Source organism: Paenibacillus catalpae (assembly GCF_900112695.1).
GTDB classification, from domain to species: domain Bacteria; phylum Bacillota; class Bacilli; order Paenibacillales; family Paenibacillaceae; genus Pristimantibacillus; species Pristimantibacillus catalpae.
Window position 1 is genome coordinate 57672 of record NZ_FOMT01000007.1, and the last position, 57671, is coordinate 115342.

48 protein-coding genes (2 of these 48 cut by a window edge) are annotated in these 57671 nt (G+C 50.9%); 5 read left to right on the forward strand and 43 right to left on the reverse strand.

The annotated features are described in order from the left end of the window. The 6 genes from BM200_RS27560 to BM200_RS27585 form a co-directional block, all read right to left on the reverse strand. A protein-coding gene (locus BM200_RS27560) for a tyrosine-protein kinase family protein (protein WP_175533057.1) crosses the window boundary here: on the reverse strand, positions 1–14 show its start. 568 nt of this gene lie to the left of the window's left edge; the window shows 14 of its 582 coding nt (coding positions 1–14); it begins with the start codon at positions 12–14; its stop codon lies beyond the left edge, outside the window. A 49-nt stretch (positions 15–63) separates the two neighbouring features. Then, positions 64–810: a YveK family protein gene (locus BM200_RS27565; RefSeq protein ID WP_091190268.1), complete on the reverse strand. Its 747-nt coding sequence runs from the start codon at positions 808–810 to the stop codon at positions 64–66. Between the two features lie 83 nt (positions 811–893). Further along, entirely contained in the window at positions 894–2045 is a 1152-nt protein-coding gene (locus tag BM200_RS27570) for an acyltransferase family protein (RefSeq protein WP_175533058.1), read from the reverse strand. Positions 2046–2069: 24 nt separating this feature from the next. Continuing rightward, complete coding sequence (locus BM200_RS27575; RefSeq protein ID WP_091190272.1) at positions 2070–3032, reverse strand: NAD-dependent epimerase/dehydratase family protein; 963 nt, start codon at positions 3030–3032, stop codon at positions 2070–2072. 76 nt (positions 3033–3108) lie between these two features. Then, complete coding sequence (locus tag BM200_RS27580) at positions 3109–4446, reverse strand: UDP-glucose dehydrogenase family protein (RefSeq protein ID WP_091190275.1); 1338 nt, start codon at positions 4444–4446, stop codon at positions 3109–3111. Positions 4447–4462: 16 nt separating this feature from the next. After that, complete coding sequence (locus tag BM200_RS27585; RefSeq protein ID WP_091190277.1) at positions 4463–5497, reverse strand: NAD-dependent epimerase; 1035 nt, start codon at positions 5495–5497, stop codon at positions 4463–4465. A gap of 446 nt (positions 5498–5943) precedes the next feature. On the opposite strand from BM200_RS27585, the gene BM200_RS27590 reads away from it, so the two are divergent. Further along, entirely contained in the window at positions 5944–7611 is a 1668-nt protein-coding gene (locus tag BM200_RS27590; RefSeq protein WP_091190279.1) for a right-handed parallel beta-helix repeat-containing protein, read from the forward strand. Positions 7612–7760: 149 nt separating this feature from the next. On the opposite strand, the gene groL is transcribed toward BM200_RS27590, so the two are convergent. From groL to BM200_RS27695, 21 genes are all read right to left on the reverse strand, one after another. Further along, positions 7761–9389, reverse strand: a complete 1629-nt coding sequence (groL, locus tag BM200_RS27595) for a chaperonin GroEL (RefSeq protein ID WP_091190282.1) — start codon at positions 9387–9389, stop codon at positions 7761–7763. Between the two features lie 66 nt (positions 9390–9455). Further along, positions 9456–9737, reverse strand: coding sequence for a co-chaperone GroES (gene groES, locus BM200_RS27600; protein WP_091190283.1), 282 nt, complete (start codon positions 9735–9737; stop codon positions 9456–9458). A gap of 220 nt (positions 9738–9957) precedes the next feature. Beyond that, entirely contained in the window at positions 9958–10548 is a 591-nt protein-coding gene (locus tag BM200_RS27605; RefSeq protein ID WP_091190286.1) for a TetR/AcrR family transcriptional regulator, read from the reverse strand. 32 nt (positions 10549–10580) lie between these two features. Beyond that, complete coding sequence (locus tag BM200_RS27610) at positions 10581–11744, reverse strand: YhgE/Pip domain-containing protein (protein ID WP_091190287.1); 1164 nt, start codon at positions 11742–11744, stop codon at positions 10581–10583. A gap of 234 nt (positions 11745–11978) precedes the next feature. Continuing rightward, positions 11979–12950 (reverse strand): glycoside hydrolase family 113, encoded by a 972-nt coding sequence (locus BM200_RS27615; RefSeq protein ID WP_175533059.1) that lies wholly within the window; start codon positions 12948–12950, stop codon positions 11979–11981. Positions 12951–13018: 68 nt separating this feature from the next. Further along, on the reverse strand, positions 13019–13996 hold the full coding sequence (locus BM200_RS27620; protein WP_091190290.1) for a phytanoyl-CoA dioxygenase family protein: 978 nt from the start codon (positions 13994–13996) through the stop codon (positions 13019–13021). A gap of 96 nt (positions 13997–14092) precedes the next feature. Next, positions 14093–15127, reverse strand: a complete 1035-nt coding sequence (locus BM200_RS27625) for a glycosyl hydrolase (protein ID WP_091190291.1) — start codon at positions 15125–15127, stop codon at positions 14093–14095. 35 nt (positions 15128–15162) lie between these two features. Next, positions 15163–16158 (reverse strand): carbohydrate ABC transporter permease, encoded by a 996-nt coding sequence (locus tag BM200_RS27630; RefSeq protein ID WP_091190294.1) that lies wholly within the window; start codon positions 16156–16158, stop codon positions 15163–15165. Positions 16159–16180: 22 nt separating this feature from the next. Next, positions 16181–17080 carry a carbohydrate ABC transporter permease gene (locus BM200_RS27635; protein ID WP_091190466.1) on the reverse strand — a complete coding sequence of 300 codons (900 nt, stop codon included), beginning with the start codon at positions 17078–17080 and terminating at the stop codon, positions 16181–16183. After that, positions 17080–19647, reverse strand: coding sequence for a DUF5696 domain-containing protein (locus BM200_RS27640; protein WP_091190297.1), 2568 nt, complete (start codon positions 19645–19647; stop codon positions 17080–17082). Before BM200_RS27640 ends, BM200_RS27635 begins: the two co-directional genes overlap by 1 nt. Positions 19648–19661: 14 nt before the next feature. Further along, on the reverse strand, positions 19662–20282 hold the full coding sequence (locus tag BM200_RS27645; protein ID WP_091190299.1) for a Yip1 family protein: 621 nt from the start codon (positions 20280–20282) through the stop codon (positions 19662–19664). Then, on the reverse strand, positions 20272–21732 hold the full coding sequence (locus BM200_RS27650) for an NHL repeat-containing protein (RefSeq protein WP_091190302.1): 1461 nt from the start codon (positions 21730–21732) through the stop codon (positions 20272–20274). The genes BM200_RS27645 and BM200_RS27650 overlap by 11 nt, the downstream gene beginning before the upstream one ends. Before the next feature lie 11 nt (positions 21733–21743). Next, entirely contained in the window at positions 21744–22610 is an 867-nt protein-coding gene (locus BM200_RS27655) for a carbohydrate ABC transporter permease (RefSeq protein WP_091190304.1), read from the reverse strand. Positions 22611–22614: 4 nt separating this feature from the next. Further along, positions 22615–23487 carry a carbohydrate ABC transporter permease gene (locus BM200_RS27660; RefSeq protein ID WP_425434637.1) on the reverse strand — a complete coding sequence of 291 codons (873 nt, stop codon included), beginning with the start codon at positions 23485–23487 and terminating at the stop codon, positions 22615–22617. Positions 23488–23597: 110 nt separating this feature from the next. Next, positions 23598–26534: an extracellular solute-binding protein gene (locus tag BM200_RS27665; RefSeq protein ID WP_245773179.1), complete on the reverse strand. Its 2937-nt coding sequence runs from the start codon at positions 26532–26534 to the stop codon at positions 23598–23600. 382 nt (positions 26535–26916) lie between these two features. Further along, positions 26917–28296: an ABC transporter substrate-binding protein gene (locus BM200_RS27670; RefSeq protein ID WP_091190309.1), complete on the reverse strand. Its 1380-nt coding sequence runs from the start codon at positions 28294–28296 to the stop codon at positions 26917–26919. A gap of 398 nt (positions 28297–28694) precedes the next feature. Then, positions 28695–29735: a substrate-binding domain-containing protein gene (locus BM200_RS27675; protein ID WP_091190313.1), complete on the reverse strand. Its 1041-nt coding sequence runs from the start codon at positions 29733–29735 to the stop codon at positions 28695–28697. A 91-nt stretch (positions 29736–29826) separates the two neighbouring features. Further along, positions 29827–30723, reverse strand: a complete 897-nt coding sequence (locus tag BM200_RS27680; protein WP_091190314.1) for an ABC transporter ATP-binding protein — start codon at positions 30721–30723, stop codon at positions 29827–29829. 5 nt (positions 30724–30728) lie between these two features. Continuing rightward, positions 30729–33602, reverse strand: a complete 2874-nt coding sequence (locus BM200_RS27685; protein WP_091190317.1) for an ABC transporter permease — start codon at positions 33600–33602, stop codon at positions 30729–30731. Positions 33603–33634: 32 nt separating this feature from the next. Further along, entirely contained in the window at positions 33635–34690 is a 1056-nt protein-coding gene (locus tag BM200_RS27690) for an efflux RND transporter periplasmic adaptor subunit (RefSeq protein WP_091190320.1), read from the reverse strand. After that, positions 34641–35354: an ABC transporter ATP-binding protein gene (locus tag BM200_RS27695; RefSeq protein WP_091190322.1), complete on the reverse strand. Its 714-nt coding sequence runs from the start codon at positions 35352–35354 to the stop codon at positions 34641–34643. Before BM200_RS27695 ends, BM200_RS27690 begins: the two co-directional genes overlap by 50 nt. A 501-nt stretch (positions 35355–35855) precedes the next feature. Between BM200_RS27695 and BM200_RS27700 the strand changes: the two genes are divergently transcribed. Continuing rightward, the gene (locus tag BM200_RS27700) at positions 35856–36659 is read left to right on the forward strand and encodes an SDR family oxidoreductase (RefSeq protein ID WP_091190324.1); all 804 of its coding nucleotides are present in this window, start codon (positions 35856–35858) and stop codon (positions 36657–36659) included. A gap of 41 nt (positions 36660–36700) precedes the next feature. After that, positions 36701–38449, forward strand: coding sequence for an alpha-glycosidase (locus tag BM200_RS27705; RefSeq protein WP_091190326.1), 1749 nt, complete (start codon positions 36701–36703; stop codon positions 38447–38449). A 227-nt stretch (positions 38450–38676) separates the two neighbouring features. On the opposite strand, the gene glgA is transcribed toward BM200_RS27705, so the two are convergent. Together glgA and glgB are read right to left on the reverse strand one after the other, a co-directional pair. Continuing rightward, positions 38677–40113 (reverse strand): glycogen synthase GlgA, encoded by a 1437-nt coding sequence (gene glgA, locus BM200_RS27710; RefSeq protein ID WP_091190328.1) that lies wholly within the window; start codon positions 40111–40113, stop codon positions 38677–38679. A gap of 29 nt (positions 40114–40142) precedes the next feature. Continuing rightward, positions 40143–42173: a 1,4-alpha-glucan branching protein GlgB gene (glgB, locus tag BM200_RS27715; RefSeq protein WP_091190331.1), complete on the reverse strand. Its 2031-nt coding sequence runs from the start codon at positions 42171–42173 to the stop codon at positions 40143–40145. A gap of 354 nt (positions 42174–42527) precedes the next feature. Here glgB and BM200_RS27720 point away from each other — a divergent pair, with 354 nt between their 5' ends. Beyond that, positions 42528–43769 carry a sugar phosphate nucleotidyltransferase gene (locus BM200_RS27720; protein WP_091190333.1) on the forward strand — a complete coding sequence of 414 codons (1242 nt, stop codon included), beginning with the start codon at positions 42528–42530 and terminating at the stop codon, positions 43767–43769. A 59-nt stretch (positions 43770–43828) separates the two neighbouring features. Here BM200_RS27720 and tatC read toward each other — a convergent pair whose 3' ends face one another. Genes tatC through BM200_RS27750 form a run of 6 tightly spaced genes read right to left on the reverse strand, consistent with a single transcriptional unit; the run spans position 43829 to position 47580 of the window. Then, a complete protein-coding gene (gene tatC, locus BM200_RS27725) occupies positions 43829–44641 on the reverse strand; it encodes a twin-arginine translocase subunit TatC (RefSeq protein ID WP_425434630.1) in 813 nt (270 codons plus the stop codon). Between the two features lie 38 nt (positions 44642–44679). Continuing rightward, positions 44680–44901, reverse strand: coding sequence for a twin-arginine translocase TatA/TatE family subunit (locus tag BM200_RS27730; RefSeq protein ID WP_091190334.1), 222 nt, complete (start codon positions 44899–44901; stop codon positions 44680–44682). A gap of 41 nt (positions 44902–44942) precedes the next feature. Next, on the reverse strand, positions 44943–45962 hold the full coding sequence (locus BM200_RS27735; protein WP_091190337.1) for a molybdopterin-binding protein: 1020 nt from the start codon (positions 45960–45962) through the stop codon (positions 44943–44945). Then, entirely contained in the window at positions 45959–46450 is a 492-nt protein-coding gene (locus BM200_RS27740; RefSeq protein ID WP_091190339.1) for a MogA/MoaB family molybdenum cofactor biosynthesis protein, read from the reverse strand. The genes BM200_RS27735 and BM200_RS27740 overlap by 4 nt, the downstream gene beginning before the upstream one ends. Positions 46451–46487: 37 nt before the next feature. After that, positions 46488–46955: a cyclic pyranopterin monophosphate synthase MoaC gene (gene moaC / locus BM200_RS27745; protein WP_091190342.1), complete on the reverse strand. Its 468-nt coding sequence runs from the start codon at positions 46953–46955 to the stop codon at positions 46488–46490. Further along, positions 46936–47580 (reverse strand): 5-formyltetrahydrofolate cyclo-ligase, encoded by a 645-nt coding sequence (locus BM200_RS27750; RefSeq protein ID WP_091190474.1) that lies wholly within the window; start codon positions 47578–47580, stop codon positions 46936–46938. The genes moaC and BM200_RS27750 overlap by 20 nt, the downstream gene beginning before the upstream one ends. A gap of 136 nt (positions 47581–47716) precedes the next feature. Here BM200_RS27750 and BM200_RS27755 point away from each other — a divergent pair, with 136 nt between their 5' ends. Then, positions 47717–49645: an ABC-F family ATP-binding cassette domain-containing protein gene (locus BM200_RS27755; RefSeq protein ID WP_091190345.1), complete on the forward strand. Its 1929-nt coding sequence runs from the start codon at positions 47717–47719 to the stop codon at positions 49643–49645. Positions 49646–49693: 48 nt separating this feature from the next. Here the strand turns inward: BM200_RS27755 and BM200_RS27760 are convergent, their stop codons facing one another. From BM200_RS27760 to BM200_RS27790, 8 genes are all read right to left on the reverse strand, one after another. After that, positions 49694–50122 (reverse strand): hypothetical protein, encoded by a 429-nt coding sequence (locus tag BM200_RS27760; protein ID WP_091190347.1) that lies wholly within the window; start codon positions 50120–50122, stop codon positions 49694–49696. 222 nt (positions 50123–50344) lie between these two features. Then, positions 50345–51001, reverse strand: coding sequence for a response regulator transcription factor (locus tag BM200_RS27765; RefSeq protein WP_091190349.1), 657 nt, complete (start codon positions 50999–51001; stop codon positions 50345–50347). Further along, positions 50979–53372, reverse strand: a complete 2394-nt coding sequence (locus tag BM200_RS27770; RefSeq protein ID WP_091190351.1) for an ATP-binding protein — start codon at positions 53370–53372, stop codon at positions 50979–50981. Before BM200_RS27770 ends, BM200_RS27765 begins: the two co-directional genes overlap by 23 nt. A gap of 45 nt (positions 53373–53417) precedes the next feature. Next, positions 53418–53591: a competence pheromone ComX gene (gene comX, locus BM200_RS30185; protein WP_175533060.1), complete on the reverse strand. Its 174-nt coding sequence runs from the start codon at positions 53589–53591 to the stop codon at positions 53418–53420. 127 nt (positions 53592–53718) lie between these two features. Beyond that, on the reverse strand, positions 53719–54639 hold the full coding sequence (locus tag BM200_RS27775; protein ID WP_175533061.1) for a polyprenyl synthetase family protein: 921 nt from the start codon (positions 54637–54639) through the stop codon (positions 53719–53721). Positions 54640–54668: 29 nt separating this feature from the next. Further along, positions 54669–54887: a hypothetical protein gene (locus BM200_RS27780; protein WP_091190355.1), complete on the reverse strand. Its 219-nt coding sequence runs from the start codon at positions 54885–54887 to the stop codon at positions 54669–54671. A gap of 45 nt (positions 54888–54932) precedes the next feature. Continuing rightward, a complete protein-coding gene (locus BM200_RS27785) occupies positions 54933–55661 on the reverse strand; it encodes an ABC transporter ATP-binding protein (RefSeq protein WP_091190357.1) in 729 nt (242 codons plus the stop codon). Between the two features lie 494 nt (positions 55662–56155). After that, on the reverse strand, positions 56156–57671 hold the 3' portion of the coding sequence (locus tag BM200_RS27790) for a 2-isopropylmalate synthase (RefSeq protein ID WP_091190359.1). It continues 26 nt past the right edge of the window; only the last 1516 of its 1542 coding nucleotides appear in the window; its start codon lies off the right edge, out of view; the stop codon is at positions 56156–56158.

A 57671-nucleotide genomic window follows, 5' to 3' on the forward strand; every position in this document is an offset into this window, starting at 1 on the left:
ATTTTATTTCTCATTTTCCAACAAGCCTCAATGATAGGCGAAGACGGTTTATACTTTTCCTTTTTACTGGTTAATGGCCACATAAGTTCGCTCACCAACTCTTTCATCAGATGTAACACGAAGTGACAGCGGGAACACTTCATTCTTCTTCATCTTCGGAATTACAGTCAGTACGGAAAGTCCAAGCGTCTTTTCAATGACTTCTTCCGATCTCACCTTATCATCCAGATATTCTCTAAGAAGCACGATAGACATACTGATTAGAGACGAAAGAATAAATCCAATGGCGATGTTAATCGGTATGTTTGGTGTAACTGGCTTAGGATTAGGCATGTTAGCTGCCTGATCAAGAATGGAAACGTTATTGATGTTCATAATTTTCGGAATCTCCTGAACCAGAATGTCCGATACAGCGTTAGCAATTTGTGCCGCCTTATTGTAAGAAGCGTCTTTCACTTGAACGGACATAATTTGATTGTTGGATGAGTTAACTTTGACCTTTAGAATCAACTGCTCCGGCGTCATGTTTATTTCCGGATAAGCCGTAACGACCTTTTCCATAAGTCCTGGCGTCTTGACGATATCACGATAGGTCTCAATCAACATCACGTTGGCTAGCAGCACATCATAATCAACCAATTTTCCATCGGTTTCACCATTTGATTTTAGAACGATCTTGGTTGAAGCCTCGTATACGGGTTTCATGTAAAAAACACTGAAGACGCCTACAGCTGACGTAACGAATAAAATGAAGACGATAATGAACCACGCTTTTAACTTAAGCACTCTTAGAACTTGTTTGAGCTCCATTTGTACCCTCTTTTCACTCGTAATTTGTTACAGTTAGTATCTTTATTCCGCAATTCAGATTTTATGATACAATTTGTAACTTGTCAATCAAATTTCCCCACTCTTCGTCCACTTGCTTTCATGATCTGCTTTTCAGGCTTCTGCTGCTGAATTCCTATACCAATCCTGCCTGTAATAAGCGGGCCAAAACGGATTTTATTTAATAGATGCGTAACAGCTATGGAGCCGAAGACAGCCACCGCGAATGCAATAACGACAAATAACAAGAGGTTAGGAAGTGAATATTGTGCAGGAGCTAATTGACTTACACCGTACATGTAAAACCGGGTGAGCAGAAATATGCCGAAGGAGTACTGGCTTACTTTCACTAGAACGACTGGTACCCGAGTTAGTTTTTTTGAGTAATGCACCATAATAAAGATGATGCCTATCGTATAGAACAAAACATCAAATCGTTTCGAATAAACTCTGTCCATGATTCCTGCCTGGTTCAATATAAGCATGGCGGCTGCCGAGAGGATGACGAAGGCGATCACCCATTTTATTTGCCTGCCCAGCATTTCAATAAAGGCTTCAAAGTTTCTGCCGCAATAGAATGCAATTGAGAAGTAGCCTAGCCAAGCGATTGCCGGAACCTTGTTCAGAAAACTAATGATGTAATAATTGCCGAACGGAAGAGATTCAAGGTCAATTAGATTAAATATAGCGAGGTAGAGAACATTGGCGCCGATCGAGCAAATAAGCACAGACCTCATCGAAAATCTGCGGGATATCCACCTGGCAAATAAGATATGCAGCAAATAGAATTGAAAAACAACCAGAAGGAAATAACCAAAGAAATCTGCAAGCAGGAAGTTTTTAGCGAGCTCGTAAAGGTACAGCTTGAAAGTTGGAACCGCATGATCAATATTTACATCGATAATCGAAAATAAAAATGCCATTGCGAGGTAAGGAATTAAAATAAACTTCGCTCTTTTTTTCAAAAAATCCGGCGGAACTCCATCCCGATACGATTTCGATATAATCAACTCAGAAATAAAAATAAACATCGGTGTAGAAAACAGCAGCAGCATCTGAATCATATGGATGATGGCCGGTGTCACGCTGTGACCCGCTGACTCAGATAAATTGAAATGCGTAATTGCCGTATCTAACGAGTTGAATAATACGATTCCTAAGCACGCAATGCTTCTTAGCATGAACATTTCTTTAATCACTTTGGATGAATCCTTCATACCCATCCACCTTCCAGCGCCTGATTATATGTGCGCGGCCGATTCGAGTGCTTTCTCCTGCGTCATTTTGGACAAACGGTAGGAGTATGTCTTCCAGAGTCCCTCTTCCAAACGTACTTTAGGTTCCCATTTCAATTGTTGGATCGCTTTGTGATTATCCAGACAGCTATGCATGATGTCCCCGGCACGGGCAGGACGGTATTCAACCCTTGTTTTCTGATCACAGCAATCTTGCAAGCTCGCTACGAGCGCATTGACACTCAGGGGATGCGCTGTGCCTACGTTTGCAATCACATTCTGTTCAGCAAGAATGGCAGCAATATTCGCATCGGCAATGTCCTCAACGTAGATAAAATCTCTGGTTTGCTCCCCATCTCCATAAATGACAAGCTTTTGTCCACGGAGCAGACGATCAACGAAAATAGCAACTACGCCGCCCTCCCCATCACTAGCTTGGCGCGGTCCATACACATTTGCGTATCGCAAAATTCCGTATTCCAGTCCATATAATTTGGCGTACGTATATATGTACAGCTCTGGCACATATTTGGACACCCCGTAGCCGGACATCGGATGCTTCGGATGAGCTTCGTTAATCAGAGCAGCTTCCGGCATTCCATAGATGGCAGCAGATGAAGCATAAACAAACTTGCGCACACCATACTTCACGGCCAGCTCAAGTAAACGGATCGTAGACAAAATATTGGCTGAGGCATCTTCGAGCGGCTCATTAATGGAATACTGAACGTCTGTTTGCGCAGCCTGGTGTACAATAACATCCGGTCGTTCCTTAGCTAAAATTCCTTCCATCTCATGTGATCTGATATCGGTGTGATAGAAGCGAGCCCCGATTGGAATATTTTCGAATTCCCCTTTGGATAAATTATCAACTACGATTGTTTCCCAGCCTTTCGAGAGACAACGTTCAACGATATGAGAACCAATAAAACCTGCACCGCCTGTAACCATTACTTTTTTGGGGTCCATAGGATTCGATCCACCTTCCAAATTTTCTCTGATTCTTTTCCACGATTCTAACACCACAACGATACAAAATGTATCATTAAAGGCGTGATAATACCGTCTGTTCGGCAGAAACAGCTGTCCGCCCAATGGAATGGTATTCAATACCATGCCCACTCATGCTTGCAAGCGAATAGCAATTTCGTCCGTCCACTACAATTGGACGCTTTAAGAGCTGACGCACTTGTTCTAAATCAAGCGTAATAAATTCTCTCCACTCTGTAAGAATTAAACATGCATCGCAGCCGGCAATCGTTTGATAAACGCCTATGCCATAATTCACATCACTGCCGAACCATTTTCTCGCCTCAGACATGGCAACTGGATCGTACACCCGTACGCTCGCTCCTGCAGCAATCAAGGCAGGAATGAGTGCAAGTGACGGCGCATCGCGCAAATCGTCGGTATTGGGTTTAAACGACAACCCTAGCACAGCTATCGTTGTTCCTCGCAGATCACCCAATGCCTGAACCAATTTCTTGAGCAGCACATACTTCTGCTCTTCGTTGGTTTGAATAACCTCCTTCAACAGACCAAAATTATACCCCGCTTGATCAGCCATCCAGTTCAATGCATGTGTATCCTTTGGAAAACATGATCCGCCATAGCCAATACCTGCTCGGAGGAACGCAGAACCGATACGGCTATCTGAACCGATTCCTTCAGCCACATCCTCCACATCTGCTCCATACCGCTCACATAAATTCGCAATTGCGTTAATAAACGAAATTTTAGTCGCTAAGAATGCATTCGCCGCATATTTGATCATTTCGGCACTCTCGGGAGTGGTAAAATAGGTTTTCGTATTGAGCGGCTCAAAGCAATCTGCGACCAACTGTGCAGCTTCCGGACGAATCGCCCCCACAATGCATCGTTCCATCTTCATAAAATCAGCAACGGCAGAGCCTTCTCGTAAAAATTCAGGATTGGAAACGACATCAAACGGGATTTGCGGATTCTGCATATTCGCCCGGATCCAGCTGTCTACCATTCGTCCTGTACCAACCGGAACCGTGCTCTTTATTACAATCGTTTTGTATGCTGTCAAATGACGGCCAATAAATTCCGCTACTGATTGAATATAACCTAGATCCGCAGCACCTGTAGGAGCCATCGGCGTTCCAACAGCAATAAACAACAAATCCGATTGTTCGATAGCAGACGCCATATCGGACGTAAACGACAACCGACCAGCAGCAACATTTTCTGCAACCATTGCTTCGAGTCCCGGCTCATAAATCGGAATTCGACCCTGCTGGAGCCACTCGATTTTGTCAGCATTAGTATCGCAGCATTGCACGCTATGGCCGATATGTGCCAAGCATGTGCCGTTTACAAGCCCTACATACCCCGTACCAATCATGGCAATTGTTCTCATGTTCCTGTCTCCTCTGTTAATCTCCGCTTATAGACTTCGTCAACTCGAGCCCCTTAACTTGATAAAACGCTTTATACCAGGAAACGAATTTGCCTAATCCCGCATCCAATGGCGTTTCAGGCTTGAATCCAACCTGTTCCTCTAAAGACTTGGTGTCCGCATAGGTTACTTCGACGTCCCCAGGATGCATTGGGCGATATTCCATACGAGCTTTTTTTCCCAAATGCCGTTCAAGAAGATTAATCATCTCCATTAACTTGACAGGACTGTGATTGCCGATATTATAAATACGGTAAGGAGCATTACTGCTTCCTGTCTGTCCATTCCAATTGCTGTCAGGCGCAGGTGGAAGTGGGATGAGATTGGCTATTGCCTGAACGACATCATCCACATAAGTAAAATCACGCCACATTTCCCCATTATTAAATACGGTAATCGGCTTCTCTTCCAGAATATTTCGCGTAAACGAAAAGTAAGCCATATCCGGTCGCCCCCATGGACCGTATACGGTAAAAAACCGCATCCCCGTCACTGGTAAACCATAAATATGACTATAAGCATGTGCCATCATCTCATTCATTTTTTTGGTGCTTGCATACAAACTAACCGGATGGTCGGTCATATCTTCCACAGAGAAAGGCACTTTCCGGTTGGCTCCGTAAACGGAACTTGACGATGCGTAAAGAAGATGGCCTATTTGATGAATTCGGCACATCTCCAATATGTTGAGGAAGCCTGTCACATTAGAGTCAATATAGGTTTGAGGATGCTCCAAACTATACCGAACTCCTGCTTGGGCAGCCAAATGAATAACGACTTGAAAGCGATGTTCTTCAAACAGCTGCTCAAGATCGGATCGATTTTCCAGAGACCCTTTTACAAAATGAAATTGGTCACGCTCCAGCAAATGCTCCAGGCGAGCTTGTTTCAACTCCACGTCATAATAACTATTCAGGTTATCGAAACCAACAACGGTGTAACCCAGATCTAATAGCTTACTGGATACATGGAAGCCAATAAATCCAGCGGAGCCCGTTACCAAGATACGCATCTTTCATTCACGCTCCATTTTAGATTAAGAGATAGATACAAATTGTATCTAAAGTATATTTCTAAATTTAAGATACATTTTGTAACAAGTCAAGATAAATTTCTATATAGCACATCTGTGTCTGTATCCATTATCCATCACCTAGCGACCATTGATAATTGCACATTTTCAGCAAGCAAGATGAGTTTTTACATATGGCCCATACCAACTCTACTATTCTTTCATATGTTGTTTTAAAGTGAGTGTCATAGTGTCAATTGAATAGATTTTTGAATACCAAAACGCCGGCTGATTCTACTAGTCTCTGCATGACTACTCGGCACCGCCTTTTATTTTTTTAACAAAGATAAGGATAAACATTAAGAAATAAACGGGCGACGAACACGCGGATTGTAGGTAGCGTACACCGCTTGTGTTTAGTTACGAGAGAAAAAGGAGATGATGGTATGGCAAATGGGGATATGCTTAAATCGGTTTATGACACGAACAATAACGGTGTTGTAGATCAAGCAGCAAAACTACAGACCGCACGAACAATCAAGCTGACAGGAAGCGTTGCGGGTTCTGCAACTTTTGACGGTACAAAGGATATTACGATTACAACAACAGGCGGTGCAAGCCCGCTGGAGAACTGGGTGAATGTAAAATCCTTTGGCGCTCTAGGCAACGGCACTAGTGACGATACAGCAAGAATTAATGCTGCAATCAACTCTCTGCCGGCTTCCGGTGGCACGGTATACATCCCTGAGGGCACTTATATGATCAATACAGGAAACCCTTACAACCCGGTGACAAACGCAACGTGTATCTCACTAAAAAATAACATCACGATTAAAATGACTGAAAATACGGTATTAAAAGCCATCACAAATGCGTATAACAACTATGCAATATTTCTTGTAAGAGCTGTTTCTAACGTAACGATTGAAGGCGGTATCCTGCAAGGAGAAAGGTATACGCATACGGGGCCAACTGCGGGTCAGGTTGGAGTCGGTGTCTGGCTCGAAGGTGCAACAAATGTAACCATTCGCGATGTGACCTGCAAAGAGTTTTGGGGCGACGGAATTTACACTCTGTATCATTCTACACTTGGAAACACAAAAAAAGTAACCGTCGAGAATGTCAGCTTTATTGATAACCGCAGACAAGGCATCTCTATATGCGCTAATGAAAATTTCCGTGTGATCGGCTGCTCGTTTGAAACGACACAGGGAACTGACCCGGCAGCAGGGATTGATATCGAGCCGGAACTTGGCGGGACGGTTAGAGACGTTACCATTACCGGGAATGTGTTCAAAGGGAATAAAATTGGTATCCAGGCCCTCGGCGATGCAAGCGCGACAATCACCGGCAATGTCTTTGAAGGGAATACCATGTGGGGGATTTACCTTGCCTCATCGTCACGCTATTACAGCGTTACAGGCAACATCGTATACGCCAGCGGCAACTATGGTATTTACGTTAACACCTCGACGGATAACGTAATCAGCGGTAATGTCGTTTATAATAACGGCTCGCACGGCATTTATCTGCTGAACAATGCAGACCGGAACGTTATCACAGACAACAAGGTCTACGGAAACTCCGGCGAAGGCATCAATGTTTACAAAAGCTTTGACAATATAATAAACGATAATAACGTTACAAATAATAAGGGCCGCGGTATTTTCATCGCCGTCAGCACAGATAACTCCATTAATGGCAATACCAGCTCAAGTAACGCTTTGTCAGGCATTTACCTTTGGAACTCTAAATACAACTTAGTCGACAGCAATCGCTGCTCCAAAAACGGTCAACACGGTATCTTTGTCAAAGGAGATGCGGCTAACGATTCACTTAGCAACTCCATCTCGAACAATCAATGTAAAGAAAACAGCCAGACGACTAACCAAGGTTATCAAAACATCTTTCTCAGTAGCGGAGCACAAGGCGCGAACACAATCAATAATGTACAGGGCAATATGTGCCGCGCCGGTGGACTCGCCAACAAACCACAGTATGGGATATTGATTGACGCGAACACCAGCGAAACCCTGCTGAAGAACAATGATACTCGCGGCGGTGGAGCAAAAGGCGACTTGTCTGACTCCGGTACAGGAACAGTTCTTATCTAATAAGAAACGGCGATTAATTTCTGTTAGCCATAGGTATCGATATCGCCGTTTTCGTTTATTAACTCATACAAAAAAAGAAGCTTTCCATAAGTTCAGCGAACTTATGAAAAGCTTCTCTTTATTTATATTGAACGTTTAAATGTCCAATCTTACATCATGCCGCCCATACCGCCCATGCCGCCCATGTCAGGCATGCCTGGTTTGTCTTTCTCAGGTTTGTCAGCAACAACGGCTTCAGTAGTCAGGAACATAGCTGCTACGGAAGCTGCGTTTTGCAGTGCGGAACGAGTTACTTTCGCAGGGTCAACGATACCCGCTTCGAACATGTTCACCCATTCGCCAGTAGCGGCATTGTAACCAACGCCTACTTTTTCGTTTTTCAGACGCTCAACGATGACGGAGCCTTCTTGGCCAGCGTTCGCAGCGATTGTGCGAAGCGGCTCTTCGAGGGAGCGCAATACGATGTTAACGCCTGTTTGCTCGTCGCCGGTTGTTTGAACAGCCGCAACTGCTTTGTATACGTTGATCAGAGCTGTACCGCCGCCGGATACGATACCTTCTTCAACCGCTGCGCGAGTCGAGTTCAGGGCATCTTCAATGCGGAGCTTGCGCTCTTTGAGTTCTGTTTCAGTAGCCGCGCCAACTTTGATAACCGCTACGCCGCCAGCCAGTTTAGCCAGACGCTCTTGCAGTTTCTCACGGTCGAACTCGGAAGTTGTTTCTTCCAATTGAACGCGGATTTGGTTTACACGAGCTTGAATGTCTTCCGCGTTGCCGCTGCCGTCAACAATGATCGTGTTTTCTTTTGTAATGCGAACTTGGCGAGCGGAACCGAGTTGCTCCACGGATGCCGATTTCAGTTCAAGACCCAGCTCTTCTGTAACGACTTGAGCGCCAGTCAGAGCTGCGATATCAGCCAGCATCGCTTTGCGGCGGTCGCCAAAGCCCGGAGCTTTAACGCCTACGCAAGTGAATGTACCGCGCAGTTTGTTCAGTACCAGCGTAGCTTGAGCTTCGCCTTCAATGTCTTCCGCGATGATCAGGAGCTGTTTGCCGGATTGAACAACTTTCTCCAGAACCGGAAGGATCTCTTGAATGTTCGAGATTTTTTTGTCCGTGATCAGAATGTATGGGTTGTCGAGGACAGCTTCCATTTTATCTGTATCCGTGATCATGTATGGCGAAACGTAGCCGCGGTCGAATTGCATGCCTTCAACCACTTCAAGCTCCGTTACGAAGCCTTTCGACTCTTCAACGGTGATAACGCCGTCGTTGCCCACTTTTTCCATTGCTTCTGCAATCAGTTGGCCTACTTCGTCGTCAGCAGCGGAGATCGAAGCAACTTGTGCGATCGATTGTTTGCCTTCGATCGGCTTTGCGATTGCTTTCAGCTCTTCAACTGCAGCTTTAACCGCTTTTTCGATACCTTTGCGGATAACCATAGGGTTAGCGCCAGCAGTAACGTTTTTCAAACCTTCGCGAATCATCGCTTGAGCCAGAACGGTAGCTGTTGTTGTACCGTCACCGGCAACGTCGTTTGTTTTTGTTGCTACTTCTTTAACCAGTTGAGCACCCATGTTCTCGAATGCATCTTCCAGCTCGATTTCTTTCGCAATGGATACACCGTCATTTGTAATGAGCGGGCTGCCGAATTTCTTCTCGAGTACCACGTTACGGCCTTTAGGACCAAGCGTTACTTTAACTGCATTTGCAAGGGAATCTACACCACGCAGCATTGCGCGGCGAGCGTCTTCGCTAAATTTAATTTCTTTTGCCATTATCGTGTTACCTCCCAAAAAGTATAATAAGTATCTTGCTTCTTGCCCTCTATGTTAGGAACGGGCTTATCCAAAGATCGCGTGAATGTCGCTTTCCTTCATAATCAAATACTCTTTACCATCATATTTGATTTCTGTTCCCGCATATTTGGAGAAAAGAACGCGGTCGCCTTCTTTAACTTCCAGCGCAACACGAACGCCGTCTTTCAGCGTGCCGCTGCCAACTGCCACCACTCTGCCTTCTTGTGGTTTTTCTTTAGCCGTATCCGGCAAAACGATGCCGCTTGCAGTCGTTTCTTCTTTTGCGATCGGTTCGATCAATACGCGTTCACCTAAAGGTCTGATCATTGAAAATAGCCTCCTTAAAAAATTTGTCGCTTATTGTTTTAAATTAGCACTCGTAAGCTTGAAGTGCTAACAACCATTTTTATCATACTCATTTTCTTGTCTAATTTCAAGTGTCTTGGATCATTTTTGCAGTTATTTAACATCCGCCAACAGGACACCTTCACCATTATAGCCCTAGCGAAAAGACGGCATACGCGATTATCGCGCATGCCGCCATCTTCTACAGCTTGGCTTGCAAGCCGTTCATAATAAAGCTGGTCATCTCTTCAATCGTGAATGCCAGCGTATGCGGCTCCTCGCTCCGGATTGCCTGCCAGTAATCCGAGTGACGGTTAAACAACAATACTCCAGCTATTGAGAAAAGGGTAAGATCTGTCGAACGGAACTGAAACACTCCCTGCTCACGGCCAATCTCCAGCCACTTCCGCAACGTCTGCCACAACGGCATTACATAAAAACGGATTTTCTCAATGCGGGCTGTATTCAATAAAACCTCATGCTGGATGATCTGGACAAGCTCAGGATCGCTGTAACGGAACTTGGTGACTTCCGAAATAACAAGCTTCACGCCTTCTACGGGCGGCAGGTCCAGATCTACCTCAGCAAACTGGCGGCTGGGGAAATAAGCATCAAACAGAGCTGCAAACATATTCTCTTTGCCACCAAAATGATACGAGATAAGAGCAACGTTAGCTCCGCCCGCTTCCTCGCATATTTGCCTTACCGTCGTCCCTTCGAAGCCTTGGCTGGCAAACAGCTTCCTTGCCGCAAGCAGGATGCGCGACTTCACGTCACTCTCATTCGTTGTCATTTTCCAGTCCTCCAGCTTATCTATTATACGACTTATTTGGCCGCGACCGTTGTTGTTGCCTCATGCGGCTGAACCGCGCTTCGTTTTAATCCCGCAGCAGCAGCGCTCACTGCTATAGCCACTGCTGAAATCAGGAAGAGAACAGCTGCCTCATGGCCTACTCCAGGGCCGCCAAATAACAAGTTCATATTGCCTTCAACCGCATAGGTTGCAGGAAGAATCGTACCCAGTGCGGTATAAAAGTCCGATAGCAGCTCCCGCGGCACAATTGTACCTGACGACACCAGCTGCGCCGACAGCAGCATTATATTAAACAGCATGCCCGCCATACCAAACAGATACAGAAACATCTGCGAGACAAACATAAATGTCAGCAGGAATAGCATTTCAAATAACCACAGATGGATAAAGCCCTGCTCGATTTGTCCGCCAAGGGAATAGAGCAATGTAGCGCCTACTAATGAAACAACTACGGCTGCAGCGATATTAATGATGCTTCTTGCAGCAAATCTTCTCCAGCGGCTGACGCTGCTCTGAACAGCCATGGCCGACTGCTCCAGATTCATCCCCATAATCATAGCACCTACATAAGAAGCTAGCACCATCATCATCGGTACCATCTGATTATTCATGCCATGAATCGCATTAGTCGATTGAATATCAGCCGTTACCCGTTCCGCCAGACTTTGTGCCGCTGTTGCAGCCTGAGCTTCCGGCATTTTGGCCGCCGTTCCAAGTGTTGATTGAATACCTGCGGCGACTGCCTGTTTGTTCACCTCGGCCGTTACCTGCTCGGCTACCCCGCTCATCATACTTTTAATTAAAGCAGGATTGGACTCATTAATCCAATATTGAATATTGGCGTGGCCCTCCGGAGACGCCGTTTTCTGCGTGAAATCCTCCGGCATATAAATAACCATCTGAAGCTTCCTGTCATCCAGTTGCTTCTTAGCAGCGTCCAAATCATCGAGCTGTGACATTTGGAAAGGCAGTTCCTTCATTAGATTAGAAGCAACCTGCTTTCCAAGCTGTCCATCTTTGTTGACAATTGCAATATGCAATTGATCGGCGCGATCGGTTACCCCGTCATAACCGGTCATCCAGATTAATGAGAAAACCATCTGGAACGTTAATGCTGTAATGATCCCCACCCAAGTAGTAGGGCGCTTCATAAATGCCCGCAGTGCTTGTTTCAATCTCTCCACTCCCTCTATCTGTCTCTCATATTAAACATATGTTTAAAACAACTGTTCAACACTTTAGCAATTACGTTTCTTCTTGTCAATGGCAATCAAATAGACTACTACTACTCGACTACTTGTTGTTAGGAGATAGCACTGTACCCATGCTGGGCACAAACAAAAAAATGCTTACCATTGCATTCCAATGGCAAGCATTTAATCATTGATACAAATCGGTGGGATACCGCATTACCGGCCTGTATACCACTCCGTCAAAATTTGGCCCGCTCGCTTGCCGTACACGTCGAACCCTCGGTTCGACTTTGCTTCCGACAACGGGTACAGTTTCACGCTCCAATCCCACCAGAAAAATCCGCCGAACCACGGCTGATCCCAGAATACCTGGATAACGGAACTGTAAAAGTTCGCCTGCTCCTCTTCGGAAAACGGCAAGTCCTGGTGCAAGTAATCCCATGGCATCGTGGCGCAGCCATGTGCGCTGCGACAACCGATCTCCATAAATACGACCGGCTTGTTGAACTTCCGGTGCAGCCGCTCCATCTTGTCGCGAATCGGCAGCCATTTGGCGATCATATTGTCTTCCGTATCACCTGGCACACTGCCGACAGGGTAATAAGCGCTTGTGCCGATGACGTCTACCAGGTCGAACCACGCCACTCCGTCTTCACTGCCGTGGTTGGCGTTATAGATCAACGGTCCCGAGTAAACCTCTCTCACGCGTGCAATCGTCTGAGTCCATCTAGCCGTCTGCGACTCGGTTTTGACCATCTCGCAGCCGACGCAGAACATCTCGCAGCCCAATTCCTCCGCAAGCTCTGCGTAATGAACCAGAAAATTCGTATACGATTCGAACCAGGTGTCCCAGTAAGAAGGACTGCCATTATCCTCCTCCGGAAATCCGATATGCGCCCGCCAGAGGCCATCCCGCGAATTGACGACGGGCTTAAGGCAAATTTTCAGCCCGCTCCGTCTAGCTTCGCGCACGGCGGCTTCGATGTCGCGATCGGTTACGGTAAAGCCGTAATCAAACGGGATCTGCGTCGAATGTACCGTGTCCTGCCAGGTCCAGAAAGAGAGCGCGATCCATTCGCTCCCGGTTTCTTTCAGCTTGCGTATGGAGTCCGCTGCTTCTTCCGTCCGGTAGTCGCCGCGCTTTGCGCTCCATCCCCATGTCATTCCCTTGATGAACAATCGTTCCATGCCGTCCCTCGTTTCGGTTTAATACTGAAATCCGCTCTGGACATTTATGCTTTCTATATTCCCATTCTCTACTGACGACCAAGCGCCTTACGAATGCTGATCTCAAGCGGCGAATAATCCGTCTCGTTCTCCCTCTGCAAGTTCAGCCTCTCGATTACCGGCGTTGTGCGGTTGCACATAAACCGGGGAACGCCAATCAGGTTCTGAGAGGACGAATGGTACAAAAAGGGATGACAGAGAATCGCGTCGCCTGGCCCGCCAGTCGTCTCCAGCACGCGCAGCGTAGTGCCGCTTGCATCGACATAGTCATTGTTCATGAACTTGTCGAGCCGCGCCTTGGCGATTTCTTCAGCCGATCTTGCATCCGGTGCCCCGGCGTACTGGTTGGCATAGATATCGCCGGCATCACTGTCCTTCCTCCTGTCCGCGCCAGTCAGTTCGCGCAGATAGGGATGCTCACGATTCAACTCCCCAATCGCTTCTCCGAGTTCCAATCCCTCCGGGCGGCCTTCCAGGAATCGGGCGACAACCTTGTGCGATCCCTCCACGATAAACGTACCTCCGCCCTGATGCGTGATATCGGAGAACAGACACAAGCATAATAACCCTTGCTCCGGGCTGTCGACGAAATGTTTGAAGTGGATACCGTCCCAATGCCAGCCGTTGATCGGAACCGTCCAGGGCTGGTCGGCGTTCAGGGAGAAGTTGACGGGCCACCATCCGAACCCGCCCAGCCGCTCCGTCTCTCCGTACACGGTGCGGTTCGCCCATCGGCCATGACCGATCAGATCCTCGATGGCATCGCCGAGCCGTGCCGTGTTGCAGCGGGCGAAGGCCGGCGTCAGAAACGTTTCGTTGATCTGGACCAATGGCTCCGTCCATGTTGCACGGTCGTCCTTGCGCACGCCGCTCCGCTTCTCCACCTCTGTCCAGAGATAATCCTGGGCCTCCAATGCGTCTTCCCGGGCGAAAGCGCCCTCCAGCTTGACCCAGCCTCTCTCAATGAAATGCTCGACCTGTTCTTCCGTCAGCACTTTATAGGTCATCGTTCATTTCCTCCCTTGCGCGTTGTATGTGGCGGTGAACCTTACTATCGCACTCGGACCAAGCGCTCGGGGCGATTGCCTGCAAACGCTATTTTTTTATCCTTCAATTGGATAAGCGGTTAAATCGGGTAATTCATCCAATGTCACCGTGAACGGGTGCCCGTAATACTTGATCAGCATCTCCCGCTCCGTATATTGCTCGCCGACATCCCATTCACCATTTGCACCTTTAACGCATACAAAGCCGCCGTACCAGGTACAGTTCCACAGCCAGGGCGCACCTTCGCCAATCATCTTGTCAGGATCCGGCAACGGCCCGTTCTCTGAGAGGGCAATCATTTTGTTTGCCGTGGTATAACCAAGCGCTTGGCGAAATCTCTCCAAGCTCGAGATATACGTTCGCTCCGGGGGATAGATGTCTTCTCCGATAATGTCGACATATTCATCGCCGGGATACCAATCACGATGCTGACCGTTCCACACCCAGATCAGGTTGTTTAGCCCGTGCAGATTCGTCAGTCTATCGTACATAATCCTCCACAGCTTTACGCAAGGCTGAGGACCCTTCGCTCCCCACCAGAACCAGCCGCCGGAAGCTTCGTGCAGAGGCCGCCATAACACGGGGATCCCAACGCTTTGAAGGATCTTCAACTGGATGGCAATGGCGTCGATATCGCGCATCAACAAGGCAAAGTCTTCGGATGATTCGTCGTTCATGGCTCCCGCGATATCGAACGTCGTTGCACTCGTATAGAAGCCCCGGTGCCATCCATTGTCCGGCGCCTCATCGATCAGATCTTTAGGCGCATTCCAGTGCCAGCAGAACGTGACGATTCCCCCGCGTCTCCACCAGTCGATCGCCAGCGGCGTATCGGTTGGCACGGCGCCTCGTTCAACGCGGGACGGCGAATCGTTCATGAAGTCGAAACCGCCGACCGCCGGGTATTTGCCGGTTGCCCGAACAATGACATCCATCTCGGGCGTCGAAACGACGCCGTACTGCTGTCCGGTCAGCGTCCGTTTGCCGTATATGCTGCACAGATAGGCCATCAACCGTTTGGCGTTATCGCTTGCCGCCGGATGGATAAGTTTTGGCTCGACCGCCAATCTTCCTTGCAAATGCTCCTTCATTGCCGGGTTCTCCCTTCCGTATTGGATTCTTGCTGTTAACCGACGACGCCGGTGCGCTCAACGCTCTCTACGAAGTTGCGTTGGACGAACAGGTACAAGATAATGAGCGGTGCGATGGCCAGCAGAATGCCGGTATCGACGATCATCGATACATGATTCGGATCTGCACGAGCCTCTGTTCCCTCGATACCAAGCAGACGAGGAAGGAATTGATTAACGTCTGCCGGGAACGATGCAATCTTGACCGCCATAAGGTTGCTATCGCTCATGAACAGCGACGTGTAAAACGTGTCGTTATACTGCCAGACGAACGAGAACAGCAGGACGGTAATGATCGGCGGAATCGCATTCGGCAGCATGATCGTGAAGAACGTTCGCAAACCGCCGGCTCCGTCGATGAGAGCCGATTCCTCGATTTCCTTCGGCAGTCCCCTGAAGAACTGCCGGAAGATATAGATGAACAGACCTGCCTTGAGGCCGATGGCGAGCCCCGAGGTGATTAACGAAGGCCAATACGTGTTCAGTAGATTGACGCCGTCCTTGCCCGTAAACAGCTTAACGAGACCAAGTACGTCAAACTCCCGGAAATGCAGGTACATCGGTACCATAAGCGTGCTGGAAGGAATCAGGATCGTCATAATAACGAGAGCAAACAACACATTGCTGCCCGGAAAGGTGAACCGCGCAAAGCCGTAACCCGCGAGCGCACAAGAGGCAGTGGCAAGCAGCGTCGTCGAAATGACGAACAGCATCGTGTTCTGAAGCAGCGGCCAGTAGTCCAGAACGTTCATCGCCAGCCGAATGTTCTCCATCGTATAATTGACGGGAATCATATAGATCGTTGGATCATAAATATCTAGCGGATCTTTGAACGCGACCGAGATTTGCTTCAAGACCGGCAGCAGGATGACAAACGATATGCCAAGGATCAGAATGTAGCGAAATATTGACCACAGCACCTCGCTGCCTTTGTTTCGTGCACGCTGGTACCGCAACAGGACCGCTTCGTTCTCCGGTATTTTGGCTGACATTGTCTTTCCTCCTCTCCGAGGATCAGTTATAGTAGAACACCCTTTTGGAAATAACGAAGCCAACCACGACCAGAATAATACTGACAACGATCGTATACATCCACGCCATCGCTGCGCTGAGTCCGAAGTTCTGGGAAGTGAACGCCGTTTCATAGATATACTGCGTCACTTGGCTGTCGGCGAATGAATCGATAATCGTATAGATGACGTTCGTCAGGATGAGCGGACTGACCATGGGAAACGTAATTTTCCAAAACGACTCGTACGCGGTCGCGCCCTCCATCTTCGCGACTTCATACATCGTGGAAGGAACCGATTGCAAAGCGGCGAGGAAAATGAGAATCTGGACGCCGGAGCTGCGGATAATCTCATATATCCGGTTGACGGCCGTCACGATATATTCGATGAACCCGAGCGGAATACCGCTGTTGCCGAGAATACTTACCAGAATCATCGGGTCGAAGCCATTCTGCTGTTCACCAAGCTCCTGCGCGATCTGGGAGCTGCCGGTTAACTGGATCAAGCCGGCCGATTGCGCCTCCTCGATCGCACCGGAAGCGAGAATGACGGGCAGGAAGAAGATCGCCCGCGCCAGCGCCCTGCCCTTGAACTTCGAGTTCAGTAGCGTTGCCGCAAACAGGCTGAAGAAAAGGATCATTGGTACGTTGTAGACCATCTCGGTTACGGACTCCGTCAAGATCCGGTTAAAGTTTGGATCGATCCGGATTGCATGATGATAATTGTCTAGACCGATAAAGCTCAGATCATAGCCGTTAGGCGCCACTTTCAATTCACTGAAGCTGAATTGGATTGACTGAAGGAACGGCGACAGGAACAGGAAAAGGAATCCGAGCAGCCACGGCAGGATAAAGAGGATCCCGAGAAGCGACCGCTTCTGTGACAGTGTGAAACTTCTCTTGATCAATTGACCTCACTCCTTACCGCAAAATTCTCCGCTTCGATCGTCATGCCGCCCACTGTCACCGGTTTGTCGGTATAATTGACGTACACTGCGGCGCCATTGCCATAGCGAACCTCGACGACCCCTTCCTGATGAACGATTCGATCCGATATCGGCTGCGTTCGCAGACCGCCAAGCGCCTCATTCGCCTTTGCGTACATATTCGCGGCATCCTCGATCCAGCTTGTGTATTCGGTAGAGAAATACAGGTCGTACGCCGTAAATTTCAGCTGGGAGGAAGGCTCATATGTCCACAGGAAGTGCGGCGCCGCGCCGTATTCGACCGAACGAAGCAGTTGGTGCTGGAGGTCCTGCTCATCGTCCAGATTGAGCGGCGAGCCCGCATAGTCCATATAGCCGTGAATGACCATTTGGTAGAAAGGCACGGTTTCATCGACAATGTTGAAGCCGCTGTCTCCCATCGGCACGTTGACAAGCTTATCGGCATACGGAAGCGCATAGGCATTCCCGCCGGTCAGCAGCAAATGCGGGAATTCCTTCTCCAGCTTGCCGAGCTGCTCCGTCACGATGTTCTTGGCCGTGTCGCGGAAAATGACGCGGTCTGCGCGGTAGTCGGCATGGAGCAAATCCCCGAGATCGCGCAGCGAGACGGAATCGATCTTATAGTCATCGTAACCGGCCATGAATTGGTCGACGAAGTACGGAAGCTTGGCAGGCGACAGCAGCCAATAGGTGCCAAGATCGTAATCCATTGTATTGAGCGCGCGGTTGTACGGCGTCCGAGCCGCCTGCTCGCGGGTAATGAACCTGGCCGCGTCAGAGGCAGGCCTGAACGCGAAGCTGTCGCGCAGCACATGCTGGAAAGCCGTGTCCGGATACAGCATGCCGCCGGCCGCTTCCAGCTTATCAGCCAACCGGCGCAGTTCCGACCCGCTGCCTAGCTTCCCTTCCATATCGACGCTTGCAGGAACGGTATGCTTCATGCCGCCGTTAAACCAGCCGAGATAACGCATTTGAACGTTGGAAACGCCTTTTTCCCTCAGCGCATCCGCGATTACGCCTGCCTGATCCACCGTCGTCATCGGCACGAGTCCTTTGTAAGGCACACCCAGGAAGGACTTGCGCTTGTCGATCGCACCAAGCACATCCACGAAGAACGGCAGGCCCTCCCCGGCTTCAACTGGCTTCAGAAGGCCTTCCGCAGCAAGCCGCTCGCGGTAGATCTCGGCCATGCCTGCATAGGAGGCATCCGAACCGTCAAGGAAGTTGTACCGGACCTGAATGTCGCCGGTATAACGCGCTTCGGACAAGAGATGGATTTCGTCAACCTCATTGCCCTTATACAGCTCCAGCTCGTCCTCGCCGCGAAGCGCGAAGCTGGCATGGATATGGTTGAACGAATTTTGACGTCCGCCGATGTCTGCCGTCACATTCGCAATCGATTCGCCTCGTTCGATCTGGGCAAACCAAGCATTGTCGCCGGATTTGAGGCCGAATACCGGCAAACGGGCACTCTCCGATACCTGACCGCGCCGGCCGCTGTTGTCGTTGTAATCGTCGCCGTAAATGCGCTGCGCGTAAACTTCGGCGTTCGATTTTCCGTTGTTCAAATAAATGAGACCGCCGGATCCGTCGGGTACCAGCATATAGCCTTGCTCATCCGTCCCCGCTGCGCCGAAGAAGTTCAGCAGCTCGAGGTTTCGGATTTTGAAACCTTTGCTTTCCACAATTTGCCCTGCAGGCACATTCACGAGGAAGCTATCCCCGTCGAGACGGTATTCGAGGACGACCGTAAAATTGGGCTTCTCCTCGCCCCCGGCCCCGATTCCGTTCTCTTCATTGTCGAACGCGAGGTCTTCCTCGGTATAACCCGCTTTGGCAAAAGCGTCCAGAACGCGCTGCAGCACGAGCGGGCGTTCAACCGCCGTATCCAGCCGCTCCAGGACGTCCGGTTTCGTTTCCGACGGAAGATACGCACGGTTGATGGTAATCTTCGTCTGGTCGTCCAGCTGGCTGAGCACCTTCTCTTCCATCCGCTGCTTGCTGATGTACTTCGGCAGCGCGTCGATGCCAAGCGACATGTCTCCGATCGTGTACGTCAGGCGAAGCCCGCTGTCGATCATCTCGGCCTTGAACTGCTTATTCGCGATCGAATGCGCATAGTTGGTAAACCTATTGAGCGTCCCGATGCGGTCGCGGTAGTTGACGGTCACCTGAGAGGAAAGCAATTCTTTCTCGACAGGGGACGCTTTCGCGTCTTCGTTTCGCGCCTCGGGATTAGTCCGCCATACTTTCCCGCTCTTTTTGTCCACCACGGCAAGCTCGGTCGTTTCTTCATGAAAATACATGGCCAGGGCATCCGTCTCCGCCGCAAGCTTCATGCCCGGAACGGCGCTGCCAGTCAGAAACTTGGGTTCGGAGGCCGCAGAAGGCTGAGACGCCGTCCCCGCGTAGGCGGAAACACTGACGGCCGGCGCTCCTTTCGTCAGCATGACGTAGAGCAGAGCACCGATCCCGACTACCGCGATACTTGCCAGCACCGCATAAATTTTTTTTCTATTGCTCACTGGTGCTGCCCCCTTTACGTACGGAAAATGAGTTCGCGGTAGATATCATAGATGAAATACCAGATCTGGGCTCCCAGGCTGAGCGCAAGAGTCCCCAGAAAGACGACGATCCCCATGGCGATAACCGTCAGAATCATCGTGATAACCGTCTTCGAGGCCGTATACTGGTGCACGGTCATAATGCCGGCGAACAACAAATAAAGGAACCAGATCCCGGCGAAGCTGTTCAGCAAATAATAGAAGGCGGTTTCCTCCTGCACCATGATCCGGCTGATGAACGTCAGGGGCAGGTTGATCAGAATCAGCGGAAGCATCGCATAGCCTGTCGCCATGACGATTTCCTTGAATTTGCCTTCGCCTTCCATCAAGGTGGTAATGGACCAGTTCGCGAAGCAGAACAGGAGAAACGGCAGCAGGGTGTAAATGATGTCGTTCAGACTGTTCAAGTATCGCGGATCGTTGAAGTTGACGAGGAAACCCGAAAACTGCCGCTGCAAAATTAACGTCAGGATGAAAATCGCGAGAATCGTCAGCGCGACCCTGATCTTGCCCTTCTGTTCATACTTCATATCCCAGAACCCGTCGAACGGGTGGACGATGACATGGAGGGGAAACTTCACGAAATCATGCTTCACGTCTCTCACTCCTTCTCACCCTGACTTTCCTTACGATCCGATAAGCAACGAAAGCAGCGATAAGTACCATCAAGGTCGTCATAAAATGACCGAACTGCTCCTGCATCACTTCGCGCCGATATCGCTTGAAGGCCGTCGAATAATACTTGCGGTCCATGCCGAGCTTAAAATATTCCATCGCTTCCTTGTTCTTCTTCTGCATGAGCAGCGAACGTCCAATACCCCGGTAGGCGATATCAAAGTTCGAGTTCATGCGGAGCACTTCCCGCCAAATGTCGACGGAACGGTCGGTATTGCCGTTGTAATGCTCGGTCGTCGCCGCGCTCACCAATTTGCCGAACCGTGTTGGTGCGAAGACGACGATATTATTTTTGCCCCGGTCGAGCACGACAAGCTTATCCGCAACCCGTTCGACCGCGACCGGCGTATTGAAGACGCCAAGCTGCGTCCCTCGTCCGCCGAAGGCGTACAGCAGTTCACCCTCGTCGTTGTACGCGAACAGACGGGCGCGAAGCGAATCGAGCGCGACATACATGCCGCCCCCGAGCACCTTGATGTCCACAAGCTTGGACGGGCCCGAGTTGTTGCCCAGAATCCGGTAACGGATGTCGCCTCGCGGCGGAAAATGGCCGAATCGTTTCAGCACATCTTGTCCGGAGGGGTTCAGCCGTTTGATCGTTTCGGTTGAATTGATATCTACGGTCGTCGCATACACGAAGCCTTTGCGGTCGATATCGACGCTCGCGAATTCCGTCGGAATGAACAGCTGCATCTGGGCTTGCTGCGCATCGGTCGCAAGCGCCCGCCACAGCCGGTCGGCCGGACTCGCGGTCACCTTGATCGTGCCGACGTAGCCGATAAACTTGCCTTTCTCGTCAAACTGCATGATGCCTTCGTACATCCCGCGGCTGACGACGAAGATCCTGCCCGCCCTGTCCGCGGTTACTTTGAGCGGAACGAATTTGAAGTCGGGCGGCAAAATTTCCGATTGGGGATTATCTACGACTCGAATCAGCTGGCCATCGCTTGTCAGGACGACGACTCTTCCCTTATCCGTATCGGCGACGTAAATCTCCTTTTTCTCCGATACGAAAATCCCCGACGGATTGGCGAACTTATTCTCCCGCCCATCCATCTCAAAGCCATCGATGGTCCGGAGCACCCGCCACTGGTTATCCAGGGCGATAACCCGCGCGTTGCCGCTGTCCAGAATGTAGATGAATCCGTCTTCCGTGACAAAAATGTCGTTTGGTTGATTAAAGCTGCCTACGCCAAGACTTTGCCCCGAGACGGCTTTCTCCGGCACATATGGCGCAGGCAGCGGCACCGATTCTTCATAAAAGTTGTAAGTATAGGCTTCATACGGAGTGGCGGCAGAAGCGGCCGGAGCCGCTGCGGCGGCGAGCATCGAGATGATCGCCGCAAGCACGAGCGCTTTGGTTAATTTCACGGACGATCCCCCTAATCTTTCATGCCGGATGTCGCCATCGTCTCGATAATGCGGCTCTGCGAGAAAACGAACAGCGTAATCGGCACGCTCATTAAAATCAATGCAACGGCTGCACCGACGCCAGCACGGGCAATACCGCCTTGAATTATTTGTCCCGAAGCATAATGAAGCGTTTTCAATTGCTCGCTGTAGATGAAGCCATTTCCGTCCGTCCCCCACAGCAGCTGAAACAACAGGATGACCAGCGTAAGCCATGCCGGCTTGACGTTGGGCATGACGACTTGCCAGAAGATGCGGTACTCGCTTGCCCCGTCGATTTTGGCTGCTTCGAGCAGCGAGTCCGGCAGTTGCTCCATGAATTGCTTCATTAAATAGAGGCCGAGCGGATAAGCGAATGCCGGTACGATGACCGCCCAATACGTATCGATGAGGCCAAGCCAGGACATGATCATATAATTCGGAATCGACGTAACGGCGCCGGTGAACATGAGCGACAGCACGACCGTCTGGAACGTAACCGCTTTGCCGGGGAACACATGCTTTGCAAGCGGGAAAGCAGCCGCCGAAGCCAATATGACATGCCCGAATACGCCCATCCCGGTAATGAAGAACGTATTGAAAATATACCTTGAGAACGGCACCCACGATTGGCCGAGCAGCGTCATGAGATCAACGAAGTTCGTAAGCGTAGGGTTTCGAACGAACAGGGTCGGCGGAAACATGAAAATTTCGTCAAGCGGCTTGAAAGCCGAGTTGATTGCATACACGAGCGGAAGTGCCATGAAAGCGCCGACAATCGCCAGCAGTATAAATAAGGAGAAACTTCCCATAAAGGAACGGTTGACGCGCTTATTGCGTCTCGAAAGGATCGTATTCATTCGATTAGTCCCCTACCTTCCTGAGAAGTCGTTGAATGATCAGGTTCGTGCCAAGCATAATCACGAACAGCACGGTCGCAATCGCGGAGGCATAACCCATCTCGAAGCGGATCGTACCGAAGTCGATCAAGTGCGTTACGATCGTCTGCGCGGCATAGTTGACGCTTGGAAATCCAGCCAGGTTGATCGATACGTCTGCGACGGCGAGCGAGGTTGTCAACTGGATGACGGCACCGAACATCAGCTGGGGCTTCATCGACGGCAGCGTAATGTACCACAGCTCCTGCCAGCGGTTTTTGACCCCGTCCACCGCTCCGGCTTCGTAAAGCGTCCTATCGACCGTCTGCAAACCGGCAATGAAGGCAAGAAAACCGGTCCCGAGCGACAGCCAGAGCTGTACGAGGATGAGGATGGGCAAAATGTATTGTTCGGTCTTCAGCCATTGTATCGGCTCCAAGATGAACCCGAGTTTGATGAGAAGCCCGTTGGCGATGCCGTAACGGTCGCCGGAAAAGATGATTTGCCAGATGAAGTACACGTTTCCGGAGATGGATGGCGCATAGAAGATAAGCGTCATGACCGCGCGGAGCTTCGGTCCCAGCTCATTGATGATCCACGCAAAGACAAAGCAGGCGATGTAGCTGACAGGCCCGGTGATGGCCGCGAAGAGGAGTGTGTTCTTGATTGCCGTCAAGAACACGTCATCTTCCAGAAACAGCCTCGAATAGTTCTGCCAGCCGATAAAGCGCGGAAATTCAAGCAGGTTAAAATACGAAAAGCTGATAAAGATGGACATGATGACGGGCAGAATCGTAAAGGCCGCGAACAAAAGCATATACGGCGCCATAAGAATATAAGAATGCTTCCTGTTTTTGATCTCGCGCGTCTGGGCGGCCCACCATGTGTGGGAACGTGCCGGTTTGCCGCTTCCCGCCGGCTTCTGCTTTGTACGCTCAATCGTGATATTGGACACGGTCAGTCCCCCTTTTATTCCGGCAGGCCGAATTCTTTGCGTTTGGCTTTGATTTCATCCTGAATGAACTGCACGTAATCGACAATCGCTTCACGCGGTTCCGTATTGGCGTTGACCACGGTTTTATAAAAGGCATTGAGCAGGTGGCGTCCCGTAAAATACCCGCCCGGAACTTCCGGTATGCCTTTGACGTATTCGAACTGCGCCTTCAGGTTCTCGTACTCGGCAACCGGCCAAGGCAAGCTGTCGAGCGACTCGATGTTAGCGGTCGGGTAACGGGCCGATGCGCCGAGCAGGCCTTCCATCTCGCGCCCGAATTGCGTCTGCGTATCAGCGGATGTCCACCATTTCATGAATTCCCATGCGGCCTCCTTGTCCGGGGCGCCCTGAAGCATGATCGTGCCGCTGCCTGCGCTTGGGACGGACCGGTCGATGGTGCCATCCGCCTTCTTCGTCCCGGGTACCGGCACGAAGCCCCACATGCCGCGAATTTCCGGCGCAAAGACGGTGAGAAGATTGTAGGTCGTATAATCGGCAATGCCGATCGGCATCTGGCCGTTACGGAACCGGTTCGCGAAGTCGAATTCGCGTTCGAGCTTATAATCCGTGTAGAACTCCGTCCACGTCTTAAACGTCTCGATGCCGGTACGGGAATCCAGATCCGATTCCTTGCCGTCGTTGCGGTAGAATTGGCCACCATTTTGCATGAGCAAGGCAGCGTAGATCGAGTTCGGCGGCAAGTTCTCTCCCGGGTAGGTCGGGTTCAGCACGAGCGGCAAACCAAACTCCATATGATTCTTGTTCAAGATCGCCAGCAAATTGGAGACATCCTCCCACGTTTGCGGGATTGCAAGTCCCAGTTCATTCATGACGTCCTTGCGGTAGAACAACATATTGAACGTCTGCGTCTCTGGCAGGGCATACACGCCTTTCTCGTACGTATAAGGCACGAGAGCGCTCGGACGGAACCGGCCCGATACGGTTTCAAAGTCGCCGAATTGCGTCAAATCCGCGGCTGCGCTCCGCATGGCGTAGTTCACCGGGATATCGTTGCCGATTTGCATCGCGACATCAGGTCCTTGACCGGCTAGCGTCGCGGGCAGAAGCGTCTGCATTTGCACCAGCTTCAGATTGACGTTAATCCCGGTCTTAGGCGTAAACGTCTCGTCGATCATCGCTTTCAAGGTGTTCGCCTGGTCGCGGCCGGAACCGATCCAGACCGTGACGGAACGCTGATCGTCGTCATCGGCGACATTCCCGATTGAATTGTAATCGATTAAGAACGAATAACCGAAGGTGAGGATCTCATGCTTTAACTCCGAGAAGAATCCCATACCCGAACGCGGGAGTTTCTTCTCCGGCGATGCGACGTACATCTCGTCGATCTCGAGCGGCATTTCGCGGGTCCGCAGCAGCCACGTGCCCAGCCCTCCCGTATTCGTCTTAAAGGAGGCGAGACGGCGCGGAATCGTGTCCGGTTCGTCGATCATTTCGTCGAGCTGCACATACATCGTCTTCAGCAGAGCTTCGGAGTCGCTGCTTCCGCCCGACAGTCGGCGAAGCTCCTTGCTCACGAATTTAAGCCTGTCTCTTTCCGTCTTGAATGTATCGAGCAGATCCGGAATCCTCACATGGACCCGATAATCCCGGTATTGATCCGGCGCCGTGCCGGTGATCATCAATATTTTGCGGTATACGGTGTTCAGGTTGAACAGACTCTCTTCGATGGAACGTATAAGGGGTGCAAAATCACCGAGGTTATTCTCCAGTCGGATAACGTTCTTGCCCTGGTTCAGCTTGACGAGGTACGGTTCGTCGCCGCCCAAGACGTCAATGCGGTATCCGCTTTTGTATCGGAACGGCACGCGCTCGGCTTCGCTAAACGGAATGGCGCCGTTGACAAGCAATCTGCGCGTGGAATAAATGCCCCGCACGAAATTTTGCTGCGATTTGAATCCCAGCTTGTAAAGTCCCGTCTCCGGGACCTCGACCTCCCATTCGATCCATTGGCCCGGGATGCGCCAGTTGTTGCCGCCGATCGTATTGACGCGTACTTTTGAAGGGCTGTAAGGGGTAACGGCAGGGCTGGAACGTTCCGTTTGCGGATATAGCGTAGGCGACGATTTAAAAGCGGCATTTTCACCCTGAACCGTCACCAAGATATCTTGTGTTTTCTGGATTCCTTCTTGTTCGTAAGCAGCCAGCGTTTCTTGATAGGACGCCGGTTCTTTGTACTGAAACAGCTTCAATTGGCGGATCACCATCGGTTCGCGCTGAGATACAAGGGTTAGCTTATGGCTGCCGGCCGTCAAATAAAATTGGAAAGGCTGCTCGAAATAACCCTCATAATCCTTGAACAGCGTCTCCCGCCATTCTGGCTTCTCGGATTGGCGCGGCCGCAAATCGTTGCCGCGATTGTCCTGCTGCACATCCTCGAATTCATTGGCCCAGATACGGTCGAACTGCAGATATGCCGTTTCTTCGAATGGCGCTTGGCCGTCGATCAGGAACGACCGTTCGATGCTCGAGCTTTTGCCTTCGATCGGATAATAGAGCATCGAGATGTGATACAGTCCCGTCTCCGGCACATCGACCACCCACTCGACCTGTCCCTTCTCACCGGTCTTCAGCGAGGGGCCGCTCTGACCTTCGTAGTTGGAGACCTTCTCGAAGCTGTCTCCTTCAATCGCGGCATAAGCGGCCGCCTCGATAACGACTTCGCGCTCCGGCCTTTCTGCGTCTTCATATTTCGCAGCATAAGCCGCATAACTCCCTTTGTCTTGAATCATGGAGAATAGTTGCTCGTCCGCGGACAATTGCACCTGTGTGTTCTTTGTCTCATCGGTTAAGCTTTCTGCCGAGATTCGGTTACCGGTCGTCAGCAAGCTCAGCGCCAAGACGGTGCTTAGTGCCGTCAACGCTATTTTTTTGTGCCGTGATATCCCTTTCAATTTAAGCCCCCCTAATAAGCTCAGCGACGAGTACTGATATGACACCAATTGACCCGAACGGATGAACCAGCTTTGTTTGGGTAACCGCTTACATTACAAAAAGATGGTATCACCGAACCTAACAAGAGTCAACAAAACTTTCTAGTATTGTTATTATCTTGTTATTATAAAATTGAGGTATTTCATGCAGTATTCAATCGAATATTGTCATAATTCATTAGGTTGTGTGACTTTTCTGTCGGATTCGGTTGATTTATTCTACAAAATTGATTCATTCGAATTAGGGTTTGTTTGCTTGCCATGCCAATAACAAAAGGGATGCGCTTCGTAACCGCACACCCCTTCCCGTTATTTACCGTCTGCTGTGCGAACGGCTTAATCTTTATTTTACTTTTTGAAGCGCAGCTTCTGCGGCCGCCTTATGCTTCTCGATCGTAGCGGAAACCGATTGATTCTGAAGGATGATTTCGTCCATGACCGCGAAGATCGGGAAGTCCGGGATTCCCTCTTCGACCGCAAGACGGCCGGTGCCGTTCACGCTCTTGAGAGCAAGGTCGATGTCGGCTTGATTCTTGAAGCGGGATTCCAGCCAGTCCTGGCCCAAATATTCTTCGGTCGGCGGTACGTCGAAGCTTTGCTCCCAGATCGAATAGATGGTTTGAGCGTCTTTAACGCCTTTCAGCATAAACCAGCCGTTCTGGGCCGTATTCGCGTACGTATGCTTGCTGTCGCTGTTAGGACCGCTCGGGTTCGGCACGACGCCAACCTCGAATGTGAGGTCCGCAACGTTCCAGTCGTAATTGATCGACATGAGGACGTCGCCGTCCTTGAACGTGTTCGTTTCGTTCCAATCCATCTTGTTGCCCGACTTGACTTTGACGACATTCTCCACGTTGTACAGACGGTTAACGAATTCCAGCGTTTCGGCAAATTTCGGATCCGTCATGCCCATCGTAAGGTCTTCGTTCACGAACATCGCATTATTCGTTACGCCAAAGTGACGTGCGGCGTCAACCGGCCATCCGGCATAGCCGAACGTGTCGTTCTTGCCGTCGTTATCCGTGTCGCGCGTCGCGGCTTTGGCAAGCTCAAGGAACTTATCCCAGGTCCACTGACCGGCGGCGAACAGCTCCTGAGGGTCTTCCAAACCAAGCTTCTTCACGAGGTCGCGGTTGTAGTACGTGCCGACTATCGATACGCCCGGTGTCCCGAAGGCGTATTCCGTGCCCCCGAGTGCAGGCAGCTTCTGCATGAGCTTCTGCTCGTTGTTGATGTCGTCCGTAGCCGCCGTGAATTCGCTGACCGGAAGAATGAGCCCTTGCTTCACAAGCGGAATCGCCCGCTTAAGCTCCATGATCGCAATGTCCGCGAAAGGCTCGCCGGCCAGCGTTGATGTCGTGACCTTATCCATGTATTGTTCAAACGGCACATTGACGAATTCGAACTTGAAGTTGTACTGCTTCTCGAGCTCGGCCAGCTTATCAAGGCGCGCTTTCTCCCCCGCCGTATTGCCCGCAGGCTTCTGGTCCCACCAAGCCGCAACTTTAATCGTTCGCCCGCCAAGATCGACAGCCGCTGGCGTTTCTTCCTTAGGCGTCTCCGTTTCTGCAGCTGGCTCGTTCGTCGCCGCTCCGTCGTTTCCTGCACTGTTCGTAGGTGTATTGGTACCTGTATTGGTACCCGTATTGTTGCCGCCACTGCAAGCAGTGATAACAAAGATCATTGCGATAAACAAGATTGAAAGCCCTTTCAACTTTTTCATTGTCAAGCCTCCCATTTTTAGTTATCGTGTTTCTTTTGGCACCGATTACAGCTTACACAGCTGTACGCAGCGGCCAAATCCCCCGAAGTAACCGTTTACAATTTGCCGATTCAGGCTTTCATCACCACCATAATTTTGTGCTGTTTGCAAAACAATCATAACACCGCCTCCTATTACCGTCAATTACCATAACAGGAAAACTCCTATTTTTGTTTTTTATTTGTTATTATTGTTTGGTAATACTGTCTGAGCAATATTGCCAATTTTTTTCAAGAAATCCTTTAGCCCTGTTGCAACGGCTTTTGCTACGTTTTAGCTGGACAAAAAAAATCGACACGCCGGCTCGCCGGGTATCGATTCATTATGGTAATAGGGTATACGAATTCCTTAAAAGCGCGTCATTCAGAAACCGCTTCGCTATCCCGCGTATATGCATATTGCTCGCGAATAATCGGATCGCCTTGAATGAGTTTTTTCTCGGCCGCCGATTCTGGATTCGCAATGCGCCATAGCATCTGGTCGACCGCACGCATTCCCAGCAGCTCTTTATTGACGTTGACGGTTCCGAGGATCGGATGGGTATCGCATGTATTGTCGAAGCCCGTCACCGCACAATCGCCCGGTACGCTGATATTCCGCTTGTCGAGTTCATCGACCAAGTATTGGGCCGTCGTGTCGTTAGAGCAGACAAACACTTCAGGCAACTCCTTCAGTTCAAGCTGCGGGAACAATTTATACATGTCGTTCCCATCCGGTCCGATCAATAGCGGGTCTTGATTTAACGAAATCCCATAGCTTTCCAGGGTCGTCCGGAATGCCAGCCATCGCTCAAAATAACTTTGGGCGTCCGATATATTGCCGACGAACTGGAATTTGCGGTAACCCTTGCTGACAAGTTTCGTCATCAAATTCTGCATGCAGCTGTAGTTATCCGTGAACACCGTATCGCATGGAAATGCCGGATCGATGTGATCCACCATGACGACGGGAATATTCAAACGGCCGATATCGAGCAGAATCGGCGTGGATATCGACCCGACCGTAATGACGCCCTGGATCGCTTCCGGCTTGACGAGCGCAAATACATGGTCGTGGGACGGCTCGGTCAATGTCATGATATCGATACCCTGCTGATTAAGCCTTGCCGATATGCCGTCGAATACGGGCCCCCAATAGACGGATTCCTTGTTCTGATAGCGTATATTAGGAAATAGAATGACAATGGTTCCCGACCGTTTTCGGTCGACATGTTCTTGCATTTCGCCGGCAAAACGCTTCGGCTCGTTATTCTTGAAATAGCCGAGCTGCCCGGCCACCTTATATATCATCTCCCGCGTTGCCGCGCTGACGCCTGCTTTTCCGGTAAGCGCGCGCGACACCGCGAACTTCGATACGCCCGCCATGTCGGCAATTTCTTGAATCGTTACTTTCCCTCTCATGATCAATCATCCAATCCGACTAATTTTCGTAGGTTCTGCCAACTCCTCTTCCCTATAATAGCAGAAAATTTGTCGAAGAAAATGCTGTCTCTCACATTTTCCCATGACTTTCGCGGGATGCCGGAAGAAGCACGATCTTGTCTTCATCCAGCCGCAGTAGTACTTTATCCGCGTTTTTCGCTCCGACGGCCTCCAGGTAATGTTCCGGAACCTGGATGCGCCCGGTACGGTCCATGACGGCATACTCAATATGCGTGTTATCCGATTCGCCTTCCCCGCCTGACCATTCGCTTCCTTGCGCCTCGTCCGCTCGGCGGATCATCTCCGACGAGGTTCGACCGTCGCGGATGGCGATGACGCGTTCGACTTGCCTCGCCAGATCGAGATCGTGCGTGACGATAACGATCGTAAGTCCGTAATCGGCATTCAGGCGGCGCAGCAGCTCCATCATCTGAGCCGACGTGCGCGTGTCGAGTGCGCCGGTCGGCTCGTCGGCCAGCAGCAGCTTCGGACGGTTCGCCAGCGCTATCGCAATCGCGATCCTCTGCTGCTCGCCTCCAGACAGCTCCTCGAGTCGGTTATTGAGGCGGTGGCCAAGCCCCACCGCCTCAAGCAATTCGACGGAGCGCTTGCGCTTTTGCTTCCGGTCATGCAGGAGCATCGGAATTTCGACATTTTCCCTTGCCGTCAAGTAAGGAATCAGATTCCGGCCTTTATTCTGCCAGACAAAGCCGACCGTCTCGCGCTTATAGCGCGAAAGCTCTTTATCCGTCAGCTTCTGCATGTTGATGCCGTCGATCGTCAGCCTTCCCGCGGACGGCCGGTCCAGTCCCCCCAGCATATTAAGAAGCGTCGACTTGCCGCTGCCGGAATTGCCGATGATCGCCATCAGCTCGCCTTGCTTAACGTGCAGATTCAATCCCTGAAGCGCCATCACTTCGATATCGGCCGTCTTGTAAATTTTCACGAGGTTCTCGCACGTGATCATCGCTATCAATCATCCCCCAATTTGACCGCTTGATAGATGTTCATTCGCTTCAGCAACCAGGCGAGTATAATCAGTGCTGCGGCGAGCATCAGGCACGTCGCGGCCGCAAGCCGGACAATGTCGGCATTGCCTGTAATCACGTCAAACGGCGGCACGATTTTCCCGACATCGAAAGAAAGCTGATAGAGCGGCACGAAAATTCGGCATGCGGCAAGTCCCGTTGCGATTGCGATCAGGAAACCCGCCCCCGTCGTCAACAACTGCTCGAAGACGAGCATGCCGAGAAGCTGCCGGAACGAAATGCCCATCGCCCGGTAGATGCCAAGCTGCAGCATGCGTCCTTGCAGCGACAGGAGCCAGAAGAGCATGAAGCCGATGAAGCTGATAACGAGCGATACGATAAAGCCCAAACTCATGACGCCGTTAATCGCCATTCGGAACGGATCGAGGCGGCTCTGCGCTATCTCGCCGATCGTGTCCTCGAACTTCTCAAGCGCAATGCCGTTTTCTTCGACCGCTTGTAGAAGTTTCTGACGGTCCGCCCCCGGCGCAAGCTTGATCCATGCATCGTAGGGTTCCATCGCCAGCTCGTTTTGAATCTTCTCGAGATGGCCGATAATCAGCATCGGATTCCGGTTATCCTGCGTTTCCTCAACCGAGGCGGGATTCGGATTAAAGGTCGGAAAATAGTCAATGACTCCATAGACGATGAACCGCGTCGGTCGCAGCCCTTCCCAGCCAATATCCATAACATCGCCGACCTGCGCCCCGTAATAATCGGCCGCCGTTTTTGACAACAGCACCGCATTGGCGTCCGGTGCGATAAGGTTCAAATACGAATAGATGTGATACGGCAGCAGCCCCTCCTTCATCCAAGCCGCTTCGCCAAATGCGTCGGTATCGATGCCCATCAGCCGAACCTTGCCGCTCTTGTTGCCGAGCCATGCTTCCGATTCCTCTTTTACGAATACTCGCGCCGCCCGCTCGACACCGGGAAGCCGTTCAATCAATTCGAACGGCGGCTCCAAATAGTTGATCCGGGCAGGCTTTGCAGCAGCCTGTTGATTTTCTTGACCGGCCTGACCCGGCGCCGATGGCGGCGGGGCGTCGCTTTGCCAATGCTGGCGCAGCACGATGTCGCTGCCCTTCGCATACCAGATCTGATCCTCCATGTTGCCGTTAATCGTGCGCGCCGTGTTCGCGTTATAGATACCTGTACCAATCGTCAGGACCAGGAAAACCATCAGTCCATGGTAAAGGCGATTGCGCCGGCTGACCAGCAGCAGCGTCGAATACAGCTGCGGCGACCATCGCTTTCGGCCGAGCCGATAGAGGAATGAAACGATGAGCGGGTATGCGCGAATGAGCAGCAGGCTCGCTCCGAGAATGAAGAGTGTCGGCACCGTATAGAGCAGCGGATCCGCCGACAGTGATTTTCCGTCCAGTCCAAGCTTAACCAGATCGCGCATTCGCTGACTGTATACGTAGTATCCGTAGAACGAGAGGCACAGCAGAACGATGTCCAGGCCGAAGGTCTGCCATTTCGGACGTTTCCCCTCGCGGGCTTTCGCGCGATTCTGGTCGACAATCGAATCGCCAGTCGCCAAGAAGACAGGGACCAGGCCGAGAATCCAGGAGACAATCGCAGCTCCGGCGGCGTACAGCCAACTTTCGGCGGATATCTGTACCTCCAGCGCGCCGCGGTCCACGAAGCTTAGGAACGTGCTGGTCGAACCGAGCATCCGGGTAAACGCCGCCCCCAAGGCGGGGCCGGCTGCAAGCGCGAATACAGCGATAAGTCCGAGCTCCATCGCGTAGATGGACATGATATGCCGCCTTGTCGCACCGCGGCTGCGGAGCACGGCGATCTCGGACTTCTGCCTTTCGATCAGCATTCCCATGACTATATAGAGGTAGAAGCCGATCAGAATAAAAAGCGGTACGTTGAGCGACCAAAGTAAATTACGAAGCGTCTGTTCCCGGTCGGCATAGGCGGTCATCGCGTCACTGCCGGGTACCCACACCGACGAGCTGACGGAGAAACTGTAGTTCCCCATCATGTCGGCAGCCATGTTTGATTTGAGATCAATCATGAATTCGGCTGTTGGGATATCGAACCTCGTATAATCAGCAGCTGCAAGCGCCCCGATCTTCGAGAAGACGAACGGACCTTCTTGCGCGAAATCGCGGCTGAACAATTCATCCGGCAGAAACAGCGTATTGCGCTCGGGACCGAGGCTTGCGCGGCTCCAATAAACATCGCTCAAATCGCTCTCCGCGATGACAGCGACAGGCTTTACGCGAATGGCTTGCCGGTCCTTCCTCGGATCGTCGATGGTATATTCCTGGCCTAGCAGCATCTTCAGCTCGACGAGCGCGTTGTCCGTAACCATCACTTCATATACGCCGTTCACCGGCTCCTTCTTGGGGAGAACGCCGTCTACGACCCGCACCTTGTCTTCGAGTCCGGTACGGGCGGCAAATTTGGCCGAACGCTTCTCCTCCGCGTCGATACGCGAAGGGTCGGCCGGCGTAAGCGCGAAACGGACGGTTTCCATGATCCGCTGATCTAGCAGAAGCTTCAAACTCCCGCCCTTGATGTGGGAAGCCCAGTACGAGGCCAGCTGATTCATAATGGCAGCTTGAATTTTAGGATCGTCGTCGCGCATCGTAATGTCGATGGAGACGACGCCAGGATGATTGCCCGTTTCCGCGTAGCCGCGGTCCATATCTTGGACCAGCATATAACGGAGCACGGCGTTTTTATAAATCGGCATGCTGGATGTCAGCGCGATGCAGCACAGCATGCCCGCGAGCAGACTGGCAGCTAGCCAGCGGTTTCTTGCCAGCTTGCGGAACAACATGATGAGAACGGACATGGCCTAACGCTCCCCCGTTTCCTTACGTGAACTTACTGCAAAATGATCTTCATGCCATCCTCGACGCCCTGGACGATCTCAACCTCGGTCGCGGTATCAAGGCCGGTCTCGATATCGAGCTCCCTGCGACGTTCACCGTCGAGCACCTGCACGAAGGTCCGGCCGAAATAGGTGCGTACGCCGGCCTTCGGTACGACGATCACATTATCCCGCCGCGCGGCGACGATTGTGACATCGGCCATCTTGCCCAGCGTTGCGCCTTCAGGCAAGCTTTCCAGTTCGACATATAACGTCCGGGAATATTCCTCGCGCAGCCTGTCGTCATCCGTCTGCGGAGCGGAGGCGGGAGTTTGCGTCACTTTGCCCGCATACACCTGGCCTTGGAACATCGCTTCCGCCTTCATGCCGATTTTAATGTCTGCCAGCACAGGGTTATTGGTCGCCGTCAATGCCAGCCGCATGCCCGATGGATCAGCGATCGCCGCCAGCACGCGGCCTGGTTCCGTCCGATCGCCTGGCATCAGGTCGGTGAAATAGGAGACAATACCGTCTGCGTCCGCCTTGAGCACCGAGGCAGAAGCCTTCTCTTTCGTCTTCTCGAACATTAACTCTGCCAGCTCATAATCGAGCCGCGCGATCTTGGCTTGCCTCTGGTTGCCGCTTCTAACCGCTTCTTCCAGCGCAAGCAGCTTTCGTTCGTATTCCAGCTCCTTCTGCATCAGCTCAATATCGACGCCCTCATTCTCTAATGTCACGAGCACGTCGCCTTTCTTGACGGCGGTTCCCGCCCTTACGCTGACGCTCTCGATCACGCCGCTATCCTGGAATTGATAATAGTCCACCTTGGTCGGCACGAACGTGCCCGAACCCGTAACCTGCCTTGTGATGCTGCCCAGCTTAGCGTCAACCGTCCGGGCTTCGGTCTGCGCCGGCTTGACGAGCGGGGGCTTCAGCGGAGTTTGCTCCTGCGGCAGCAGGCTGCAACCACTCGACACGGCGGCGGTTGCGACCAGCAAGACGAGCACACTTAAGCGGCGGTTATACCTCCTTGCTGCTTTCCGTTCCAATTCGACCATCCTCCAATGCATATACGTCGTCGACCAGTTCCATAATGTGCGGGTCGTGCGTTGTCAAGACAATAGCGATTCCCTGTGTCCGGACAAGCTCGCGGAATACCTCCATAACCTGCTTGCCCATTCTCGAATCCAATTCTGCCGTCGGTTCGTCGGCCAGAATGAGTTGTGGCTTGTGTGCGATTGCGCGAGCAATTGCCGTCCGCTGCTGCTCGCCGCCTGAGAGCTCGGGAGGCATATGATGCATGCGGCTGGCCAGCCCGACGAATGAGAGTGCCTGTTCGGCCAGCTTTTTCCACTCGGAAGACGGGACGCCGGCGATGCGAAGGCCGAACTCGACATTCTCGTATGCCGTCATATGAGGAACAAGAGCGAAGGATTGGAAGATAAGTCCGATTTCACGCTTACGCATCTCATTCTTCTGTTGATCGGTCATCCGGCTGCCGTCTCTGCCGCTGTAAAATACGGTGCCTTCGGTTGGAGAGTCAAGCGCGGCCATAATATTAAGCAGCGTCGTCTTGCCTGATCCGGAGCGTCCCTTCAAGGCAATCAACCGGCCCTGACCAACGCTGAGCGTCGCGCCTTTGAGCGCATATACCGTGCCGTCTCCCTTGCCGAATACCCGTGTGACGCTGCGCGCTTCGAGCAGCGTCAATGCGGGATTCTCCATCCTGTTCATCTCCCCACCTCCATAAAGTCAGTTGCGGCGATGATTGGCTTTCGTGTGCCGCAATCCCGTGCATGCGCTTACATTATCATCATAACAAATCGCGAATGAAGCGCAATGATTTTTATTTGGAATGAATATTTTGTTATGATAATTTTTTAAGCACGCTCACTTCTTTCATCCTCTAAAACAGGCTCAAATACGCGTGAAACAACTAAATTCACTAGTATAGCTCGTCACTTCATAAGATACATCGTCGTCTTCCTCTGCAAACGAATACCTAACTAAACAAAACATTTGATTTATCTCTACCAACTTTCGTATTCGTAATAAAGAAAAACATTTTGTCTAACTAGAGGCTAAATAGCAATAGTATCAGGGGAATAGCCTTGCAGGAATCGTGTGGGTGTAATTATGATTTTTAAATTCCATATCCTGTCGTTGTAATTCAAATGTTTAATAACGCTCTAAACGAGTGTACTAACTAGCAAAAGACACAAAGGAGAGATATAAATGTCCAGCCAATCATCTGCCAGACGTATAGAAGGAAAAGTCGCACTCATTACCGGTGCCGGTTCGGGAATCGGAAGAGCTGCCGCCATCCGGTTCGCGCAGGAGGGGGCAAACCTCGTCCTTTTGGACCGGGACCGGCAGACCCTCGCCGTGGTCTGCCGAGAAGCCGAAACCTTAGGAGTTAAGTCCATAGCGGTTGAAGCTGATATTTCGGACGAGCCTTCTCTTGCTGAGGCCTACGGCAAGGCAGTCTCCGCATTTGGACAGCTTGATATTGTATTTGCCAATGCAGGCATTAACGGTACCTTATCCCCTATTGAACATATGAGCAAGGAAGAATGGGAGGCAACAATTAGCGTGAACTTGACCGGGACATTTCTGACCGTCAAGCATGCCATCCCGGTTCTAAAGGAGAAAGGCGGTAGCATTATCATAACAAGCTCCATTAACGGCAATCGCGTCTTCTCCAACTTTGGCTTCAGTGCCTACAGTAGCTCTAAGGCAGGAGAAAGTGCTTTTACCCGTATGGCGGCCCTTGAGCTGGCGGAATACGGCATCCGCGTCAATGCGATATGCCCAGGAGCGATTTCTACCAACATCGACCAGTCCAGCAAGCCCAAGCCTGAGCTGGATGAAGTACGGATTCCCGTTGAATTTCCGGAAGGGGATCATCCGCTTGAGAAAGGACCGGGACAGCCTGAACAGGTCGCCAATCTGGTTCTGTTTCTGGCGTCCGAGGAATCCTGCCATATTACCGGAACACTTGTCTATATCGACGGCGCGGAGTCATTGCTTAGAGGCTAAACATGTAAAGCAGCATTGCAGAGAAAAGGAGATGAACCCGTTTGCAAATAGAAAGCATCTACCATTCCCCCAGCCACAGATGGGCATACGCCTATGATGAGGAGACATTCCATCTGCGTCTTAGAACTAAACGTGACGACGTCGAGCGGGTTATTGCCATTGCAGGAGATAAATACGACTGGGAACATCATTACCAGGAAATCGAGATGGACCACATTGCGGCGGACGGTTTGCATGACTATTGGGAAGCCGTCATCCGTCCGGAATTCAAACGGTTCAGCTATGGCTTCCGGCTGCATAGCGGAGACGAGACGATCTGGCTGACGGAAGACGGCTTTTCCTCTGAGCAGCCGGCGCCGGCGGGCGGTTATTTCGAAGGGCATTACATCCATGCCATCGATCTGTTTGAGGCTCCGGAATGGGCCAAGGAGGCAATATTTTATCAGATCCTGCCCGACCGCTTCGAGAACGGAGACCCATCAAACGATCCTGAAGGCACCTTGCCTTGGGGAGAAGCGCCGGAAGGCGATTCCTTTTTTGGAGGGGACCTGCAAGGTGTTATAGACCGAATCGGGCACTTGAACGAGCTGGGTGTTAACGCCGTTTACTTGACCCCGATCTTCCGCTCTCCCTCCAATCATAAATACGACACCGTCGATTATCGGGAGGTTGACCCGCAATTCGGGGACAAGGAGCTGCTGAGGAAGCTCGTCCGGGTCTGTCATGACAATGGCATTCGCGTCGTGCTGGATGCGGTATTCAACCACGCGAGTGAACAGTTCCCGCCGTTTCAGGACGTGCTGGAGAAAGGCGAGCACTCGAAATACAAGGACTGGTTCCATCTGAACGGTTTTCCGGTTGAGGTGCAAGACGGCGTGCCAAACTACGACACCTTTGGCTTCTACGGCAATATGCCCAAGCTGAATACGGCTAATCCGGACGTGAAGAAGTATTTGATTGAAACTGCGGTGAACTGGATGAAGGACACGGGCATCGACGGCTGGCGGCTTGATGTGGCCAACGAAGTGGATCATCACTTCTGGCGCGATTTCCGTACGGCGGTCAAAGAGGTTAACAAAGAGGCTTTTATTGTAGGCGAAGTATGGAGCGATTCCCTGCGCTGGCTGCTTGGCGACCAGTTCGATTCCGTTATGAACTATCCGTTTACCGAGCTGGCACTTAGCTTTTTCGCAGAGCGTACAATCTCGCCCGCCCAATTCGCCGAGAACATGAACCGGCTGCTGATGCGTTATCCGCAGCAGACGAACGAAACGCTGTTCAACCTGCTGTCGAGTCACGACATCCCGCGCGTAATGACCCGCTGCGGAGGCGATACCCGGCGGCTGAAGTTGGCCGTCGTTTATCTGATGACGACAATGGGTTTGCCTTGTGTTTACTATGGCGATGAGTTTGGCATGGACGGCGGAGAAGACCCCGACTGCCGCAAATGCATGGTCTGGAACGAGGAAGACCAGAACCGGGAGCTGTTTGATTTCTACAAGCTGTTCATCGCGCTCAGGAAGGAGCGTGCCGCCCTGCGCAGCGGCCGTTACCGCGTATTGTTAGCAGAAGAAGAAAGCGGCTCGCTTATTTACGAGAGGCTGGACGGAAAAGAGCATTTTACGATATGGATGAACCGTTCGGACGAGCCTGCGGAGCTGACGCATCCGATGATAGAAGGCGGATGGCGTGATGCGTTAACCGATGAGCCAATCGATAACCCTGACGGCAAGCTGGTGATTGGGCTTGAGCCCAACGGCTATAGAATCGTATGGCGCAAGATTGAATAATGCTATGTTTTAACGCAAACAAACAAGGGCTTTCCCGTCGTCGTTCTAACGACTTCTGGGAAAGCCCCTTTTATATTAACTTTACGTTGGTTTCCTCCACTGACAGCTATGAACCGCTATCGTCCGAAAGAGCTGATTATACTGTACTCAAATCCAATAGTAATGGTAATCCCATTACCGGCCAAAAAGCCGCATTTATCCTGCACGAAATCCAATGCAGCTTCTCTTCAATTTGACAAAAGTCCCTCATATAACTCCTTATATTGCTGCGCCGACCGGCTCCAGCCATAATCGCCTTGCAGAGCGCGCTCGACAAGCTTTTGCCGTACATCCGGGTCTCTCCATAGAGATATTGCCCGGCGTATGGTGTACAGCATGTCTCCGCTGTTATACGGAGCAAAGGAAAAGCCGTTACCTTCTCCGGTCCATTCATTGTAACTCTGTACGGTATCCCTCAGTCCTCCCGTCTCGCGCACAATGGGCAAACTGCCATATCTCAGCGCCAGCAGCTGACTGATTCCGCAAGGCTCAAACTGCGAGGGCATCAGAAACAGGTCTGAGCCGGCGTAAATCCGGCGTGCTAGTCCATCGTCGAAGCCAATATAGCAGACGACTCTTCCTTTGTGGCGGTTCTCCGCCTCCCTGAACAGATGCTCCAGATGGGGATCGCCTGTTCCAAGCAGCGCAAGCTGGACATTCTCCGCAGCCATCAGCTCGTCCAGCCTCTCCAGCACGAGCGGAAGCCCCTTCTGATCCGTCAGCCGGCCAACCATGCCAATAAGCGGAACTTCAACATCCGTGCGCAGACCCAGCTCCCACTGCAGCGCCGTTTTGCAGACCAGTTTGGCATCTGAAGAAGTGGCCGTGTAATACGCTTGCAGCTTGGCATCCGTTGACGGATCGTATAAAACGTCATCAATGCCGTTAACGATACCAATCAGGCTGCTGCCCCGGCTGCGGAGTGTCTCTTCCATACTGCAGCCGTATTCCGGCGTAGTAATCTCCCTCGCGTAAGAGGGGCTTACGGTTGTGACCCGGTCCGACAGCTGAATGCCGGCTTTCATAAAGCTGACCGAGCCGTGAAATTCCACATGATCGTAGGTCAGATAATGAGGCGGCAAGCCAAACAAATCGCCGATGACATGCGGCGGATAATTGCCTTGATACTGCAGATTATGAATGGTAAACACCGTCTTAATGCCTGCGTACTCCTGACGCCAGCTGTAATGATGGCGCAGCAGCGCGGGAATCATGCCGGTATGCCAGTCATGACCGTGGATAATGTCCGGCCAATATCCGATTGCAGAGAGTGATTCCAGGGCGGCACGACACAGGAAGGCGAAGCGCTCCCCGTCATCATCATGCCCGTAAGCGGAGCCTCTTTTGAAATACTGCTCATTATCGAGAAAATAATAAATAATGCCGTCATGCTCCAGCTCTCTGATTCCGCAGTACGCATAGCGCCATCCAACCGAAACCCGGATTTCCGCAATTGTCTTCATACGAGACCGGTAATGATCGGGAATAGAGGTGTAGAGCGGCAGCATCACCCGTACTTCGACCCCCTGGGACTTAAGCGCGTCCGGCAGCGCACCAAGCACATCGCCTAGCCCGCCTGTCTTCAGAAATGGGGCACATTCCGCCCCTACAAACAATACGTTCAATTTCCGTTCTCTCCTTTGTGAGCCGGCTATTATACCTTTGCAATCCGTTCTCTCTGCCGGCTTTTTCGCTTAATGCCTGGCAGCGCGAGACCAACCTCCATATGCAGAGCTTGAGGCTCCTGTTCCATGCGAACGGCAGCCCGCGATTCCTTCTCCCGCTTCAGAATAACGACCGACAGCGGAGGAAGCGGAAGCTCTACGCTATGTTTCCGTCCATGCCAGACAACCGGCTCGGACCGCACAACAGTCCCCTCCGCTGCGGACTGCTCCATAAATCCGGATCCGCCGTATGAAGGGCTGTCGCTGTTCAACAATATTTTATAGCCGCCTTGGCTTGGAACTCCTATCCGGTAGCGGGAATGGGCTTGAGTATGGAAGTTGCAGAGAACGATCAGCGACTCCGCATTTGCCCTGCCTTTACGCCTGTAGACAATTACGCTTTGCCCTTCATCCTGGAAGTCGATCCACTCGAAGCCTTTCGGAGAAGAATCCAGCTGCCATAACGACCGCTGCTCCACATACAAATGGTTCAGCGTGCGCACAAAGCTATGCAGCCTCCGGTGCTGCTCATAAGCAAGCAGCAGCCAGTCCAGCTCCGCCTCGTCGCGCCATTCGATAAACTGGCCGAATTCGCCTCCCATAAACAGCAGTTTTTTTCCAGGGTGGGTCATCATGTAGCCCAGCAGCAGGCGAAGGCCTGCGAACTTCTCCTCGTAGCTTCCGGGCATTTTGTCCAGCAGCGACTTCTTGCCGTGCACCACTTCATCATGAGATAAAGGCAGCGTATATCTCTCTTCAAAGGCATACCATACCGGGAACGTAAGCAATCCATGACTGCCGCTTCTTTCATTCGGGTGAAGTTCAAAGTATTTCAGTGTATCGTTCATCCAGCCCATATTCCATTTGTGGGTAAAGCCAAGCCCTCCTTGCTCTGTTGGAGCCGTAACACCGGGAAACGCATGCGACTCCTCCGCCATCATCAAGGCATGGGGAAAACGTGCCCGCACAACCGTATTCAGCTCTCTTAAGAAGGCTGCGGCCTCCAGATCTTCTCTGCCTCCATGCCGGTTTGGCCGCCACCTCCCGTCCGGCCGGTCAAAATCCCGAAGCAGCATGCTCGTTACCGCATCCACCCGTAAACCGTCAATATGATACTTATCCATCCAAAACAGAGCGTTCGAGATGAGAAATCCGCGTACCTCCGGCTTCTCATAATCAAAGGAAAGAGTCCCCCACTGCTCCTTCTCCGCAATAAGCGGATCGGTATGCTCATATAACGGGCTGCCGTCAAAGAGGCGAAGGCCATGAGCGTCCTTGGCGAAATGCCCGGGAACCCAGTCCAAAATAACGCCCAGCCCCAGACTGTGACAGCGGTCTACAAAAGCCATCAGCTGATGAGGCTCTCCGTACCGGCTGGTTGCGGCATAATAACCGGTCCCCTGATATCCCCAGGATCGGTCATACGGATGCTCTGTCAAGGGCATTAGCTCGATATGGGTATACCCCATATCGGCCGCATAAGCAGGCAGTTCTTCAGCCAGTTCCTCGTATGTCAACAGTCGTCCGTCCTGATGCCGCTTCCAGGTGCCTGCGTGTACTTCATAAATATTAAGAGGCTGGTTGAAAAGCGGTTTGCGGCTGCGAAGCCAGCCTTTATCCTGCCATTCATAACCTTCAAGAGAGCAGATCACCGACGCCGTACGGGGCCTTACTTCAGCTTTAAACGCATACGGATCTGCCTTCAGCTGCCTGTCTCCTGCCTGTGATTCTATATCGAATTTGTACCTGTCCCCTTCACCAAAGCCCTCCAGAAAGCCGCTCCATAGACCGGACTGTCCGACCTTGTGCAGCTCATAGCCGGTCTCCCGGAAGCCGTCCCAGCCGTTGTTATCGGATGCAATTGCAATTCTGCGGACGTTAGGAGCCCATACGGTAAAACGGGTTCCCGTGCGCCCCTCTTCCACGGCCGGATGAGCACCCATTTTGCGATAGCTGTCCAGCCAGGTTCCTTCATGAAATTGATAAATATCATCTGCGCTAAGCTTGATGCTTCGTTTCAATGTTTTCAACCTCCTAAAACAAATGACACATTCTTTTTTGTGGCATTTGTTACTTCGTAAGCAATCGCTAAAAGAATTGCAGAGCAATTCTTGCTTCGTAAGCTATCGCTTACAAATGACACATGCTTTTTTGTGGCATTTGTTACTTCGTAAGCAATCGCTAAAAGAATTGCAGGGCAATTCTTGCTTCGTAAGCATGGCTTGAGCCAAAAACACAATCCAGACAGATTAATACCCCTGAAAACCCTTTTTGAAACAGCTGTTTCAGAGGTCGGGATTTGCGTGTAAGCAGATGTTACCAAGACAATTGACGAGAAACAATATGCCAAATATGAACACTTGGAGGAATATAAAATGACACAGATGAATTGCATGGCTATGCTGCTTGCAGGCGGCGAAGGCAAACGACTTGCTCCACTAACCACTACTCTCGCGAAACCGGTCGTACCGTTCGGGGAACGGTATCGTATGATAGACTTTCCGCTGAGCAACTGCATAAATTCGGGCATACGGAACATCGGCGTTCTGACTCAGTATTTAGCAGACACGGTTCACACCCATATCGGAGACGGAGGAGCTTGGCTAAATGCCATACAGCCTAAACATCTGGGCGAGATCGCCCTGCTGCCGGCTGCTGACAACTCTCCGGACGGCTGCTATACAGGTACTGCCGATGCGATTTTCCGCAACTTATCGTATATCGAGCTGCATGATCCGGAGCATGTCCTCATCTTGTCCGGTGATCATATTTACCAAATGGATTACCGTCCGATGCTGGAGGCGCATATCGAGAGCGGAGCAGCCGCTACGATAGCCGTTAAGCGGGTACCGTGGCATGAAGCGAGCCGCTTTGGCATTTTGAACACAAATGATGACTACAGCGTCGTTGAATTTGAGGAAAAGCCTGCCCGTCCAAGAAGCAACCTGGCTTCTATGGGCATTTATATGTTCCGTACGGACAAGCTGAAGGAGGTGCTTACGCAAGATGCCTTCAATGAGGCCTCCAGCCATGATTTCGGCAAGGACATTATTCCAATGCTGCTGCAGGAAGGAGCCGGCCTGACCGCTTATCCTTATGAAGGATACTGGCGCGATGTCGGCACAGTAGACAGCTTGTGGGAAGCGCACATGGAGCTGATTGATGACACATTCCAGCTATCCGAGCCGTATTGGCCGCTTCATACCAGCTATACGCCTGCCTCAACCCGCCAGAATCGACGAAATGCCCTGGTGCCTGACGACTGCATCGTCGACAGCCATTGCCGGATGGATGGCAGCGCGCAGCGCTCGATTATAAGTGCCGATGTGGAGGTCGGCAAGGGCAGCCTCGTCTTTGAGAGCGTCATTATGCCGGGTGCGCGTATTGGACGTCATGTCCGAATTCACAAGGCCATTATTGGTGAGAACGCCGTCATTGAAGATGGCGCGGTCATTGGTGCTCCTCAAGCAGAGCAAATTACGGTCATCGGCCCGGGCGAACGGATCGCCTCCGGACGCAAGGCGGTATCCGCAAGCCGGGAGACCATTGCTGCGCTTCTCGCCGGAGCAGGCCGCCGCGAACGCGAGCTGTACAATGGCAAGGCACTCAGCTATTAAACCGCAGTCAGCTGAAACAAAAAGCCTTGGGAAATTTCCCAAGGCTTTTTCGCCGATTATTAATGCTCCGCCGCCCACTCGGCTTCGCGCTTCGCTGCAGCAGCAAGCTGCTTCTTATAGACCGTTCCGGACAACAGCACGCTGATCTCGTAAAGAATAATAAGCGGGATTGCAACCAGGCTGTCAGATACAAAGTCCGGCGGCGTTACAATAACACCGATCAGTATCATTAGGAAGTAAGCAAGTCTTCTCATCTTGCGGAGCCGGGCCGGATTAAGAATCCGGATTGCCGTCAGAAACATAATGACAAGCGGCAGCTCAAACAGGAGTGAAATCGGAATCAATATATTAAACATAAACGTAAAATATTGCGTGATTCCGATTGTTTCTTCTAAATTCAAATTCGCAGAAATTTTACGCGTAAAATGAAAGGCCAGCGGGAAAACGACGAAATACGAAAACGCCAGACCAATCAAAAACATAATAAGCGCAAACGGTATGTACTTCAATGTTGCCCGTTGTTCAATTGGCTTAAGGGCAGGCTTGACGAAAGCCCACAATTGAAAAGCCGTGAATGGAATCGCGAGCAAAAGTGCAATCACAAATGCAAACTTCATATAAATGCCGATACCGTCCCACAAAGAGAACGCATGCAGCTGCAAGCCTTTTGCCGGTTCCTGCTCCATAAGAAAGTTGTAGGCCGGCTCCGCGATCACCAGTCCGATAATAAGACCAACAACGATGACGATCAGCATATAAATAACACGCTTCCGCAGCTCGCCAAGATGCTCGAACAGCGGCATTAAGCCTTCTTCCCGAATTCGAGCCCGATCGAACGGCTGCCTAGAAGCTTCGTTTTGCGATGTGCTCACTTATATAGGCCTCCTTTCAGCAAAAAAGCGGGCCCGGTTTAGTCCGGAAGCCGCTTATTATCCGAATCGATATTTTCCGTCCGGTTCACTTCAACGCGTTTCGTATCTTTCTCTTCATCCATCATATCTCTTGCCCCTGCCTTAAACTCTTTCAGCGTGCGGCCAAATGCACGGCCAAGTTCAGGAAGCTTGTTTGGTCCAAACAGTAGCAAAGCGACAATTGCGAGTAATATAAAGCCTGTTGCGCCTATACCTGACATCCTTGATCTTCCTCCTAATCGTTATACCCTTATGTATTTCACTAACCGTTGTTCAAACCGCCATATCCCATGCGGACAATGTCTTCTCTCACGATAGTCTGACCAGCTAAAATACGAGGCAACAGTACATCGAAAGAAGTGTACGGATCATGCATAACGCAGCCTGGCAATCCTAGAATCGGTACGCCATTCAAATAACCCATAAGCAGCATCGAGCCCGGAAGCATCGGTGTGCCGTAGCTGACGATATCCGCTCCGGACGCTTTTATTGCGCCTGGTGTCCGGTCATCAGGATCGACCGACATTCCGCCAGTCACTAGTATCATATCATAACGTTGCTCTAGCAAATAGTGTATTTCCTTGACAATTATTTGTCGGTCATCCGGCGCGAACCGCTGCTCCGCCACCTCTGAACCGAAGGCTTCCAGCTTCGCCCGGACAGCCGGTCCGAATTTATCCTGAATACGGCCCGAGAATACTTCACCGCCAGTTGTCAGCAGCCCCGCACGCAGCTTGCGGAAAGGAAGCACCCTCAGTGGAGCTTGTCCTTCATGAGCCGCTCGATATTCCTCAGCAAGTTTCTCCACCGCTTCAACCTTTACCTTAGGTACCGTAAGCGGAATCGCTCTAGTTGCGGCAAGAGGCCTGCCTTCCTTCACAACGCTATGCGTCTTCACCGTCGCCAGCGCAATCTCGCCAAGATCATTTATTGCTTCTACAAGCTCCTGATCAATTTCAGCAAGACCAAGGAGGTGAGACTTCAGACTGACCTTGCCTTCATGCGGCTCGGATAGCGTGATTCCATCACCTGCGAGCGCTTCTGCCATCCGGAGTGCAGCGTCATCCTCATGAAGCTCATTGTGACCCAGCTCCATAATATAGATATGCTCCTTGCCGATATCCAGCAAGCTTGGGATATCCTCTTCCGTAATGACATGTCCTTTCTTGAATAAACGCCCTTTAAACTGTCCCGGTATGATGCGCGTAAGATCATGAGCAAGCCGGAGACCAACGGCTTCATGCACCGGCACTTCTTTTAGAATCGTTTCTGCTCCGCTCATTCGTGATCTCCATGGCTGCCGCTTATAATCTCCAAAGCATGCGGCAGCTGATCCATAATGGCCATCAAGCTCTCATGCACACCCTTCGGGCTGCCCGGCAGGTTAATAATAAGAGATTGTCCGCGAATACCGCATACCCCGCGGGACAGCATCGCGCGGCGGGTCTTCTGAAGGGCTCCGATCCGCATCGCTTCCGCAATACCCGGCACGAGACGGTCTACAACCTTAAGCGTTGCCTCCGGTGTGACATCCCTTGGCGCAAGCCCCGTTCCGCCCGTGGTCAGAATAAGATCCGCCTGATAATACTCGGTCATTTCAATAATAGCCGCTATAATCTCATCCTGCTCGTCAGGTACGATCCGGTAATCGACTATCTGTCCGCCCAATTCTTCTTCTACCAGCTCGCGAATGACTTGCGCGCTCGTATCTTCACGTTCCCCGCGCGAGCCTTTATCACTTGCCGTCAATATTGCTACTTTCCACCGCATCAATTATTCCTCCCATCCCTTATCCGTTCATGGGTTGTCAAATCCGATAGTCTCCGTTTTTGCCCCCGGTCTTCTCGATCAGGTAAGTCGGACCGATGACCATATCCTTCTGCAGCGCCTTGCACATATCATAAACGGTAAGCGCCGCGGCAGACACAGCTGTCAAAGCCTCCATCTCCACGCCTGTTTTACCGGTTGTCTTTACTGTTGCTTCTATATACAGCTCATCATTTCCGTTATCTCCGAATGTAACATTCACACCGGTTAACGGAAGCGGATGGCACATCGGAATCCAGTCAGAGGTTTTCTTCGCGGCCATAATCGCAGCAACCTGCGAAACAGCCAGCACATCCCCTTTGCCAATACTGCCTTCTTTAATTCGAGCGAGCGTACCAGGGTTCATCTTCACCTGCGTACGTGCGGTTGCCGTTCTGGCGGTTACTTCTTTATCGCTGACGTCAACCATCCGCGCCCGGCCTTGCTCATTAAAATGCGTCAGTTCCATTACCGTCACTCCAAACTCTTACCATAAGTTCAGTTACTATTCCGTTCATACGCTTGTCATGGGCTTGCATCGGAATCTCTTCCACAAGCTGATCTTCAAAAGCGATGCCAAACCACTTTACGAGCTGCGAAGCCTCTCCCCGCTCATTACGGAGACGTTCCGCGAAGCGGTCGTAATAACCGCCCCCGTAGCCAAGCCGCCCGCCCTTGCTGTCAAAAGCAAGACCTGGCGTAATCACAAGCTTCGGCACATAAGCATCCGGAAGCGGCGGACACTCGATCGGATCCGGCTCCATAATGCCATATGCTCCTGCCTTAAGCCCGCTCCAGCTGTCCAGCTTGTGCAGTGTCATCGAACGATCGGCCGGATAACATTTGGGCACAATGACCTCTCTGCCTGTCTCCCAGCCCCACTCCACAAGCGTTCGGGTATCCAGCTCAGAGCGGAAAGGAACATAACACATAAAGCTTTCCACTTCCTGCTCCTTCATCCATTCCGATACATACCGGCAAGCCGCCGCTGACCGAACGGAACGCTCCTCCGAGGAAATACCGTCACGAAGCTTCGTCATGGCCTTCCGCAGTGCGGCTTTATCGAACGGATTCCCGTTTGACTGTTCATTCATCGTTTCCGGCTCTGCCTTCCCATACATGCTATTTGTTTACTTGTAGTTTACCATTGTTATGCAACTTTCGCCAATGGCGGCGGCGGTTTGTGGTAATATATAATGAACGAGTCATTATTTGTTGGAGGTATCATTCATGCTGCTTCAAGTATCCAATATCAGTAAAAACTATGGCATAGACGTCATATTGTCCGATATATCGATGCAAGTTCTCGAACGGGAACGGATTGGACTTGTCGGAGTTAACGGTGCCGGCAAATCTACCCTGCTCAAAATCATTGCGGGGGAACTGTCGTATGACTCCGGTGCCATTCATAAAGCTAAAGAAACACGAATCGGTTATCTGGCCCAAAATAGCGGTCTTCAATCGACCCGCACGATCGAAGAGGAAATGCGTGTTGTCTTCTCTCATCTGACCGATGCCGAGAAAGAACTCCGTGAGCTCGAGCAGCAGATTGCCGATCCGGCACTGCATGACAATCCGAAGCGTTACGAGGAAGTGCTCAACCGCTACTCCCGCAAATCCGACTGGTTCCGGGAGCAAGGCGGATTTGAGATCAACACCCGTATTAACAGCGTCCTTCACGGGATGGGATTCGGCAGCTTCCCGCCGGACACCTTGATCAGCACGCTAAGCGGCGGCCAGAAAACCCGCCTTGCCCTTGCGCGTATTCTGCTGCAGGCACCTGATCTGCTTATGCTGGACGAGCCTACGAACTATTTGGATATCCCTACGCTTACCTGGCTTGAAGGCTATCTTCGCAGCTATTCCGGCGCGATCCTGGTTGTCTCCCATGACCGCTACTTCCTCGACGCGCTGGTAACAACCATTGTCGAGATTGAGCGCCATGCAGCCAAGCGGTACACCGGCAACTACAGCCGGTATATCGATCTGAAAGCGGCCGAGTACGAAGCCAATCTGAAGGTGTATGAGAAGCAGCAGGATGAAATTGCGAAGATGGAGCAGTTCATTCAGCGCAATATCGTCCGTGCCTCAACGACCAAGCGTGCACAAAGCCGCCGTAAAGCGCTGGAGAAAATGGATGTGCTCGACAGGCCGCTTGGCGATCTGAAGAAAGCCCGTTTCTCCTTCGAGATTGAGCGCCAGACGGGCAAGGATGTTCTTGATGTAGCCGATCTGTCCGTCAAGTTCCCGGAAAAGGACCGTCAGCTGTTCCAGCAGGTTTCCTTCAAGCTGCAGCGCGGAGAAACCGTTGCTCTCATTGGTCCAAACGGGATTGGCAAGTCCACTTTGCTTAAAGTTCTGGTTGGACAAAGACAACCGCAGACGGGCAGTGTCCGTTGGGGTTCCAATGTAAAGCTTGGCTATTATGACCAGGAGCAAACGGGTCTCACGCCTTCCAACACCGTACTGGAGGAAGTATGGGGGACCTATCCGCATATGGAAGAAGCACGCATCCGCACGGTGCTGGGCAATTTCTTATTCAGCGGAGAAGATGTCCTCAAGCGTATCTCTTCCCTCAGCGGCGGCGAGAAAGCGCGCGTATCGCTTGCCAAGCTGATGCTCGAGCAGGCCAACGTTCTTATTCTCGATGAGCCTACCAACCATCTGGACTTGTTTAGCAAAGAGGTACTTGAATCCGCCCTGCTGGATTATGAAGGAACGCTGCTCTTTATCTCCCATGACCGTTATTTCCTTAACAAAATGGCCGAGCGGATTGTCGAACTGACACCGACAGGAACCGAGCATTTCCTAGGAAATTATGATGACATGGTCGAGAAGAAGGCAGAACTCGAGGAAGCCAGACTTGAAGCGGCCGCCAAGCTGGCTAGCAAGTCTAACCAGCCTGTCGCTGAAGCCCCTACTTCTTATGAGATGGATAAGCAGGCCAAGCGGGAAGAACGCAGCCGCCAGCGCAAGCTTGAGCAGTTGGAGCAAGACATCTCCACGCTGGAAGAGCAGATTGCCGAGCTTGAAGTTCAATTAACGGATCCGGCCATCTTTAACGACTATATGGCCATTCAAGAGATTCAGGCCAAGATTGAAGCCAAACGTCAATCGCTTAACACCTCTTATGAACAGTGGGAAGAATTAAGCGAATAACGATTGTTCAGCCTCTCTTCCAATCCAGACGGTTGGGAGAGAGGTTTTTTAATCCGTGTATTTTTTAAAATATTGATCCAATATACCGTATAAAATGCCAGCCGAACCAAACAGAATAATCGAACTATTCCGGTTTAGAGCGTAACCTTCTGCAAGATAACCCTCCCAATGGCCGTACAGTCTTTGAAACATCCATAGGCCGTATAATCCTCCAGCAATCATATAGATCACTAGACGGACCCCAAGAGGTCTAATCCATAAATTAGCCAGTAGTGTTACAGGCAGAAAGGAAACGAGATAAGGGACGATATTAAACAATAAGATAAGGAAGATAAAAGTAATTCCTATATTCCGCCATCCGTAATATTCGGTTGTCATTATTTTATTGCCTTCAAGCAGCTCCAAACCAAAGGTTGAGAGAGTAAATAAGAGGATAAAGACTGCCCACATCAATAGGCCATGTCTAAGCAGGCTCAACGGACCTCCCTCCTTTCTCCCTTATTATAGGTAATTACGTTAAGAAAAAAAGATGCTTACGCCATAAAGACGTAAGCATTGAGAGGGAAACCAAAAGTTAGGGTGGTCTTGCAAGACAATCATGGGGATACGATTCTGCAGCATTAAGCGGCAGTTATCCCATATAGGAAGACTTCCACGCTTCACCTCAGGTGAAACATGAGCAGCCCTGGTAAGCATCATTTAGGTTAAAAATTGCTCCATACGAATAAGTCCAAGCCGCTTGGCTTCTACAATCGCTTCGGATCTTGACCGGACACTCAACTTCTCGAAAATACGCGTCAGGTTGTACTCCACTGTCCGCTGGCTCATATGAAGCTTGGCGGCAATATCCTTATTGCTGCTGCCATTGGCAACTTCCTGCAATATATCCTGGTCTCGTTCATTAATCGAGACCTCTTCAATAGCTTTTTCCGCGCGGGTAATCTTTACTTCATTACGCCGCAGCTGCTTCAACAGGGTAATTGGAATAACCGCTTCCCCACGCATCGCGCACCGGATATTGTTATGCAGCTGCTCCCGCGATACCGTCTTCGAAATAAAGCCGGATACGCCGCATTCAATCAGCAGGTTATAGTGGGTACTGATCTCATAACCCGTATAGATGAGCACTCTGCGGTCAGGATCCTGCTGAATGAGCCGCTTAGCGAGCTCCAGCCCGCTAATCCCCGGCATATTCAGGTCACACAATATAATATCAAAGGGTTCCGAATTGACGGCATCAAGTGCTTCCATTGCGGATAACACAACCGTTACTTTCATCTCTGGATCCTGTTCGATCATGGTCTTCGTTCCTTCACCCACGGAAGGATGATCATCAACTAATAAGATACGAATCACGTAATAATCCCCTTTCCGAACGACCGGTCGTCATTGTCTCCGGCAAGTTGATCACAACCTCCAGCCCGCTTCCACGCTTCGACCGGAACGTAATTTCTCCTTCAAGGCTGGCAACCCGCTCTTTAATCCCGGACAGCCCCATATGCTCGAAGGATGCCTTCATATAATCAACATCCATTCCGATCCCGTCATCCTTGTAGCGGAAGTAGATCTTTCCTTTCCGCTGTTCAAGCTCCAGAGTAACCTCGTTCGCCTGCGCATGCTTGGCTGCATTGCGGAGCAATTCCTGAACGATTCGGTAGATGGCAGTAATCTGCTCTTCGTTAAGCGGATGAATAAATGGCTTAGGCCTGAAATCAACAGCAAAGTTATCCCGCATTTGCGAATGCTCTACAATGGATTCAACAGCTTCGATAACGCCCATCTCTTTAAGCAGCGGCGGTCTAAGCTCATTACAGGTCTCACGGATCTGGTGAATGACATCCAGGAGGCCTTCCTTGATTTCATTAAGCTCATCGCCCAGCTTGTCCGAGATCGGATAATCATTCATAACACCCTCTAATTTGCGATACCAGATTAGCTGATCCTGCAGAGCGGAGTCATGAAGATCGGCAGCAAGCTTGCGGCGTTCATTCTCTGACAAGCAGAATAATAACCGCAGTACCCAAGGGGCCGTCGTTTGTTCCTTGCGTACTTCCGATTCCAGATCCTCAATCAAACCTTCGATCAAATATAGGTTCTCAAACACAATGCTCGAATAGTTCGCTAATGTCTTCAACCAGCGCAGCTCGTCCGAGTTGAACCGGGTGTGGTTGGTCTTTGAACCGATCCATACGATATGGTATCTGGAACGCTGACGACCTATGACAAGACCAATTCCATGAGGCAGTTCCACCATTTCGCCAACCTGAAGCGATTCCGCAACTTGAAGGAGGAATAGTGACGTCCCTTTCTCTTCATCCGATTCGCCCAGCTTGTGAACGGAGCCATCCGCTTGATCTACCAGAACAAAATCAATGCGGTTAACGGGAAGCAGTTCGCTGATCTCCTGCTTGAGCACAGCCTCAAGGTCCGCTCTCTTCATGACCGTCGCTACTTTGCGGGAGAAACGGTCCAGGCTGTCCTGGTAGCTGTACATCGCTTTGAACAGCTTCGGACGAAACTTATGATCGATCTGCTCCTTCACGTATAAGAAAAGAGTCATGACGACATAAGACGACAAGAACATTTGAATGTAAGCAACCCATGATACTTCCGTCTTTCCGTTCAGCACCCCGATAATTCCGAGCGTCAGCAGAAGAGCCGGAAGGAGAGACAGAAGCGTATAATATTTAAACCTGGTTAGGATGAAGTCAATGTCAAAGAGCTGATTGGATGTTAACAGGTAGAAATACACGATCGGCAGCACAAACAGGAATAACGATGTAAATGCAGCCGGCAAAATCTGACCTCCGCCGATAAAGAGCGGCAGCAGGTTCATGGCCGTAAACGGCGTGAATGCAACAATATGCGATACTAGCGTAATTTTGAAGAGCGAGTTAAACTTCGTTTTGCGGTACTGCATAAACTTCCTGATAAGCTGATAAATGCAAATGAAATTACCGATAATCAAAGTGCCGTAGTACAACATCCTTATGTATACAAAAGCATCGTTTGATATAAGGTTCGTCCAAACATACAGCAGCATGCCGAGCTCGACAACACCAAATGTGCTTAGCATTCCGATTAATCCGGATTTGCTTATAAAGACGACGTTATACCGTTTCATATATTGGTTCATAAACTGCAAGAAAATGATCGGTACCGACGGTAAAATTAAATAAATGATCGAGAATCCGACGGGATCACTGCGATAGGATGCCGCCGAAGAGTAATAGCATAGTCCAATCGTGGCAAAAAACAGCATGAGCATTAAAGCTGCGCTGTCATTTTTCCTTTTCGAATACAGAAAAGATGAAAACCCTGCGAACAGGATCAGCGAAATAAGCGGAATGTACAATTGAATGAACAATTCCCAGCTGGAATGATCGCCGTACCAGCCCCGGTTAAATACAATCAACTGCTGATCCTTGTTGCTATGCTCGACTAGCACAGCATCTGATTTCTCAATGGAGAAAAACTTCTTCACATTGCTATATTGACCTGCCGGCGCACCGTTCACAGATACGATTTTGTCGCCGACCAAGATACCCTTGCTAATAGCTTGTCCGGCAGGCTCGAGAGCTTTCACGAAATAATCTCCCTCTGAACCTTCTACCAATTCAACGCCTATAAAAGGCTCCTTAATGATCGTGAAGGTCAAATAGAGCAAAATGACGAGAAATGTAACCAGGAAGAGAGGTGCAGAAATTCTATGAGTTGGTTTAAACATCGTCTATTCTCCTCCTGCACTCGCATGAAGTCGCTTTATGACTGATTAGCCCCAAACCGCCAGAGTGTAGTTGCCTTTTTTCTCGTCTTGATTCTTCAGCGCATCTTGGAGTGCTTTGTGCTCTGCTGCGGATACGCCAGCCAATTGCAGCTGTCCACCCATCACCATCGACATTTTCTCTTTGCTTGCAGCAAGCGTACGAATAGCATCTTTCAACATTTAAAATTCCTCCTCTGCTATATTAGAATCAATTTCTGATTCTAATATAGCAGGAAATCTTTCGACAGCAAACGCCAATCTGCCCCGTATTTCCCGCAACCCTCATTGCGGTTTGTGATAGAAGGCCCTAGCTAGAGAAGATCTGTAGGAGTTTATCCTTAGCTAATGCGGCTTCCGGCACCTCATCAAGCAGTTCCTGAAAGCGATTGAAGTGCATCCTCATGCGCACAGAGCCATATAAAGCAGCCCCTGTCCGGTCACATGCCTCTTCCAACATTTGCTGCCGGCCTGCGACATCCTCCGCCTGCAGCCTCCCTTCGAAATAGTCTTTAATCCACTCATCCCCCTCCGCGATTTCCTCCAACAGGAACAAGGTGAGCAGGGTCTTTTTGCGCAAAATGAAATCATTCTTGTCATCCCAGCGAAGCAGGTCTCGAATATCATTTTTAATTTGAGCCGCCATGCCTACCTCTTCGGCATATTCTGCGACAATCGGATGCCATTCCCGGCCCGCAAGCATGACTCCAGTCATGCATGCCATTACGATAAGCGCAGCCGATTTATGCCGAACCATAGCGATATAGGAATCCTCATCGGTTACCGCATTCATCAGATCCAGCATTTGGCCGTTTGCCGCTTTCAGCAGCTGGCCGTTCATCATCTGGACAACCCGGAGCAAGCCGGCTTGTCCGAACTCCAGCTCCAACATCGCCTGCTGGGATAGGACTATTAGGGAAGCAGCAGTCTGCATGGCTGCCGCCGGCGGCACCTGAGACCAAGCTTGATGCGGCGCATCCCCATCCTGAAGGTCATCCAAAATATCAGATGCCAATATAAATAGCTCTACAGCGGCCGCTGCCTGGCAGATAGGACCGGAGTCTCCTCCAAACATCCGGTAATGAAGCACGGTTAATAGACCGAATCTCATTGATTCGGCCTGCTTTTCCCGTATAAAAGACTTGGCATATCCGCGTAGGGGTTCCGTAGTGAAATATTTATCGGAAATCCGCTGCATCTCTTGCCCGATCATAGGCACAATGTCTTCCATCCTCTGGCCTCCATAGGGTAGTGTCATCCCTATCTTATACGATGGAAGAAAATGCCGGCAACTATTTGTATGAACCTGTCGTTATTTCGCCCCTTTCGCTTTTGAGATACCCGCCTGGTTTTGGATTGTTGGACGATCTCCTCCCCATTTAATTTATCAAGCAGCATGGCGATCATCTCCATACGCTTCTCTATCACCTGGCTTCGATGAATTGATGGACTTTCGTTGATGTCGTTTCCATGATCCATATCCAAAAGTCCTCCTTCAAACTAGGCCGGATCACTCAGGTAAGGTCAAACTCCCGCATAAGCGAAATGAACGTACACACCTTCCATCGTAAAACAGCCTTCTGGAATTTGGGAGATGAGCTGCTGCGGAGAATCACATCTGACGATATCTCCTTTGCGCAGCACCGCAATACGATCGCAATTACGCTGCATTTCCCCCATATCATGGGATGCCATCACAATCGTTTTCCCTTGGCTCTTCAATTTCATAAGCAGACACCAGTAATCCGCTCTCGCCTGCTTATCGAGCCCGGTCGTAGGTTCATCGAGGAATATAATTTCAGGATCATTCACCAGTGCAAAAGCAAGCGCAATACGCTGCTGCAAGCCGCCTGACAGCCGCTTAACAGGCTTATTCACGTAAGGCTCCAGCTCCAGATCTTCTATAATCTTATCAATATCATTTTGTCTGATATAAAACGATTGAAACAGTTCCAGCGCTTCACGGACCGTCAGATTGTCAACGAGTGAATTGCTGTACATATGCATGCCGATATATTCCTTCAGTTGCTTCGCTTCCATAATGGCATCCATACCAAGCACTTCAATCGTGCCTTCATCAGGTCTGCGAAGTCCCATCAGCATCTCCAGCAAGGTTGTTTTGCCTGCCCCGCTGGTCCCAATAATGCCAAACAGCTCGCCTTTATTTACTTCAAAGGAGACATCATTTAATGCGTTGTACGGACCATAACATTTGCAGATTGAGCTTACTTGAATGACCGTCTCTAAGTTCATTACAGTTCTCCTCCATTCAGGCCAAAATACCTAATCACCGGAACGTTATCTAGTAATTTAACCTTAACCGATATTGAAAGTGTTTTCACCGAAAACCGTATTGCAGAATCACGCAATTTTATTGCGGGGGCGCAAAAGAACTAAAATACGAAAGCACAAAAAGCGTGCCCAAGTGCAAAAAAAGCCCCGAAAGCACAAAAAGCGTGCTTTCGGGGTAGCTGTCCACGTTTTCCACAGGTTTATCCACATAATAACTCGAATTGTTAGTTAATTCTGTCGATAACAAAGCGTGAATTGTAAAGGTTAATGTCACTAATTACTTACAAAACCTTCCTAGCCCAAAATCCTATCCACGTTATCCACATTATCCACAGGGGGCTGTGCAAAAACTATCCACGATTCGCGCACATTTTTATTCACAGGAAAAAGCTTGTGTTTATCCGTTTTTTTCCTCTTATGCACAGAACGCAAGGTTTTGTGGATAACTATTCCAGTTATACAGCGTTCTCTTCGATTACCCGTTTTCTGCCCGTCATAACCGCCTGATTGCAGGCACCGACATAGGCTTGAGCGGCTGCATAAATGATGTCTTTATGGATGGAAGTACCGCGGAACCGCTCGCCTTCAATAATAATGCTCACCACGGCTTCGCCATGCGCATCTTCTCCGGTCGATAATGAATGCAGCTCCAGATCCTCGAATTGTGCCGCTACCGGAATCGCCTGCTGGATACAGTGGATAACGGCTTCCAGCGGCCCTTCGCCCATACCTGAGTATGATCGTTCGACGCCGTCTTCGCTCTCCCGAATGGTAACCGAAGCGATCCGGGACTTCTGACTGCCGGCCAGCACCTGCAGATCAACCAGCTTGTAAGGGTCCGGCTGCGTCTCCGTCATTTCACCTGCGATGCGGATCAGCTCATCATCGGTTACGATTTTCTTCTCGTCGGCCACTTGCTTGAATTGGGTGTAGACATCGTTCAACTCGTTATCCGCTACGTTAATGCCGTACTCCGACAAGCGGTGCTTAATCGCATGGCGGCCGGAATGGCGGCCCAGAATAATCATGCTGCGGGAGATCCCCATCGCTTCCGGATCCATAATCTCATAGGTGCTGCGGTCCTTCAGCAGACCGTCCTGATGAATGCCGGATTCATGCTGGAACGCGTTCCGCCCGACAATCGGCTTGTTATACGCAATCGGATAATGCATCGCTCGGCTGACCATATGGGAGGTCGTATAAATCTCGCTCTGTTCAATATTCGTTTCGATCTGTAAAGCTGCTTTACGTGTCTCGATCAGCATCGCCAGCTCCTCGAGCGAGCAGTTGCCTGCCCTTTCGCCAACACCATTTACCGTTACCTCAACCTGCGTTGCCCCGGCTTGAACTGCTGCCAAGCTGTTCGCAACGGCCATACCCAGATCATTATGATTATGGGTGCTGTAACGAACCTTGTCTCCGCCCCGCGCTTGCTCGCGCACCGAAGTGAACAGATCCACCATCTCATTCGGCAGCGCATACCCCAGTGTGTCAGGCAGATTAATAATGGTAGCTCCCGATTCAATCGCCGCTTCTACCAGCTCAATCACAAAATCCCGGTCCGAGCGGGTCGAGTCCATCGCCGCGAATTGGATCTCGTCTACAAACTGCTTCGCGTAAGAGATCATGTCCTTCGCGATCTGGATGACTTCGGACCGCGTTTTGCGGATCTGATGGCTCAGATGAATATCCGAAGAAGAGATGAACAGGTGCAGGCGCCGTTTCGCTGCATCCTGCGTAGCCTTCACGGCTGCATCAATATCAACCTTCACCGCCCGTGCAAAACCGCATATTTCAACGTTTTGCAGCTCGCGTGAGATTTGCTGGATCGCCGCGAATTCACCAGGGCTTGAGATAGCAAAGCCGGGTTCAATGATGTCTACGCCCAGCTTTGCCAGCTGGCGGGCGATAATAATTTTGCGCTCAGGCTCGATTGATGCTCCCGGCGACTGCTCGCCGTCACGTAAAGTG

Excerpts from the sequence above, each read along its gene's own strand:
- BM200_RS27565 (WP_091190268.1), bottom strand. The coding sequence starts at position 810 with ATGGAGCTCAAACAAGTTCTAAGAGTGCTTAAGTTAAAAGCGTGGTTC.
- BM200_RS27570 (WP_175533058.1), bottom strand. The coding sequence starts at position 2,045 with ATGAAGGATTCATCCAAAGTGATTAAAGAAATGTTCATGCTAAGAAGC.
- BM200_RS27575 (WP_091190272.1), bottom strand. The coding sequence starts at position 3,032 with ATGGACCCCAAAAAAGTAATGGTTACAGGCGGTGCAGGTTTTATTGGT.
- BM200_RS27580 (WP_091190275.1), bottom strand. The coding sequence starts at position 4,446 with ATGAGAACAATTGCCATGATTGGTACGGGGTATGTAGGGCTTGTAAAC.
- BM200_RS27585 (WP_091190277.1), bottom strand. The coding sequence starts at position 5,497 with ATGCGTATCTTGGTAACGGGCTCCGCTGGATTTATTGGCTTCCATGTA.
- BM200_RS27590 (WP_091190279.1), top strand. The coding sequence starts at position 5,944 with ATGGCAAATGGGGATATGCTTAAATCGGTTTATGACACGAACAATAAC.
- groL (WP_091190282.1), bottom strand. The coding sequence starts at position 9,389 with ATGGCAAAAGAAATTAAATTTAGCGAAGACGCTCGCCGCGCAATGCTG.
- groES (WP_091190283.1), bottom strand. The coding sequence starts at position 9,737 with ATGATCAGACCTTTAGGTGAACGCGTATTGATCGAACCGATCGCAAAA.
- BM200_RS27605 (WP_091190286.1), bottom strand. The coding sequence starts at position 10,548 with ATGACAACGAATGAGAGTGACGTGAAGTCGCGCATCCTGCTTGCGGCA.
- BM200_RS27615 (WP_175533059.1), bottom strand. The coding sequence starts at position 12,950 with ATGGAACGATTGTTCATCAAGGGAATGACATGGGGATGGAGCGCAAAG.
- BM200_RS27620 (WP_091190290.1), bottom strand. The coding sequence starts at position 13,996 with ATGACCTATAAAGTGCTGACGGAAGAACAGGTCGAGCATTTCATTGAG.
- BM200_RS27625 (WP_091190291.1), bottom strand. The coding sequence starts at position 15,127 with ATGAAGGAGCATTTGCAAGGAAGATTGGCGGTCGAGCCAAAACTTATC.
- BM200_RS27630 (WP_091190294.1), bottom strand. The coding sequence starts at position 16,158 with ATGTCAGCCAAAATACCGGAGAACGAAGCGGTCCTGTTGCGGTACCAG.
- BM200_RS27655 (WP_091190304.1), bottom strand. The coding sequence starts at position 22,610 with ATGAATACGATCCTTTCGAGACGCAATAAGCGCGTCAACCGTTCCTTT.
- BM200_RS27670 (WP_091190309.1), bottom strand. The coding sequence starts at position 28,296 with ATGAAAAAGTTGAAAGGGCTTTCAATCTTGTTTATCGCAATGATCTTT.
- BM200_RS27675 (WP_091190313.1), bottom strand. The coding sequence starts at position 29,735 with ATGAGAGGGAAAGTAACGATTCAAGAAATTGCCGACATGGCGGGCGTA.
- BM200_RS27680 (WP_091190314.1), bottom strand. The coding sequence starts at position 30,723 with ATGATCACGTGCGAGAACCTCGTGAAAATTTACAAGACGGCCGATATC.
- BM200_RS27685 (WP_091190317.1), bottom strand. The coding sequence starts at position 33,602 with ATGTCCGTTCTCATCATGTTGTTCCGCAAGCTGGCAAGAAACCGCTGG.
- BM200_RS27690 (WP_091190320.1), bottom strand. The coding sequence starts at position 34,690 with ATGCATTGGAGGATGGTCGAATTGGAACGGAAAGCAGCAAGGAGGTAT.
- BM200_RS27695 (WP_091190322.1), bottom strand. The coding sequence starts at position 35,354 with ATGAACAGGATGGAGAATCCCGCATTGACGCTGCTCGAAGCGCGCAGC.
- BM200_RS27700 (WP_091190324.1), top strand. The coding sequence starts at position 35,856 with ATGTCCAGCCAATCATCTGCCAGACGTATAGAAGGAAAAGTCGCACTC.
- BM200_RS27720 (WP_091190333.1), top strand. The coding sequence starts at position 42,528 with ATGACACAGATGAATTGCATGGCTATGCTGCTTGCAGGCGGCGAAGGC.
- BM200_RS27730 (WP_091190334.1), bottom strand. The coding sequence starts at position 44,901 with ATGTCAGGTATAGGCGCAACAGGCTTTATATTACTCGCAATTGTCGCT.
- BM200_RS27735 (WP_091190337.1), bottom strand. The coding sequence starts at position 45,962 with ATGAGCGGAGCAGAAACGATTCTAAAAGAAGTGCCGGTGCATGAAGCC.
- BM200_RS27740 (WP_091190339.1), bottom strand. The coding sequence starts at position 46,450 with ATGCGGTGGAAAGTAGCAATATTGACGGCAAGTGATAAAGGCTCGCGC.
- moaC (WP_091190342.1), bottom strand. The coding sequence starts at position 46,955 with ATGGAACTGACGCATTTTAATGAGCAAGGCCGGGCGCGGATGGTTGAC.
- BM200_RS27750 (WP_091190474.1), bottom strand. The coding sequence starts at position 47,580 with ATGAATGAACAGTCAAACGGGAATCCGTTCGATAAAGCCGCACTGCGG.
- BM200_RS27755 (WP_091190345.1), top strand. The coding sequence starts at position 47,717 with ATGCTGCTTCAAGTATCCAATATCAGTAAAAACTATGGCATAGACGTC.
- BM200_RS27770 (WP_091190351.1), bottom strand. The coding sequence starts at position 53,372 with ATGTTTAAACCAACTCATAGAATTTCTGCACCTCTCTTCCTGGTTACA.
- comX (WP_175533060.1), bottom strand. The coding sequence starts at position 53,591 with ATGTTGAAAGATGCTATTCGTACGCTTGCTGCAAGCAAAGAGAAAATG.
- BM200_RS27775 (WP_175533061.1), bottom strand. The coding sequence starts at position 54,639 with ATGGAAGACATTGTGCCTATGATCGGGCAAGAGATGCAGCGGATTTCC.
- BM200_RS27780 (WP_091190355.1), bottom strand. The coding sequence starts at position 54,887 with ATGGATCATGGAAACGACATCAACGAAAGTCCATCAATTCATCGAAGC.
- BM200_RS27785 (WP_091190357.1), bottom strand. The coding sequence starts at position 55,661 with ATGAACTTAGAGACGGTCATTCAAGTAAGCTCAATCTGCAAATGTTAT.